Annotated in this window: 58 protein-coding genes and 1 tRNA gene; 38 read left to right on the top strand and 21 right to left on the bottom strand. The window is 40.8% G+C overall.

The window, feature by feature from the left end; all coding sequences use genetic code 11:
- The first annotated feature begins 47 nt into the window (after window positions 1–47).
- The 16 genes from rnr to alr all read left to right on the top strand — a co-directional run bounded on the left by rnr (window position 48) and on the right by alr (window position 13,645).
- On the top strand, window positions 48–2,543 hold the full coding sequence (rnr, locus tag H5187_RS07845; RefSeq protein WP_182731626.1) for a ribonuclease R: 2,496 nt from the start codon (window positions 48–50) through the stop codon (window positions 2,541–2,543).
- Window positions 2,540–3,286, top strand: coding sequence for a 23S rRNA (guanosine(2251)-2'-O)-methyltransferase RlmB (rlmB, locus tag H5187_RS07840; protein WP_145236971.1), 747 nt, complete (start codon window positions 2,540–2,542; stop codon window positions 3,284–3,286). The genes rnr and rlmB overlap by 4 nt, the downstream gene beginning before the upstream one ends.
- A gap of 253 nt (window positions 3,287–3,539) precedes the next feature.
- Window positions 3,540–3,881, top strand: a complete 342-nt coding sequence (rpsF, locus tag H5187_RS07835) for a 30S ribosomal protein S6 (protein ID WP_145236974.1) — start codon at window positions 3,540–3,542, stop codon at window positions 3,879–3,881.
- Between the two features lie 54 nt (window positions 3,882–3,935).
- Window positions 3,936–4,253 (top strand): primosomal replication protein N, encoded by a 318-nt coding sequence (priB, locus tag H5187_RS07830; protein ID WP_182731625.1) that lies wholly within the window; start codon window positions 3,936–3,938, stop codon window positions 4,251–4,253.
- A 12-nt stretch (window positions 4,254–4,265) separates the two neighbouring features.
- On the top strand, window positions 4,266–4,493 hold the full coding sequence (gene rpsR / locus H5187_RS07825) for a 30S ribosomal protein S18 (protein WP_002962753.1): 228 nt from the start codon (window positions 4,266–4,268) through the stop codon (window positions 4,491–4,493).
- A gap of 36 nt (window positions 4,494–4,529) precedes the next feature.
- Window positions 4,530–4,982, top strand: a complete 453-nt coding sequence (gene rplI, locus H5187_RS07820; protein WP_145236982.1) for a 50S ribosomal protein L9 — start codon at window positions 4,530–4,532, stop codon at window positions 4,980–4,982.
- Window positions 4,983–5,259: 277 nt separating this feature from the next.
- A complete protein-coding gene (locus H5187_RS07815) occupies window positions 5,260–5,697 on the top strand; it encodes a type IV pilin protein (protein WP_310736937.1) in 438 nt (145 codons plus the stop codon).
- Window positions 5,698–5,699: 2 nt separating this feature from the next.
- Window positions 5,700–6,149, top strand: a complete 450-nt coding sequence (locus H5187_RS07810) for a GspH/FimT family pseudopilin (RefSeq protein WP_145236992.1) — start codon at window positions 5,700–5,702, stop codon at window positions 6,147–6,149.
- Window positions 6,149–6,562 carry a prepilin-type N-terminal cleavage/methylation domain-containing protein gene (locus tag H5187_RS07805; protein ID WP_145236995.1) on the top strand — a complete coding sequence of 138 codons (414 nt, stop codon included), beginning with the start codon at window positions 6,149–6,151 and terminating at the stop codon, window positions 6,560–6,562. The genes H5187_RS07810 and H5187_RS07805 overlap by 1 nt, the downstream gene beginning before the upstream one ends.
- Window positions 6,562–7,086 (top strand): PilW family protein, encoded by a 525-nt coding sequence (locus H5187_RS07800; RefSeq protein WP_182784524.1) that lies wholly within the window; start codon window positions 6,562–6,564, stop codon window positions 7,084–7,086. The genes H5187_RS07805 and H5187_RS07800 overlap by 1 nt, the downstream gene beginning before the upstream one ends.
- Window positions 7,086–8,918 (top strand): hypothetical protein, encoded by a 1,833-nt coding sequence (locus H5187_RS07795; protein WP_182784526.1) that lies wholly within the window; start codon window positions 7,086–7,088, stop codon window positions 8,916–8,918. Before H5187_RS07800 ends, H5187_RS07795 begins: the two co-directional genes overlap by 1 nt.
- A 191-nt stretch (window positions 8,919–9,109) precedes the next feature.
- On the top strand, window positions 9,110–9,661 hold the full coding sequence (locus H5187_RS07790; protein ID WP_182718069.1) for an RNA polymerase sigma factor: 552 nt from the start codon (window positions 9,110–9,112) through the stop codon (window positions 9,659–9,661).
- Complete coding sequence (locus H5187_RS07785) at window positions 9,648–10,130, top strand: hypothetical protein (protein ID WP_182718070.1); 483 nt, start codon at window positions 9,648–9,650, stop codon at window positions 10,128–10,130. Before H5187_RS07790 ends, H5187_RS07785 begins: the two co-directional genes overlap by 14 nt.
- Before the next feature lie 11 nt (window positions 10,131–10,141).
- Window positions 10,142–11,086 (top strand): DUF4097 family beta strand repeat-containing protein, encoded by a 945-nt coding sequence (locus H5187_RS07780; protein ID WP_182718071.1) that lies wholly within the window; start codon window positions 10,142–10,144, stop codon window positions 11,084–11,086.
- A 100-nt stretch (window positions 11,087–11,186) separates the two neighbouring features.
- The gene (dnaB, locus tag H5187_RS07775; protein ID WP_145237015.1) at window positions 11,187–12,566 is read left to right on the top strand and encodes a replicative DNA helicase; all 1,380 of its coding nucleotides are present in this window, start codon (window positions 11,187–11,189) and stop codon (window positions 12,564–12,566) included.
- Window positions 12,566–13,645, top strand: a complete 1,080-nt coding sequence (gene alr / locus H5187_RS07770) for an alanine racemase (RefSeq protein WP_182784528.1) — start codon at window positions 12,566–12,568, stop codon at window positions 13,643–13,645. The genes dnaB and alr overlap by 1 nt, the downstream gene beginning before the upstream one ends.
- Before the next feature lie 9 nt (window positions 13,646–13,654).
- Here alr and H5187_RS07765 read toward each other — a convergent pair whose 3' ends face one another.
- Window positions 13,655–13,894, bottom strand: coding sequence for a DUF2960 domain-containing protein (locus H5187_RS07765; protein ID WP_145237021.1), 240 nt, complete (start codon window positions 13,892–13,894; stop codon window positions 13,655–13,657).
- A gap of 131 nt (window positions 13,895–14,025) precedes the next feature.
- On the opposite strand from H5187_RS07765, the gene H5187_RS07760 reads away from it, so the two are divergent.
- The 3 genes from H5187_RS07760 to H5187_RS07750 are packed head-to-tail and all read left to right on the top strand — an operon-like array spanning window position 14,026 to window position 15,741.
- On the top strand, window positions 14,026–14,277 hold the full coding sequence (locus H5187_RS07760; RefSeq protein WP_145237024.1) for a hypothetical protein: 252 nt from the start codon (window positions 14,026–14,028) through the stop codon (window positions 14,275–14,277).
- Window positions 14,278–14,302: 25 nt separating this feature from the next.
- Window positions 14,303–14,926 carry a nicotinamide riboside transporter PnuC gene (gene pnuC, locus H5187_RS07755; protein ID WP_149980641.1) on the top strand — a complete coding sequence of 208 codons (624 nt, stop codon included), beginning with the start codon at window positions 14,303–14,305 and terminating at the stop codon, window positions 14,924–14,926.
- An 8-nt stretch (window positions 14,927–14,934) separates the two neighbouring features.
- Entirely contained in the window at window positions 14,935–15,741 is an 807-nt protein-coding gene (locus H5187_RS07750) for a phosphotransferase (RefSeq protein WP_182784530.1), read from the top strand.
- Here H5187_RS07750 and H5187_RS07745 read toward each other — a convergent pair.
- Entirely contained in the window at window positions 15,738–15,920 is a 183-nt protein-coding gene (locus H5187_RS07745) for a helix-turn-helix domain-containing protein (RefSeq protein ID WP_145237033.1), read from the bottom strand. The genes H5187_RS07750 and H5187_RS07745 overlap by 4 nt on opposite strands.
- A 256-nt stretch (window positions 15,921–16,176) precedes the next feature.
- On the opposite strand from H5187_RS07745, the gene H5187_RS07740 reads away from it, so the two are divergent.
- Window positions 16,177–16,251: transfer RNA gene (locus H5187_RS07740), tRNA-Arg, on the top strand.
- A 353-nt stretch (window positions 16,252–16,604) separates the two neighbouring features.
- Window positions 16,605–18,710: an ATP-binding protein gene (locus H5187_RS07735; RefSeq protein WP_182784532.1), complete on the top strand. Its 2,106-nt coding sequence runs from the start codon at window positions 16,605–16,607 to the stop codon at window positions 18,708–18,710.
- Between the two features lie 6 nt (window positions 18,711–18,716).
- Here H5187_RS07735 and H5187_RS07730 read toward each other — a convergent pair whose 3' ends face one another.
- On the bottom strand, window positions 18,717–19,688 hold the full coding sequence (locus H5187_RS07730; protein ID WP_145237039.1) for a zinc transporter ZntB: 972 nt from the start codon (window positions 19,686–19,688) through the stop codon (window positions 18,717–18,719).
- 149 nt (window positions 19,689–19,837) lie between these two features.
- Here H5187_RS07730 and H5187_RS07725 point away from each other — a divergent pair, with 149 nt between their 5' ends.
- Genes H5187_RS07725 through H5187_RS07715 form a run of 3 tightly spaced genes read left to right on the top strand, consistent with a single transcriptional unit; the run spans window position 19,838 to window position 22,227 of the window.
- Window positions 19,838–20,266: an ATP-dependent zinc protease gene (locus H5187_RS07725; protein ID WP_145237042.1), complete on the top strand. Its 429-nt coding sequence runs from the start codon at window positions 19,838–19,840 to the stop codon at window positions 20,264–20,266.
- A 10-nt stretch (window positions 20,267–20,276) separates the two neighbouring features.
- A complete protein-coding gene (gene rimK / locus H5187_RS07720; protein ID WP_145237045.1) occupies window positions 20,277–21,182 on the top strand; it encodes a 30S ribosomal protein S6--L-glutamate ligase in 906 nt (301 codons plus the stop codon).
- Window positions 21,169–22,227: a succinylglutamate desuccinylase/aspartoacylase family protein gene (locus H5187_RS07715; protein ID WP_145237048.1), complete on the top strand. Its 1,059-nt coding sequence runs from the start codon at window positions 21,169–21,171 to the stop codon at window positions 22,225–22,227. The genes rimK and H5187_RS07715 overlap by 14 nt, the downstream gene beginning before the upstream one ends.
- Window positions 22,228–22,299: 72 nt before the next feature.
- Here the strand turns inward: H5187_RS07715 and H5187_RS07710 are convergent, their stop codons facing one another.
- The 4 genes from H5187_RS07710 to recQ all read right to left on the bottom strand — a co-directional run bounded on the left by H5187_RS07710 (window position 22,300) and on the right by recQ (window position 26,833).
- Window positions 22,300–22,866 (bottom strand): mechanosensitive ion channel domain-containing protein, encoded by a 567-nt coding sequence (locus tag H5187_RS07710; RefSeq protein ID WP_149980644.1) that lies wholly within the window; start codon window positions 22,864–22,866, stop codon window positions 22,300–22,302.
- 52 nt (window positions 22,867–22,918) lie between these two features.
- Entirely contained in the window at window positions 22,919–24,628 is a 1,710-nt protein-coding gene (locus tag H5187_RS07705) for a POTRA domain-containing protein (RefSeq protein ID WP_182718076.1), read from the bottom strand.
- A gap of 66 nt (window positions 24,629–24,694) precedes the next feature.
- Window positions 24,695–24,994 carry a DUF3630 family protein gene (locus H5187_RS07700; protein WP_182718077.1) on the bottom strand — a complete coding sequence of 100 codons (300 nt, stop codon included), beginning with the start codon at window positions 24,992–24,994 and terminating at the stop codon, window positions 24,695–24,697.
- Between the two features lie 15 nt (window positions 24,995–25,009).
- Window positions 25,010–26,833 (bottom strand): DNA helicase RecQ, encoded by a 1,824-nt coding sequence (gene recQ, locus H5187_RS07695; RefSeq protein ID WP_182718107.1) that lies wholly within the window; start codon window positions 26,831–26,833, stop codon window positions 25,010–25,012.
- 110 nt (window positions 26,834–26,943) lie between these two features.
- Here recQ and H5187_RS07690 point away from each other — a divergent pair, with 110 nt between their 5' ends.
- On the top strand, window positions 26,944–27,399 hold the full coding sequence (locus H5187_RS07690; protein WP_149980646.1) for a thioesterase family protein: 456 nt from the start codon (window positions 26,944–26,946) through the stop codon (window positions 27,397–27,399).
- A 52-nt stretch (window positions 27,400–27,451) separates the two neighbouring features.
- Window positions 27,452–28,375 (top strand): EamA family transporter RarD, encoded by a 924-nt coding sequence (rarD, locus tag H5187_RS07685; protein ID WP_182718078.1) that lies wholly within the window; start codon window positions 27,452–27,454, stop codon window positions 28,373–28,375.
- Here the strand turns inward: rarD and H5187_RS07680 are convergent.
- The gene (locus H5187_RS07680; protein ID WP_182784534.1) at window positions 28,372–29,607 is read right to left on the bottom strand and encodes a response regulator; all 1,236 of its coding nucleotides are present in this window, start codon (window positions 29,605–29,607) and stop codon (window positions 28,372–28,374) included. The genes rarD and H5187_RS07680 overlap by 4 nt on opposite strands.
- A gap of 89 nt (window positions 29,608–29,696) precedes the next feature.
- Window positions 29,697–30,071, bottom strand: a complete 375-nt coding sequence (locus tag H5187_RS07675; RefSeq protein ID WP_145237075.1) for a DUF413 domain-containing protein — start codon at window positions 30,069–30,071, stop codon at window positions 29,697–29,699.
- Window positions 30,072–30,162: 91 nt separating this feature from the next.
- On the opposite strand from H5187_RS07675, the gene H5187_RS07670 reads away from it, so the two are divergent.
- Both H5187_RS07670 and H5187_RS07665 read left to right on the top strand, forming a co-directional pair.
- A complete protein-coding gene (locus H5187_RS07670; protein ID WP_149980649.1) occupies window positions 30,163–31,038 on the top strand; it encodes a LysR family transcriptional regulator in 876 nt (291 codons plus the stop codon).
- 159 nt (window positions 31,039–31,197) lie between these two features.
- Window positions 31,198–32,115 (top strand): porin, encoded by a 918-nt coding sequence (locus H5187_RS07665; RefSeq protein WP_182718080.1) that lies wholly within the window; start codon window positions 31,198–31,200, stop codon window positions 32,113–32,115.
- A gap of 50 nt (window positions 32,116–32,165) precedes the next feature.
- On the opposite strand, the gene recG is transcribed toward H5187_RS07665, so the two are convergent.
- The 3 genes from recG to asnC are packed head-to-tail and all read right to left on the bottom strand — an operon-like array spanning window position 32,166 to window position 35,507.
- Window positions 32,166–34,247, bottom strand: coding sequence for an ATP-dependent DNA helicase RecG (gene recG, locus H5187_RS07660; protein WP_182718081.1), 2,082 nt, complete (start codon window positions 34,245–34,247; stop codon window positions 32,166–32,168).
- Window positions 34,248–34,307: 60 nt separating this feature from the next.
- A complete protein-coding gene (gene trmH / locus H5187_RS07655) occupies window positions 34,308–34,994 on the bottom strand; it encodes a tRNA (guanosine(18)-2'-O)-methyltransferase TrmH (RefSeq protein WP_182732244.1) in 687 nt (228 codons plus the stop codon).
- Window positions 34,995–35,048: 54 nt separating this feature from the next.
- The gene (gene asnC, locus H5187_RS07650) at window positions 35,049–35,507 is read right to left on the bottom strand and encodes a transcriptional regulator AsnC (protein ID WP_145237092.1); all 459 of its coding nucleotides are present in this window, start codon (window positions 35,505–35,507) and stop codon (window positions 35,049–35,051) included.
- A 198-nt stretch (window positions 35,508–35,705) separates the two neighbouring features.
- On the opposite strand from asnC, the gene asnA reads away from it, so the two are divergent.
- Window positions 35,706–36,701, top strand: coding sequence for an aspartate--ammonia ligase (gene asnA / locus H5187_RS07645; RefSeq protein ID WP_145237095.1), 996 nt, complete (start codon window positions 35,706–35,708; stop codon window positions 36,699–36,701).
- Between the two features lie 51 nt (window positions 36,702–36,752).
- On the opposite strand, the gene H5187_RS07640 is transcribed toward asnA, so the two are convergent.
- The 5 genes from H5187_RS07640 to gmk all read right to left on the bottom strand — a co-directional run bounded on the left by H5187_RS07640 (window position 36,753) and on the right by gmk (window position 42,163).
- Complete coding sequence (locus tag H5187_RS07640; protein ID WP_149980653.1) at window positions 36,753–38,357, bottom strand: DUF342 domain-containing protein; 1,605 nt, start codon at window positions 38,355–38,357, stop codon at window positions 36,753–36,755.
- Window positions 38,358–38,510: 153 nt separating this feature from the next.
- Window positions 38,511–38,903, bottom strand: coding sequence for a RidA family protein (locus H5187_RS07635; protein WP_145237101.1), 393 nt, complete (start codon window positions 38,901–38,903; stop codon window positions 38,511–38,513).
- A gap of 12 nt (window positions 38,904–38,915) precedes the next feature.
- Window positions 38,916–41,021 carry a bifunctional GTP diphosphokinase/guanosine-3',5'-bis pyrophosphate 3'-pyrophosphohydrolase gene (gene spoT, locus H5187_RS07630; protein ID WP_182797700.1) on the bottom strand — a complete coding sequence of 702 codons (2,106 nt, stop codon included), beginning with the start codon at window positions 41,019–41,021 and terminating at the stop codon, window positions 38,916–38,918.
- A gap of 128 nt (window positions 41,022–41,149) precedes the next feature.
- Window positions 41,150–41,425 carry a DNA-directed RNA polymerase subunit omega gene (gene rpoZ / locus H5187_RS07625; RefSeq protein WP_064667923.1) on the bottom strand — a complete coding sequence of 92 codons (276 nt, stop codon included), beginning with the start codon at window positions 41,423–41,425 and terminating at the stop codon, window positions 41,150–41,152.
- 117 nt (window positions 41,426–41,542) lie between these two features.
- Window positions 41,543–42,163, bottom strand: a complete 621-nt coding sequence (gene gmk / locus H5187_RS07620) for a guanylate kinase (protein ID WP_182797699.1) — start codon at window positions 42,161–42,163, stop codon at window positions 41,543–41,545.
- 872 nt (window positions 42,164–43,035) lie between these two features.
- Between gmk and H5187_RS07615 the strand changes: the two genes are divergently transcribed.
- The 3 genes from H5187_RS07615 (at window position 43,036) to H5187_RS07605 (ending at window position 48,652) form a co-directional block, all read left to right on the top strand.
- Window positions 43,036–43,845, top strand: coding sequence for a Hachiman antiphage defense system protein HamA (locus H5187_RS07615; protein ID WP_182797698.1), 810 nt, complete (start codon window positions 43,036–43,038; stop codon window positions 43,843–43,845).
- Complete coding sequence (locus tag H5187_RS07610) at window positions 43,835–46,951, top strand: DEAD/DEAH box helicase (RefSeq protein WP_182797697.1); 3,117 nt, start codon at window positions 43,835–43,837, stop codon at window positions 46,949–46,951. The genes H5187_RS07615 and H5187_RS07610 overlap by 11 nt, the downstream gene beginning before the upstream one ends.
- 834 nt (window positions 46,952–47,785) lie before the next feature.
- A complete protein-coding gene (locus H5187_RS07605) occupies window positions 47,786–48,652 on the top strand; it encodes a phage integrase N-terminal domain-containing protein (protein ID WP_182797696.1) in 867 nt (288 codons plus the stop codon).
- A gap of 69 nt (window positions 48,653–48,721) precedes the next feature.
- Here H5187_RS07605 and H5187_RS07600 read toward each other — a convergent pair whose 3' ends face one another.
- Window positions 48,722–48,871: a hypothetical protein gene (locus H5187_RS07600; protein WP_006793968.1), complete on the bottom strand. Its 150-nt coding sequence runs from the start codon at window positions 48,869–48,871 to the stop codon at window positions 48,722–48,724.
- A 286-nt stretch (window positions 48,872–49,157) separates the two neighbouring features.
- Between H5187_RS07600 and H5187_RS07595 the strand changes: the two genes are divergently transcribed.
- The 4 genes from H5187_RS07595 (at window position 49,158) to H5187_RS07580 (ending at window position 52,441) form a co-directional block, all read left to right on the top strand.
- Window positions 49,158–49,358, top strand: coding sequence for a hypothetical protein (locus tag H5187_RS07595; RefSeq protein WP_006793966.1), 201 nt, complete (start codon window positions 49,158–49,160; stop codon window positions 49,356–49,358).
- A 29-nt stretch (window positions 49,359–49,387) separates the two neighbouring features.
- Entirely contained in the window at window positions 49,388–49,750 is a 363-nt protein-coding gene (locus tag H5187_RS07590) for a hypothetical protein (protein ID WP_259401718.1), read from the top strand.
- A 477-nt stretch (window positions 49,751–50,227) separates the two neighbouring features.
- Window positions 50,228–51,898 (top strand): DUF927 domain-containing protein, encoded by a 1,671-nt coding sequence (locus H5187_RS07585; RefSeq protein ID WP_182797695.1) that lies wholly within the window; start codon window positions 50,228–50,230, stop codon window positions 51,896–51,898.
- 306 nt (window positions 51,899–52,204) lie between these two features.
- Entirely contained in the window at window positions 52,205–52,441 is a 237-nt protein-coding gene (locus H5187_RS07580) for an AlpA family transcriptional regulator (RefSeq protein WP_182797694.1), read from the top strand.
- Here H5187_RS07580 and H5187_RS07575 read toward each other — a convergent pair.
- The 3 genes from H5187_RS07575 to H5187_RS07565 all read right to left on the bottom strand — a co-directional run bounded on the left by H5187_RS07575 (window position 52,433) and on the right by H5187_RS07565 (window position 55,862).
- Window positions 52,433–53,383: an Abi family protein gene (locus H5187_RS07575; RefSeq protein WP_182797693.1), complete on the bottom strand. Its 951-nt coding sequence runs from the start codon at window positions 53,381–53,383 to the stop codon at window positions 52,433–52,435. The genes H5187_RS07580 and H5187_RS07575 overlap by 9 nt on opposite strands.
- A gap of 232 nt (window positions 53,384–53,615) precedes the next feature.
- Complete coding sequence (locus H5187_RS07570; RefSeq protein WP_182797692.1) at window positions 53,616–54,827, bottom strand: site-specific integrase; 1,212 nt, start codon at window positions 54,825–54,827, stop codon at window positions 53,616–53,618.
- A 174-nt stretch (window positions 54,828–55,001) separates the two neighbouring features.
- On the bottom strand, window positions 55,002–55,862 hold the full coding sequence (locus tag H5187_RS07565) for a YicC/YloC family endoribonuclease (protein WP_145237110.1): 861 nt from the start codon (window positions 55,860–55,862) through the stop codon (window positions 55,002–55,004).
- Between the two features lie 178 nt (window positions 55,863–56,040).
- Between H5187_RS07565 and rph the strand changes: the two genes are divergently transcribed.
- Both rph and pyrE read left to right on the top strand, forming a co-directional pair.
- Window positions 56,041–56,754 carry a ribonuclease PH gene (gene rph, locus H5187_RS07560; RefSeq protein WP_145237114.1) on the top strand — a complete coding sequence of 238 codons (714 nt, stop codon included), beginning with the start codon at window positions 56,041–56,043 and terminating at the stop codon, window positions 56,752–56,754.
- 20 nt (window positions 56,755–56,774) lie between these two features.
- Window positions 56,775–57,419, top strand: coding sequence for an orotate phosphoribosyltransferase (gene pyrE / locus H5187_RS07555; protein WP_182739715.1), 645 nt, complete (start codon window positions 56,775–56,777; stop codon window positions 57,417–57,419).
- Window positions 57,420–57,671: the final 252 nt, after the last annotated feature.

Here is a 57,671-nt window from a genome sequence, read left to right as displayed (position 1 = left end):
TCGGTTATGGGTTAAAATAACATCATAACCAATTAACAAGATAGTGAATGTCAAACCAAGATCCTAATCTCAGTCGAGAACAAGAAAAGTACGAAAACCCTGTCCCAAGTCGTGAGTTTATACTTACTCATATAAAAGACCGTGCCAAGCCTGCTAATTTTCATCAATTATGTGAGGAGTTAGCGGTAAACGATGATGAGCGTCAAATTGCTTTTAAGCGTCGTTTACGTGCCATGGAGCGTGATGGTCAACTCTTCTTTAATAAATTTAAATGCTACGCCTTAATTGATGAAGCTGGGCTTGTTAAAGGCAAAGTAATCGGTCACCGTGACGGGTTTGGCTTTTTAGAAGTCGAAGGCGAAAGTAAAGACTGGTTTATTGCCAAGCATCAAATGAGTTCGGTGCTGCATGGCGACATAGTACTGGCTAAAGGCACCAAACGAGGCTCCGGCGGCAAGTGCGATGCGCGTATTATTAAAGTGCTGGCTGGCGAGCGAGCACCGATTGTTGGTCGCTATTTTGTTGAGCATGGCATAGCAGTGGTGGTGGCGGAAGATCCACGTATCACCCAAGATATTATTATTTTGCCGGGCAGTGAAAACGGCGCACGTCACAACCAAATGGTGCAAGTGCAAATTACCCAAAACCCTAACCGTAATATGAATGCGGTAGGGAAAATCATTGATGTACTGGGTGAGCATTTAGCCCCTGGTATGGAAATTGAAGTGGCACTGCGTAATCACGATATCCCGCATGTATGGCCAGAAGCGGTTGAAAAGCAGGTTGAACACTTAGGTGAGTTTGTCGAAGAAGGTGACAAGCAAAATCGAGTTGATTTACGTGATTTACCATTGGTTACGATTGATGGTGAAGATGCTCGCGATTTTGATGATGCGGTGTATTGTGAGCCTGTTGAATCGGGTGGTTGGCGGTTATGGGTAGCGATTGCTGATGTATCCCATTATGTCGCAATGAATACCCCACTTAATGCCGAGGCAATCGAACGTGGTAACTCAGTGTATTTCCCTGAACAAGTTATTCCTATGCTGCCAAAAGTATTGTCCAATGGCTTGTGTTCATTAAATCCAAAAGTTGACCGTTTATGTATGGTCGCAGAAATGCTGGTATCGGCTGAAGGTAAATTATCAGGCTATCGCTTTTACGAAGCGGTGATGAATTCGCATGCGCGCTTAACCTACACCAAAGTAAACGCTATCCTACAAGGTGATGAGAAGTTACGTACTGAATACGCACCGGTCGTGCCACATTTAACTGATTTACAGCAAATGTATATGGCATTAAAAGCCGCCCGCCAAGAGCGCGGAGCGATTGAGTTTGAAACCCTTGAAACACGCTTTGTATTTAACGCTCAGCGTAAGATTGAATCAATAGTGCCGGTGCTGCGTAATGACGCCCACAAGCTGATTGAAGAATGTATGATTTTAGCCAATGTGTCTGCGGCTAAAATGCTTGAAAAACACGAAGCCAGCGCGCTTTATCGTGTTCATGCTGAACCAGATGGAGAAAAACTGGCTAACTTTAGACAGTTTTTATCAGAGTTGGGTATTGAATCAACACTCAGTGATGAGCCAACACCAAAAGAAATTACCCATGTGTTAGCCAAGCTTGGCGACCGCCCTGATGCTGAACTTATCCAAACTATGCTACTGCGTTCGATGAAGCAGGCAGTATATCAAGCTGAAAACATCGGTCACTTTGGTTTGTCATTAGGTGAATATGCACATTTCACCTCGCCAATTCGTCGTTACCCAGATTTAGTCGTACATCGTGCGATTAAAGGCATTTTGAAAGCCCAAGGTATGGTTACTTCGGGTGCGTATGTTTATAGTGACGAAGAAGTCGCGCAATTGGGCGAGCAGTGTTCAAATACGGAGCGTCGTGCAGATGATGCAACCCGTGAAGTAGCTGATTGGCTGAAATGTGAATACATGCAAGATCATGTGGGCGACGAATTTGAAGGAGTGATCTCATCGGTTACTAACTTTGGTTTGTTTATTCGCTTAGCTGATTTACAAATTGATGGCCTTATCCATGTCACTAATTTAGGCGATGAGTATTTTCAATATGATGGCGCTAAACATTGCTTGATTGGTGAGCATTCTCGTAAAGTTTATCGTTTAGGCGATAAAGTCACTGTTCAGGTGGCATCGGTAAGCTTAGATGAGCGTCGCATCAATTTAACGCTCAGTGGCGATGTTGCACAAGACAGATACGCCCGTCGTCGTGGTGATGCAAAAGGGCATCAGCCGGCAAGTGTTCGTTCGCAGCTAAAACGTGGCAAAATACCAGGTAAAAAAGCTGACGCGAAAGAGCCTGGTGAACTTAGCGGTCGTTCTGAACAGGGAAAACCAAAGCCAAAAAAAAACAGTGCCAGTAGAGGTAAAAAGAAGCCTGCAGGAAAATCAGCGGATGCTGGCACTTCAACGACTGCAAAAAAACCAAAGAGAAAGGCCGTGAAAAAGCCGAAAAGACCCGGCAAAAATGCCCGTAAAAGTAAGAGTTCAGGAGCAAGTGATACGTGAGTAATGAATTAATTTTTGGCTTTCACTCTGTTGAAGCAATTTTCGCAAGTGAGCCTGAGCGTTTTATTGAAATTTATGCCCTAAAAGGACGTGATGATAAACGCTTATCTCCAATTATTGAAGAAGCGCGTAAATTTGGTATATCAGTGCAGTTTATGCAGCGTAAAGCGCTTGATAACAAATCAAAGGGTGAACAGCATCAAGGCATTATTGCTAATGTTATCGCAGCTCCTACTTTCAATGAAAAAGATTTAGATGCAATCATTGCGCGTGAAGAAACGCCATTTTTACTGGTTCTCGATGGCATAACAGATCCGCATAATTTAGGTGCTTGCTTACGTAGTGCAGACGCTGCCGGTGTTCACGCCATTATTGTGCCAAAAGATAAATCAGCAAAACTAAATGGCACAGCGCGTAAAGTTGCCTGTGGTGCAGCAGAGACAGTACCGCTGATCCAAGTGACTAACCTTGCGCGTACTTTACGTGAAATTAAAGATGCCGGTGTTTGGGTTGTTGGTACTGCTGGCGAAACCGATGTTCATGTATTTGATGCCAATCTAACTGGCCCTATGGCGATTGTTATGGGCGCAGAAGGTGAAGGTATGCGCCGCTTAACGCGCGAACATTGTGATGTGTTAGTTAAAATCCCAATGGCGGGCACTGTTTCAAGCTTAAACGTATCTGTAGCAACAGGTATTTGTTTATTTGAAGTACTGCGTCAGAGAAATACGACACAGCCATAAAAGAAAAGCTTTAAGCTTGTAGCCGTCAGTTTAGAGATAAAATTTGAAACCATGCTTGACTTAATAAGCATGGTTTTTCTTTTTGAGCGGATAGCTGATTTTTCAACTTACCACTTAAAGCTAAAAACCTACTTGCTTAATTTTCCGACTAAGCGTAAAATGCGCGCTCATTTCGGCCTATTTAATATTAATTCCTTGCCTTAAACCGACCGGCTGAAACGGTAGAAGGCTCTATTAACCGTAAGGAATATCCATGCGTCATTACGAAATCGTATTCATGGTTCACCCAGATCAGAGTGAGCAAGTTTCTGGTATGATCGAACGTTATACTGGTTCTATCACTGAAGCTGGTGGTGTTATCCACCGCCTTGAAGACTGGGGCCGCCGTCAACTGGCATACCCAATCAACAAGCTTCATAAAGCTCATTATGTTCTTATGAACGTTGAAGCACCTACTGAAGTAATCAGCGAGCTAGAAACTACTTTCCGCTACAACGATGCAGTGCTTCGTAACTTAGTTATGCGTACTAAAGACGCTGTAACTGAAGCATCTCCTCTTGTAAGAGAAGAGAAGAAAGAAGCACCAGCTGCTTAATTGTTTTGAGTCCAAGCATGGCACTTGATCAGCGATAATTTTAAGGTAAACCATATGGTCAGTCCTTTTATGAATCAGCTGGTTATTTCTGGGGTTGTTTGTAAAACACCTAAGTTTAGCCAAAGCCCTGCTGGTATCCCGCATTGTATTTTTGTTGTAGAACACAAATCAATGCAAATTGAAGCAGACCTTAACCGTAATAGTTATGTACGGCTTCAAGTGGTTGCTAGTGGTAAGCAAATGCAACAACAGACTCAACATTTGCACGTTGGGCAGGCATTGCAAGTGAGCGGTTTTTTAAATCGTCACGAAGGTCGTAACGGCCTTAGCCAATTGGTTTTGCATGCTCAGCATATAGAAAGAATTATTTGAGGAATTTATCTCATGGCACGTTATTTCAGACGTCGTAAGTTCTGCCGCTTTAAAGCGGAAGGCGTACAACAAATCGATTATAAAGATCTAGCTACTCTTAGAAACTATGTTACAGAAAGTGGCAAAATCGTACCTAGCCGTATTACAGGTACTAGCGCTAAATACCAGCGCCAGCTAGCAACTGCTATCAAGCGTGCTCGCTACTTAGCCCTTCTTCCATACACTGACTTACATAAGTAAGCAGCGGATTAACACGTTTTTAAAAGGTGTAGAAACATGCAAGTTATTCTACTAGATAAGATCGCTAACCTAGGTGGCCTAGGTGACCAGGTTGTAGTTAAATCTGGCTTCGCACGTAACTTCCTTTTCCCACAAGGTAAGGCAGTTCCTGCAACTAAAGCTAACGTTGAAACTTTTGACGCACGTCGTGCTGAGCTTGAAGCGAAAATCGCTGACCAGCTTGTTGCTGCACAAGCACGCGCTGATAAGCTTGAAGCATTAGCTGAAGTTACATTAGTATCTAAAGCCGGTGACGAAGGTAAGTTATTCGGTTCTATCGGTACTCGCGACATCGCTGACGCTATCTCAGCTGTTGGTGTTGAAGTTGCTAAGTCAGAAGTTCGTTTACCTCTAGGTACTATCCGTGAGACTGGCGAATTTGACGTATCAATCGCAGTTCATTCAGAAGTAACGGCTACTATCAAAGTAATCGTAATCGCTGAAGCTTAATTTTTAATTAAGCGAAAAAAGCCGTGCTGAAAAGCACGGCTTTTTTGTTTATTATTATCATCCATATCACTAGTTAGCATATCATTTTCAACATAAATATTGATTAAAGTCCCTTTTTTAGGTTTTTTATCTGGTATTGTTTGATCTAAAGTAAAAACTAATTATTTATACCTATTAAAATGTAGCGACATTGTAATTAGATTACAGATTGTTGACAGTGACAGCGCTGTCAATGTATATTGTTTGTGCACTGAGCATAGTGTTAAGGATGTAAAAATTGAAAGAGCAGATGATGAGAAGTACGAAGCTTTTTTCTGGTTTCACATTAATCGAGTTATTAATAGTCGTAGCTATTCTAGGTATTTTATACAGTGTAGCTATGCCTTCATATATTGAGCATATGGAGCGTAGTCGCCGTGCCGATATTCAACAAGTTATGTTGCAACATGGTGCAGTATTAGAGCGTATTTATTCACGTAATGGTGGTTATCCAAACGCTTTTGATACGGCAACAAATACAGATTTTTATACTTTTACTTATAAAGCGCTAAACCGTGTTAGTGGTGCTGCAGCGGATGCTAATTTTAAAAGTCGTGCATTTACATTAACTGCAACCCCAAAAATCGGTTCTGCCCAATCAGGAGATCGCTGTGGTGCATTAGTGATTAAGCATGATGGCACACAATCAGCTGATGCTAATAGTTGCTGGGAGTAACAATGACTAGAACAGCCGGTTTTACATTAGTGGAGTTGATGATTGTGGTTGGGATCGTTGCGATTATGGCGGTATTAGCGTTTCCTTCTTTTAGCCAGCAAATCATGCAAGATCGGGTTATTACCACCGCAAATCAGCTCAATAGTGTGTATAAATATGCGCGCAGTGAGGCGGTAAAACGTGATCGTGAGATTAAACTAGTGGTAAGTGGCGATAAATGGCAGGTAACAGCAGCTGTTGATGGTGTTGATACAGTATTAAAAGAATTCGTCATCCAACATCATGGTGTAACGGTTGGTTTAGTTGATCGTACCGTGTGGTCAAGTGGCGAAATATCTGCGGCGAGCGAAATTTTAATTAAAGATGACAATGATAAAACAGTAGATTATTACTTGTGCATTTTAAAAAGTGGCCAAAATTGGTTAGCTGAAAAATCAGTAGCATGTGCATAATGATTAAACAAAGTGGCTTTTCATTATTAGAAGTGATGCTGTCGGTTGTTATCGCCGGTATTGCTTTACTTGGGTTGGCAGCAGCTCAGCTCAAATCGCTACAATATGCTACCAACAGTTTTAATTACACTGTATCGCTGGTGCAAGGGCAAAATACGTTAGAGCGTATTTGGCCTCGCTTGTGTGAGTTACAAACGACGAATCCGGCTTTATTCACGGATGCTAACTTTCGTGCCTCTTTAGACCCGCAAATCGATGATTATCAGCTGAGCTTACCTGCGGCGTATGCGCATGATATGCAAATCACAGTTTCATGGGCTGATGAGCGGATCAAGCAACAAGACCCTGCTCAATTAGAAAATCAAATTACCTTAAATGCTAGTTACCCTGAGCTACCAGTTGGGTGTATTTGATGATGGCAATTTATCGTCCGCGAGGTTATACCCTTGTAGAACTGATGGTGGCTCTAGCCGCTGGTTCATTCCTACTAGCTGGAGTTAGCCTTTCATACTCAGCTATTAAAGGCACTATTTCAGTTAGTAAAGAGCTTGAAAATGCGCAAGAAGTAATACGTTACACAAGTAAGGTTTTTACGCGTAGCATTAAACAAACACCAAGCGCACCTTTGGTTGCAGCAGATGGCTCGGCAATTACTGTTACTCAGCCAGCTGGGGTTATCACCTGTAATGGCAGTGTATCAACAGCTGATATAAATGAAGTTTATAGCCTAGTAGGCAATAATTTAATGTGTACATTAGGAGCAGCTCCAGCAGAGCGGTTATTGACGGGAGTCGCCCAGTTGAGTTTTGCAATTGATAATAACATTGTCACTATTCATGTTGGCCCAGAGAATTTACCTGCGCAATTTGGAGACACTATTGCCATTGATATTGCGGTCTCTAATGTTATTTTAAACAATGCTTTTGGTGGTGTGTAATGGCTAAAAAACAAAGTGGTTTTACGCTTGTAACAGTACTTATCCTCACCAGTATGGCGAGTATTGTGGTACTTAATTCATTGCGTGAAAATATTATTCAAGAGCGTATGAGTGGCAATTTTCAAAAGAAAATAAATAGCCGTTTACTCGCTGAAAAAGGTGTTTTCGAAGAAGCTAAGTTATTACAGCAAGCTTTTTCAGATGATAAAACCTTAGATATCGATGGCTTGATCGCAGCGACAGGCACAGCATCAGGCCGCGGCTTAATTGGCGAAGATGCAACTTATAATGCCAGTATTAGTAAAAATGCTGCTGGAGAGCTGGAAATCATCAGCTTGGGTGAGCGTTATGGTGGTGATGCACAAAGTAATTTAGTCGCACGGTTTGGATTTACGCCAGGTAAAGGAGGCTCTGTTTTTAAGAACGCAATTGTGGGCTGTGAAGGGGTGTCACTCAGTGCCAGTGGTCGAATTGATAGCTATGACTCAAGTAAAGGGGATTACGATCCTGACAAGGCTGAGGCTGGCGCTGTCATAGGCACGGTTTATAAAGATAAGGATGTTACATTATCAGGTGCTTCAACTATTTGGGGAAGTGTTCATGCGACTGGCAGTATTACTTTTTCCGGCTCATCTCCAATCACAGGCACATTGCGTGCAAATAACCATATTACAATCGATTCGAACTTTACAGTATCGACTGATCCTGTTTTACCCGATGGTTTTCCACTTGATACAGCTGTAGGCGGAGATGTTTTATCGGCGGGAGGGGTTACCTGGAGGCAAGGAAAAATATTAGGCGTAGTTCGAGCAAATAAAGATCTTAACTTCCCTAATAACAGTGCGAGTACTGTGCTAGAAAATAGAAATAATGACGGCTTAGACGTTTTATATGGCGGCAAATTAAACGCAAAAGATTTAGCACCACACCTTGAACAAGGTGGTATTCCTTATTCAGATCCACGTTATAATGTATCACCAAATGTTGAGTTGGTACCTTTTCAAGATCCTGATAATTTTACAGCAGGGCAAACACAGTGCGATTCAATAAATATAACAACGGTTGTTGATGGTCTGGTTGATCCTAGCGGCGAAAATATTATTGTGAAACACGGTAGTTCAACACTAGTCTCTGATAAGCCAGAAACACGTGTTATCTACGAGTTAACGCCTGAGATAGCTCAGTCTAAGATTGAAAATCAAGGTGATTATGTATGGGAAAAGTGGTTAGGCGCACGTCCTGCGACACTTAATTATACGTTAAACACAATTGAGAACGTTGTTGATGTAAAAGTATTAAAAGCAGGTAACTTCTCATTAAATAATGGCATTTTAAAAGTCGCGGGTGGTGATGTAACCTTGATAGTAAATGGTCACTTCATGATGGAAGGCGCTTCAGAGATCCATATAGCACAAGGCAGCAGCTTAAGCCTTTATGTCAACGGTAAAGTAAAATTGAAAGCGTCTCCAGGGTCGATCACAATGAAGCATGGGTTAACCAAAACTGGTAAACCGGTATTCAGTATTTATTCCAGCAATGAACAAGCCAATGGTATTGATATTGATGCTGATGCTAATTTGTATGCAGCCATCTATGCGCCAAAGACTGATGTTAAAGTCGTCGCTAATGGTGGTTTCAGTGGCTCAATTCGGGGCAAAACGGTTTCAGCGTCTGGCAAAGGTGGTATTCACCATGATTCAAATCTAGCAAATATAAGTAGTGGTGGGGGCAGCGCGTTTGACGGCAAATTAGTTTTCCTTGGCTGGTCATATAAAGTACCGGAAAAAACCACTGAAGGGCCCGAAGAAGATCCCCCAGAAGCAACGTTATAAAACCACTTGATAAAACGGCTAGCTGATAAGTTAGCCGTTTTTTGTTAAAAATAATTTCATGTCATTTAAACCTTTTCACTTACATCTCACGTCTAACTATTCAAGAAACTTAAAATTCTGAAAGATCGTATTTCCTGAGTGCTTAGGTATACTCATTTCATAATAATAATCATAAAGGGACAACATCAACGATGTTGATAGATGCAAAACATGCTTTTACACAGCTAAGCGAAGATGCACTTATTACCCGTGTAAAAAGCGGTGATCAAAATGCTTATGCTGCACTTTATGAATTACATGTAAAGCGGGTTTATGGATTGTGCTTACGGTTACTCGCAGATCGCGAACATGCCGAAGATGCAACTCAAGAAGTATTTGTGCAGCTGTGGCATAAAATCGCTAGCTTTGAAGGGCAGTCACAGTTTTCAACTTGGCTGCACAGTGTCACCAGTAATATTGCGATTAGCTATTTACGTAAACATAAGAATTGGTTGCAAAAAGTAGTGAGCTTCGAGCAAAGCGGTATGGATGAACAAAGCGCAACAGATTGCCAAGGTCTAAATGGACTCGACAAGTTAGTATTACGACTACCTGAGCGAGCTCGTATGGTATTTGTGCTGCACGCCATTGAAGGTTATCGCCATGAAGAGATTGCCACTATGTTAGGAATGGCAGTGGGTTCTAGTAAGTCGCAATTTCATCGCGCCCGTCAGTTATTAAAAGAGTGGTATGAAAATGAGTAAGCCTAATTTTGAAACATTTTTAGCTGAGTCAATCAATAACACTGAGTTAGAGATCTCACCACAAAAAGATTTATGGCCAGGTATCGAAAAAGCATTAACGCATGCTCCTCAGGCGCAAGGTAAAGCTGCGCTGTGGCCTAAATTAGCGGGTGTGGCAGCATGCTCAGTGGCGGCTTTATTAACCGTGCAGTTGCTGTTTTCCGGCTCTGAGCCTGCGACAAGTGTGGTGATGAGTGACTATTTTACCCAGCAAAAACAAACCTTGTTGGTGCAATATCAAAATCAGCCTGCATTGACAGATAACTGGCAACAGCAATTAACAGAATTAGAGGACGCTGAGCGGGCAATAAAGCAAGCCCTCGACAATGAGCCTGAGAATCCAGCGTTATTAAAAATGCTCGCACAGGTTTATCAGCAGCAATTAGATCTAATCAATAAGGTGCATGCACCGAAGTGGCAACAAATTTAGGAGTATCAACCATGAAAACATTACTATTAGCACTAACTTTATTGCCGTTTTTCGCCTCTGCTGGTGAGAAAATCAATGAACAAATTGAGGTGCCCGCTAATAAGCGTATTTTTATAGATAACCAACGCGGTGATGTACGTATTGAGGGCTGGGATAAATCACAATTACAGATCACCGGTGAGCTTGATGATAAAGCACAAGGGTATCGTTTAGAAGTGGCAGGAGATCGTATCGAATTTATCGTTAAAATGCCGCGTAACAATAATAACGGTTGGAATAGTGGCGATGGTTCTCAATTAGTTATTTATATGCCAAATAGCAGCGAACTTGAATTTACCGGTGTTAACGCCACTATCAGTGCTAAAAATTTGATCGCCGGGGCTGATATTGATGTCGTTAATGGTGATATTAACTTACAAAACATCAGTGGCAATATTACTGTGGATACCGTTAATGGTGATGTCAGTGCGATAGGCTTAAAAGGTGATATACGCTATGAAACCGTAAACGGCGAAATTAATGACAAAGACTCACAAGGCACGCTGCGCTTTACTGCTGTCAATGGTGATATTAAATCCAAAACAGCAGCTCAAGAAGTTCGCTTAGAGAATGTTAATGGCGATATCGACTTTGCTTTTCAGGCATTAAAAAGCTTACGTATTAGCACGGTAAATGGTGAGAGTGAAATACATATTAATGAGTTACTAAAAGGTGCGCAAATTACTTATGAATCTGTTAGTGGCGATGCCGATTTTTACTTCCCGACGGATGTTTCTGCGCGGTTTGAAATTGAAGCGCATGCCAATGGTAAAATTATTAATGAGTTGAGTGACGATAAAGTTAAAAAAGCGAAATATGGGCCATCAAGTGAATTGGAGTTTGCGGTTAATGGTGGTGATGCTGATATTGAAATAGACACTATCAGTGGGCGCATAGAATTACGTAAGCAAAAGTAATCTCCCGTAGCAAAGTAGGAAAAGAAATCCTGCTTTGCTCTTTGCACAACGTAGCCAAGTAGATAGAATAGAGGCCATTCATTGTTAGTATTGCGAAGTTATGGCTAAACCAGATAAACAAGTCGACACTCTTAAAGTTCCTCCTCATTCCATTGAAGCAGAGCAATCTGTTTTAGGTGGCTTAATGCTTGATAATCAAGCCTTTGACCGTGTTGCCGAGTTGGTCGTTTCGCAAGATTTCTATACACGTACCCATAAGCTTATTTTTGAAGCCATGGTCGAGCTTGCTGAAATAGGCGATCCAATCGATTTGATCACCATATCAGAGAGCTTAGAGAAAAAGAATTTACTCAGTGGTATCGGTGGTTTTGCTTATTTAGCTGAAATTGCTAAAAATACGCCAAGTGCGGCGAACATCGACGCCTATGCGAATATCGTACGCGAACGTGCTGTGGTACGTGAAATGATTGGCGTTGCCAATGAAATAGCCGAAGCAGGTTTCAATCCGGAAGGGCGCACCAGCCACGATTTACTCGACTTTGCAGAGAGTAAAGTGTTTAAAATTGCTGAGCAGCGGACAAAAAGTAACGATGGTCCGCAAAGTATTCACAGCATCTTAGAAAAAACAGTCGATAAAATCGAAGAGTTGTATCAGTCGCCACAAGATGGTGTGACGGGGGTAAGTACCGGTTATGCCGATCTAGATAAAATGACCACTGGTTTGCAGCCATCAGATTTAATCATTGTGGCCGCCCGTCCGTCGATGGGTAAAACCACATTTGCGATGAACTTAGCTGAACATGCCGCAATGACACAAGATAAGCCTGTGCTTATTTACTCATTAGAAATGCCCTCGGAGCAGATTATGATGAGGATGTTGGCATCCCTTGGTCGAATTAATCAGACCAAAGTGCGCACCGGTCAATTGGATGATGACGATTGGGCGCGTCTTTCATCAACCATGGGGCTACTGATGGAAAAAGGAAAGATGTATGTTGATGATGCATCAGGTCTAACTCCAACAGATGTTCGCTCACGTGCGCGTCGTATTGCTCGTGATCACGGTGGGATAAGTATGATCATGGTCGATTACTTGCAGCTAATGCGCGTTCCCAGCCTCTCTGATAACCGTACTTTAGAAATTGCTGAAATCTCACGGTCACTTAAATCATTAGCAAAAGAACTCCAATGCCCAGTCGTAGCACTGTCGCAGCTAAACCGTACTCTAGAGCAGCGTGCCGATAAACGCCCAATTAACTCCGACTTACGTGAATCAGGCTCTATCGAGCAGGATGCCGATTTAATCATGTTTATCTACCGCGACGAAGTATATAACGAAGACAGTACTGAGAAAGGGATTGCTGAAATTATCATAGGTAAACAACGTAATGGTCCCATTGGTAAAGTACGTTTAACTTTCCAAGGTCAGTTCTCGCGTTTTGATAATTACGCCGGACCTGCTGTAGATGATGATTACTAATGCGTTTAGCTATTGCCGAAATTAACTTACAAGCACTTGCTCATAATTTAGCGCAAGTGCGACAGTTTGCGCCTAATAGTAAAGTTATGGCGGTATTAAAAGCCAATGCTTATGGTCATGGTTTAGTAAAAATAGCGCAGCACCTTAATGATGCCGACGCATTTGCTGTGGCACGAATAGATGAAGCGCTCGCACTGCGGGCGGGTGGGCTGACCAAGCCTATTGTGTTGCTGGAAGGTTTTTTCCATCAAGATGATTTGCCGATTTTATTAGCCAATAACTTTCAAACCATTATCCATGATGAAAATCAGCTCAGGGCACTTGAAAATGCAAAGCTCGATGAACCAATCAGTTGCTGGTTAAAAATCAATACCGGTATGCATCGTTTAGGGATTGCACCAACGCAGTTGAATGATTTTTATCAGCGCTTGCAAGCGACGAATAACGCTAAAGATACAATCAATTTAATGACGCATTTTTCCAGTGCCGATGATGTTAATGATCCCAAAACAGCTGAGCAAATTGCTTTGTTTGATTCATTAGTGCAAGGCAAACAACAAGCACATTGTTTAGCAAATTCGGCTGGTATTATAGCTTGGCCTGCAGGTCATGGCGACTGGGTACGTCCAGGCTTGATGATGTATGGTGTATCACCAATGCTTAACACTTCTGGCAAAGACCATCAGCTGAAGCCAGTGATGCGCTTAACCACTAAGGTCATTGCAATTCGCGATGTTGATGCCGCGCAAGGTGTTGGTTATGGTGGCTGTTGGCAAAGTGCTCAGCCGACTAAGCTTGCAGTGGTTGCCATGGGCTATGGTGATGGTTATCCGCGCCATGCTAGACATGGCACACCTGTAGTGATTGCTGGCAAACGTTATGGTATTGCTGGCAACATCTCTATGGATATGATCAGTGTTGATATTGGTGAAAATGCTGATGACATCAAAGTCGGCGATGAGGTGGTGATGTGGGGCCCAGAATTACCCGTTGAAGAAATCGCCCAATGTGCCACGACAATCCCTTACGAGTTAGTCTGTAATATTACCCCACGGGTAAGCTATGAATATTTAGAGTAATGCTAAGCGTTACTCTTTGATAAAATACACATCGCTAAAACCCATGCGAGCAAACTCTTCATCACGAAAATTACGCACTGCCGCTGAGCCTTTTGAAGTCATAGCAATTTGCTGTTCCATCTTTAAATAATTTGTTAAATCAATCCCTTCAGCCGCAGCAATAGCCTGATACATATCGCGATATTTATCTTTTGCAAAATTAATTTCGCGAGGCTGATTTTTAAATTTGTACGTAATGCGTCGTGCCATGAGTCACTCATAAAATAATTTAATTGCGTTAATTTTACACCTTCTTCGACATCCGCTCTACCTTTGAATGACTTGTAGCTTAGCTCAAGTTACAATAACGGCCATATTTTTAAATAAACCAAGGAATTGTCATGAAATTATCTGTAGAGATCAGTAAGTACCCACTTCATCAAGATTATATCCCATTTATTAAGGGGTTTATTGATCGCTTAAATGAATATGACGATTTAAAAGTAATAACAAATACCTTGTCGACGCAAATTTTTGGTGATTACGATTTAGTAATGTCTGTGCTTAGTACTGAGATAAAGCGTTCATACGAAGAGTTTGGCAAAGCTATTTTTGTTTGTAAATTCCTCAATGGTGATCTCTCTCCCCAATAGCAGCTAAAGCCTTAGTGGATCAATTATGGAATTTATTACAGAAACTCTCGCAGGGTTTACTGCAATGTCGCACTGGGAATATATCGCAGTGGCGCTCTCTATGGCATATTTGCTATTAGCAATAAAAGAAAACCTGTGGTGTTGGCCTGCAGCATTTTTTAGCACCCTTATTTATACCATAATGTATTGGAATGGTGCTTTATTAATGGAATCGCTATTGCATTTTTACTATATGTATATGGCGGTTTATGGATGGGTAATATGGCGAAAAGGCGACGCTAATAAACATCAATTAGTGATCACCTCATGGCGCTTGCATCAACACTTATTCATCATTATTGCGACTTCGATTGTGGCATTAATATTTGGTTATGTGATGAACAATCATACCCATGCAGACTTTGCTTATTTAGATAGTTTTACAACCTGTTTTGCTGTTGTTACAACGTATTTAGTCGCAAAAAAAGTACTGGAAAATTGGCTGTATTGGATTGTTATTGATGCGGCTTCGATGTACTTGTATTACGAGAAAGGCTACTACCCAACATTAGCGCTGTTTATTTTTTACACCATAATGGCAGCATGGGGGTTTAAAACCTGGTATGAAGAGTACGAGCAAAATCAAGCTAAGCCTTTGGCGCAATTATAAGAAGCAGTATGACAGGTAAAGAAATTAGCGGCATTTTTGCCGCTTTTGATCCACAACTAAAGGTATTGAGCAATGAGCGGCTATTTAGCGGTTTAAGTAACGATAACTTTTTAGTGCGTACTGCACAGCAGGCTTTTTTATTAAAGTGCTATCGCGAGCATTGGCCAGTGCAGGGCTTGGCAGCACAAACTGTATTTGCGCAGCAGCAGGTATGCCCCAAACCACTGTGGACTGACGAAGTTAACAAGCTGGCGATTTTTGAATACCTAGAGGGGGATATTGCACAAGGGGATTTCACTTTAGAGTTGCTGCAAAAGTTGATTGCTTTTCATTGCCATGATGTTGTTACTGAGGCGATGGATATAAAGTATGAGCTGGATTTTTATAAAAAAACTCGCTTATATCAGCAATATCAAGCAAGCGTTGAGGATGCATTAAAGCAAATCGCGTTATTACCCCGTGATGAAGGTTTTTGCCATAATGATTTAGTAAAAGAAAACATTATTGTGAATAGCCAAGGCATGTTTTTAATTGACTTTGAGTACGCTAAAAGTAATGACGTATACTTCGATTTAGCAGCACTAACTGTTAGCTTTGCGTTGAATGATAAGCAAAAAAATAGCTTACTTTCAAACTACCAACAGCAATTGCCTGCTATTCAAAAATTTCACTATTCACTGCAAAAGCTTGAATGCTATCAGTTGGTGTTTTTAGTGTTGTGTATTTGTTGGTATAGCGCACGCTCAGTCGATAATAAAGTGACTGAGTTGCGTACGCAGTTGGATTGTTTGATTAGCTCAATGGATCATCGTTAAAGACCACCAAAACGCGCCGCAAGTTCTTTGTATTTTGCAACTTCATCTGCATCAAATAGTGGTTCGCCGTTTTCATCAACAGATTTCGATATTAATAAACTTTCCCGGGCAAGACGCTTTACACGTTCAACTTTAACCCCTAAAAACTCCGCTACTTGCTCGGTTGACATTAAACTCATAGATACTTCCTCATGTTAAACCTTTTACAAGCGCCTTAAAAAGTCGTTAAACGGGCATTTATATGTTGCAAAATGGTTAGTGATTTTTATTAAGTATAATTTAATAGCTGTTTTTTGCTTGCTTGTGAAGTAATTTATTATAATTTGCTGAATTATTAAGCATCTAAGCGATAGAAGCTAGCATTTAATTGCATATGCCTTTATTATTGCTCGGCCTAAGCACTGATATCGCGAGTTGGTGTGGTGGCACAAATGTGCTCTCGTGGTGAAATGGATATCACGTGGCCCTCCGGAGGCTGAGTTGTAGGTTCGATCCCTACCGAGAGCGCCATTTGCAATAATGCCCAGCCTTTCATCAAAGGCAATCAATAATAACTCTCTATCTTACTCCACAGTGTTTGCCCTCAATCACACTCTTTTAGTACTTATGATGTAAATAACCCCCTACCAATATTTAGAATTAATTAAATTACACAAATGGTAAAACTGACAACTGGACTATACTCATAATTCATTATCTTAGGGAATTGTATTATGCACTACAGCTCGCCTCCAATAAAAATGGTGGGATTACCGTTTCATGTCATTTTGTATACTAAGTAAGTCGAGCACAGTTGTTATTAGGCAATGCCTGTGAGTGTTGTGTTAAATGAGCTCTTTAGCAAAGAGTACTCTGGAGATTGAATGAATATTAAAACCCGTATTCTGGTGTTTGTCATTTTGTTTGAGATATTGGCTTATTCAACCCTACAGTTATTCAACACGCTAATTTACAAAGAATCTTTGGATGAATTTAAGCAAAATGAAATTCAAGCTGTGTTCAATGGCACTATTTCCCGAATCAATCATCTTACAGAACAAATGCAAGGGCATGCGATCGATCTGGCTCTAAGCGGTGAACAGTTATACTTTCTGCGTCATCAAAAATCTACTCCCATGGCTGATATCAAGGAACTGGCTCAGCGCACGTTACAAAATAAGTTTGCCAGTTTTGAACAAGCCATGGGAGGAGGGCTTTGGTATCAACCCCAGGTACTGGATGAGCAGTATCGTTATTTTGGCCCATATGTATATAAAGAAAATAAACAGCTGCAATTTACGTGGGATCTCAATAAACCACAGTACGATTATTTTTCTCAGGATTGGTACCAGCTTGCTGAACAGCAAGGGTGGGGATTAAACCAATCCAGCTATCGTCCAATATTTTGGACTAACCCTTATTACGATGATGCAGGCTCATTCTCGTTGATGATGACTATAGATGCGGTGATGCTTGACGATAACCGCAGTCCGATTGGTATGGCGACGCTCGACTGGTCTTTAGCTGAGTTAAGTGAGTTTTTAGTCAGCATTAAAGTGACCGAAAATGCACAATCATTTTTATTTCACCGGGATTCTGAGTTAATTATTGGCTTTACAGACAAGCCTCAAACGGTACAGCAGTTGACCGATGACTTTCCTTGGGCGGCAACATTAGTAGCTCAAAGTCGGTTAAGTAAGGTCAATAGCTTTGGGTTTGAGCAGCTAGCAATTGAAGATAAGTATATTTTTTATCAGCTTAGTGAGAGCGGTTTTATCTTTGGCTCATTAGTTCCTAAAAATGATTTAAGTAAACAAGTTGATAAAGTGTCTTCTTGGGCTTTAATCACAGGCAGTGGCATAGGGCTGTGCTTTATTATACTGATGATTTTTATCCTCAAAGCTTTGTTTAGCCCTTTTGATCAGGTATTAAATATCATAAAAAGCTCTATTCGTTATGGTAGTAATAAGCAAGTTAATCTACTGCCAGTTGAGTATGCTAAACGCAATGAGTTTACCCCAATTATTACTGCTTTAAATGATGTGTACTTACAAGTAAAAAGCTACGTCACTGAGATTGAAGATGCGAATACCAAGTTGATGTCTTCACAGCAACAAGTAAAACAGTTAAATGCGGTACTTGAGCGTAAAGTGGCTCTGCGTACTGCTGAGCTTGAGACTAAGACCAAAGAAGCAACATTATCGCTGGAACAGCTAAAACGTACTCAGCAACAGTTAATTGAAAATGAAAAGCATGCGTCGTTAGGACGATTAGTTGCTGGAGTTGCTCATCAAATAAATACCCCATTGGGCATTTGCGTCACGGCTGCATCAGTACTGGAAAGCACCTCGAAAACTATTCATGGCAAAGCGGCTGCGGGTAACATGTCGAGAGAGGAGTTTAATCAGGCCTATGCTCATATAATACAAAGCACAGAGTTATTGAGCGTGAATCTCCACAGAGCTACCAATCTAATCAATAACTTTAAACAAGTTGCGGTAGACAACGATACACAGGAAAATCGCTGGTTTAACTTAGGTGAGTATATCGATAATATTCTGCTGTCAATCCACTCACGTGTTGACCAAACGCCTCATAAAGTTAAATGCCAATACCAGCAAGAAATTCGTTTTTTTGCCTCACCAAGTGCATTCTCGCAAATTTTAGGGCAGCTAGTGGAAAATGCCTTAGTTTACGCTTTTGATGATTTAACGCCTGGGGAGGTGAACATTACAGTGAGTAAACATGATGAACAACTTCAGCTGATAATCAGCGATAATGGTAAAGGCATGCCAGAAGATGTCCGCAAGCAAGTATTTGACCCGTTCTTTTCTACGAATAACGCACAACTGAGCTTAGGTTTGGGGTTGCACATTGTTTATAATTTAGTGATACATAAACTAGCCGGTACGATAGAGTGCCAGAGTCAATTAGGTGCTGGCACTACTTTTATCATTACTATACCAATCAATGTAGTTGAACAACCGTGAGTATTTTTAAAGCCATTTTTTATTTTTGAAGTAAACGCCGATGGCACCGGTGATCACGACTAAAAATATAACAAAAAAACTAAATGCGTAAGGGCTCTCTGTACCAGGGATACCGCCTACATTTACGCCAAGTAAACCGGTTAAAAATCCTAGCGGTAAAAACAGTGCCGCAACCACCGACATCACATACATACGCTGATTTAATTGTTCGGAAACCTGATTAGTAATGGTTTGTTGAATAATTTGCGCACGTTCAATAGAGCTATCTAATTCTTCAATAAAGCGGATCAGTAGATTGGTGGTTTCGTTTAACTTGGCTTTGTCGTTTTCACTAAGCCAGCTGTATTTGTTTGCCATTAAAGTACTGAGCGCTTCTTTTTGTGGCCTTAAGTAGCGTTTTAAACCAATTGATTGACGGCGTAACTGCGACAGTCCTTGGTTATCAAAGCGCTTGGTCGGCTCGTCAATTTCATCTTCAAAAATATCGAGAGTGTCATCTAAACCATCAATTACCCCTTGCATACGTGAGGTAAGATTTTGTGTAAGTTGGCAAACTAATTCAGAAATGCTAACTGGCCCAGTTTTTTCTTCCAGTGCAGCTAAAATATCTTGGACTGAAAGTAAACGGCGTTTTCGGGTAGTGACCACTACATTTTCATTGATAAATAAACGAATTGAGACCATGTCTTCAGGGCTTTGTGCAGGATTTAAATTCACGCCTCGTAAAAACAACATACAACCGTTAGTTACTTTGGTGATACGAGGGCGTGTTTCATCGGCTGTTAATGATGCAAGTTCATAATCAGTCAACAATTCACTGTTTTGTAACCAATCTATGGCTTCACTTTGGCTATAATCAAGATGAACCCACAATTTACCTTGCTCAGGCTGCCAGTTATGTAGGTCTGCGCTATTATCAATTGTGCGTGCGCCGCCTTGTTCATCAAGTATAAGTGCGTGTAGTAAACCATTGAACATAGTAAATTCTCATTAATCCTGTATGTTAATATAGTTGACTATTGAGTGACTTAGGTCAATTAAATTAGCTTATCATTTGGATAAAATTATTTCATTTGTGTTTTTATCCGTGTAGCGTATAAGACAGTTTTTTATTAAAGGGCACATTTATGACGGCAAAGATAATTGTTGGTTGGCGTGAGTGGTTAAGTTTACCTGAGCTTGGCATTAATCAAATTAAGGCTAAGATTGATACGGGCGCCCGTACGTCATGTATTCATGCTCTTAATATTGAAGAATATGAGCGAGAAGGCGAAAAGTGGGTTAAATTTATTGCTCAGCCTTTGCAAGAAGATGAGCACACTCAAATTGAGTGTGATGCTAAAGTAAAAAAGATGAAATATGTAACCAGCTCAAGTGGGCAGCGTGAGTTGCGGTATTTTATTGAGACTAAGCTCTGCGCTGGTGATAAAAGTTGGCCAATAGAAGTCACTTTGACCAGCCGAGCGAGTATGAAGTTTAGAATGTTATTAGGGCGCACAGCCATGGAAAATCGTATAGTCGTTGATCCGGCTTTATCTCATTTATTAGATAGTTAAGGTTTTAACTATGAAAATTGGTATTTTATCTCGTAACAAGAATTTATATTCAACGCGTCGTTTAATTGAAGCAGCTGAGATGCGTGGTCATGAAGTAAAAGTGATCGATGCATTACGTTGTTACATGAACATTAACTCTGAGCAACCAGAGATCCATTATCGCGGTGAAAATTTAAAAGATTTTGATACCATAATCCCGCGTATTGGTGCTTCAGTTACTTTTTATGGTTGTGCAGTACTGCGTCAGTTTGAAATGATGAATGTATTTCCTGTTAATGAATCAGTTGCTATTTCACGTTCGCGAGATAAATTACGTTCGTTACAGTTGTTATCACGTAAAGGCGTTGGTATGCCGGTAACCGGTTTTGCCAGCAAGCCAGATGACGTTAAAGACTTACTTGAAATGGTTGGCGGTGCACCTGTAGTTATTAAGCTGTTAGAGGGTACTCAAGGCATTGGTGTGGTGTTAGCTGAAACACGTAAAGCTGCTGAGAGTGTTATTGAAGCCTTTATGGGCTTAAAAGCTAATATCATGGTACAAGAGTATATTAAAGAAGCTGGTGGTGCAGATATCCGCTGTTTCGTACTTGGTGACAAAGTGATTGCCGCAATGAAGCGTCAAGCACAAGATGGTGAGTTCCGTTCTAATTTACACCGCGGTGGCAGTGCAACATTAGTGCGTATTACGCCAGAAGAACGTAGAACAGCAGTAGCTGCAGCTAAAGCAATGGGCTTGAACGTAGCTGGGGTTGATTTACTTCGTTCATCTCGCGGACCTTTGGTAATGGAAGTTAACTCTTCACCAGGTCTTGAAGGTATCGAAGTAGCAACAGGAAAAGATATTGCAGGTATGGTGATCGAATTTATCGAAAAAACCGCTGCAACCAAAAGGACCGCAACGCGTGGCAAAGGTTAGAATCAATAGTGCGTTTACTTTATTAGGTGAAACGGTGGGTGTCGGTGAGCGTAAGACGCTGGCCCTAGAAGCAGCTAAGCTGTACACCCATTCGCCGTTGAATATCCCAATAGAGGTAGTGAATGGAGTTCAAGCAGGGCCTGTTTTAATGGTCTGTGCGGCTATTCATGGTGATGAACTCAATGGCGTAGAGGTCGTACGCCAATTATTAGCAAAAATAGATGCTAACCAGCTGCGTGGTACGCTGATTGCTGTGCCGATTGTTAACGTATTTGGTTTTATTCATAAGTCACGTTATTTACCTGATCGCCGTGATATGAATCGCAGCTTTCCAGGTTCTATTCGTGGATCGCTTGCTGGACGTATGGCACATATGTTCTTTTCGCAAGTGGCCATTCATTGTACGCATATTATTGATTTACATACTGGCGCAATACATCGCACCAATTTACCGCAAATTCGCGCAGATTTGAGTGATGAAGCAACGGCACAAATGGCGAATGCATTTGGTACACCAGCCGTTATTGATGCGTCACTTCGTAATGGTTCACTGCGAAGTGAGGCCGCGAACTTAGGTATTCCGGTGATTACATACGAAGCTGGAGAAGCGCTGCGGTTTGATCCAATTGCAATAGCGGCTGGTATGCAAGGCGTTGATTATGTCATGCGTCATTTAAAAATGATCCGTGGCAAGCGCGCTAAGAAGTTACCTGAGCCAATTATTGCCAGCTCTACCAGTTGGGTGCGTGCTGAAGTCGATGGCATTGTGCGTGCGCAAGTATCATTGGGTGAGCGAGTAATGAAAGGGCAAATATTAGCTTATATCAGTAGCCCGCTCGGTGATTCTGAGCTGGAATTATTAGCGCCAAGAAGTGGTATAGTGATTGGTCAACAAACTATGCCACTGGTTAATGAAGGTGATGCAGTGTTTCATTTAGCATATTTTGCTCACGCAAACAGCTTGGTAGAACAACAGCTTGAAACCTTTATTGATGAAATAAGTGATATTGAAGATGAGTTAAAAACAGCGGAATTAAATAATTAATTGCTGATTGTAACTGATCAAAAAAGCCGTTTAAGGATATTCTTAAACGGCTTTTTGTTATGTGCTTTTCGTTTATTGCAGCTTTTTAGGTCCAATAGCGCGCTTAACCGCGATTGCTTTAGTAGGTTTCGGCTCTTTATTTAAAACCATCACCGGACGAGTAACAAATAGGTTATTAGGATAAATAACTCGGTGCCCATCAACATGTTCTAATACCACATTCATCAAGCCCATCTCGACAATACGCCCCTCAACAAAGTTCGCGCCGTCAATAACTCTAACCCAATAACCAACACGACAGTCATTTTGAATAAACATTAGCAAAAACGAGGTCAGATTGCTCAATAGCGACCAAGCTGCAAATAGTGCAACACCTAGCATGGCAAACAAAGATGAGCCAAGTACCAGTAAACCCCGTAATTCAATACCCCAAAAAACTAACACTAAGCACAGCATTACAAATGCGAGAATAATTTTCAGTAATAGTTCGGCACGATATTTACGGTGAATATCGACTTTGCCCTTAATAGTTTTTTCGAGTAATTTTTTAGTCAGTTTTAATAGTACAGGAAAAAGTAACAGAGCGACTAAAGTGACGATGAGTTTATACTGCGTGCTAAGAATATCTAACAGTTCCACAATCAATCCAAATGCGGTTTAGGAGCAACTAGTTTAGCGTTTTTAGCACACTTTAAAAGGAATTTTTTACAGTGACTAGCCATTGAATAGAATCAACATCATCACTTTTATCAAGTGGAGCGGCGATATCTAAATGGATCACAGTCCCTGCATTTGCTCTGCTTGGAGCGAGCCGTAACCCGATACCTATATTTTTCAATACTTGGCCATTTTTACCGTTATTTTGGTCATTAAACCAAGCGCGACCAATATCAAAAAATGCAGCTCCACCAACTTTAAACAGCTGAAGCAGGTCGTATTCCCAATAATAGCGTTTTTCAAGATTAACTAAAAAACTACGATCGCCTTGTTGGTAGTCTAGCGGATAGCCACGTAGGCCATTTTCGCCGCCTAAGATTAGCTGTTTGTCGGGAGTTAGGTTTTTAGCATAGTCTAAGCGTATTTTGGCATACCACGATTGTTCAAAACTGGTGTTTAAATAATACTGCACTTGAGTGCTCGCGAGTAAGTTCTCTACTTTGCTTTGTTGTTCGTTCCAATTACCATCTAGGCTAGCATGAAAGCGCCAAAGGGTATTATCGCCACTAAAATGAGCTTTTTTCGCATCAAAAGAGTAAATAGCGCGGCTATCGTCATTGCTTAATTCTTCACTTGCATAGCCTAATAAACCTTGCACATTCCAACCAAGATTTAAATCTTCAGTACGATAAATACTGTCGAAATTACGCACTTTTATGTAGTGATCTTCAAACCAATGACCACTGATATATGGATAGCTTAGCTCCCGTTTTTCAGCCAATGGTGTGACGGTATTTACTGTGCTCTCAAAAGCTTGCTGTTCATGGGTATAACCGACGCTAATGCGTTGAGTCCAATTATTAGCAAGCTGTTTAGAGTGGCCAAAGTGAATGCGATTATAGTCTGTTTTCTGGATAAATTGACTGAATACTTCACCTCGTTTATAGAGAGATTCAATTCGTTGATCAGAGTAGCTTAATAAGCCATAGCTGTAAGGCGTATCAATAGAGTAAAAAGGGTAGCTAAGCTCGAGTAAATGGCGTTTACCATCGTCGTTATCTGAGTATTCTATACGACCACGGTAGCGGCTAGAAAGTATATTAGGATCATCATAAACAAACAGGTAACCATTACGTTCTGCATCGGTAGTGCGAGCAAGTGACAAACGTTTACCCCAGCCAAATAAATTGGATTCGCGAAACCCAATGCTCGATTTATTTTCGCCACCACTGCGGCTGAAGCTAATTTCTGGTAGTAACGTCCATAAATCGCGGGTGATCACTTTTACATTAATGTCACCATCGCAGTTAGTTTCTGCTTTTATTCTGGCATCGTATAGATAACCTTGACGACGTAATAAGCGCTCTGATTCGGCGAGTTTTTTCGGCTCATAGTGATCACCAGGTTCGAACAATAAAATATTTTTTATAACGTCTGGCTCAGTGGTCATATGAACACGATTGGCAAAGCGAAATAATGCGTTATTTTCTGCTTCTAAATTGGTATTGAAGACGTTGAGTTGATCAAGTTCGACCTGGGCAATTTTGGCTTTGTTGGTTTTTTCTGGCAGTGTCTCATCGACATCAAGTTGGCGACGGAGATTTTTTTCAGTGGGTGTAATTGTGCGTTGATTACTGCAACTTTGCTGTTCGTCACCAGATGATTGCGCTAAGCCATAGGATGAATAGAGCAAAGTGCTGCAACAGCTAAACAATAAAAATGCATAAGCGTTATTTACAACCATTGAAATCCTTTATTATGGGTTTTTACCGTTAACCCACTACACACTAAGTTTGTGTATAAGTCTACCTCATTGTTGCAATAGTGTAAGAAAATAGTGTGCTAAGGCTGCTAATAAATGCTCAGCTTCAATGCCTTCGCCATTAACCCAAATACTGTTACTGTAGTGTTCAAAGTTTAAATTAAAGCTTTGCTGTGCATACGTAAAGCGACATTGGTGGCGATCCGCTCCCGCTGCAAATTCACCAATTACTATTTCTGGGCCATGTAAAAATAACTGTGCCCAAAGCTCGAAATCATCATCGTTGGGCATTTCGCTGGGGATAATAATAATGGCATTATGTTGATTATCTAGTTGCAGCTGAGTCATCAATTTTCTCTTTATTTAAGACTGGGCTAAGTAGTCGCGTATGGCGTGTAAAAAAGGGCTGCCGTACTTATTGAGTTTAGTAAAGCCAACTCCTGACACTTTGAGAAATTCACTGTCATTGGTTGGCATTAGTTGCGCCATTTCTGCGAGGGTTTTATCGTTAAACACCACATATGGTGGCACATCATCCGCATCGGCAAGCTCTTTACGTAAGGCACGTAGTTTGGCAAATAGCTTTTTATCGTAATTAAACTGAGCGAGCTTGTCTTGGTATACGTGCTTCGCTTGCAGACGTGGTTCAGCCATTTGCAGCGCGTATTGACCTTTCAAAATAGCGCGAGCACCTTCGGTTAAGCGCAGTGCTGAGCCTTGGGTGATATCTTGACTCAGTAAGCCTTGGTGAATCAGTTGGCGTAAAATACTGAGCCAAAATTCACTACTGTGGTCTTTACCTATGCCATAAGTGCTGAGTTGGTGGTGATTGTTATCCCTAATGCGGCTGGTATTTGCTCCGCGCAGTAGCTCAACTATGTAGCCTAAACCAAACCGTTGTTCGGCACGATACACACACGAAAGGGCTTGTTGTGCCACTAAAGTACCATCAAAACTTTTTGGTGGATTTAGGCAAATATCGCAGTTGCCGCAAGGTTCGCGTTGATATTCACTAAAGTAGTTAAGAAGTATTTGTCGACGACATGTTTGTGCTTCTGCGAAGCTGGCCATGGCGTTAAAGCGTTGCTCTTCGACACGACGACGTTGTTCATCTTCAATGTCTTCAAAAAATCGCCTAACACGGCCAATATCGGCCGGATCAAAATACATAATAGCTTCAGCGGCCAAGCCATCACGGCCAGCACGGCCAGTTTCTTGATAGTAAGACTCGATACTTTTGGGAATATCATAATGCAGTACAAAACGGACGTTGGGTTTATTAATGCCCATGCCAAAGGCAACAGTAGCCACCACTATTTGAATATCGTCACGGGCGAAACCGGTTTGTACAAATTGGCGTTGCTCGTTACTCATACCTGCATGGTAAGCCGCTGCGTTCATTCCAGCATCAGCGATCTTTTCAGCTATTTCATCAACTCGTTTTCGACTGGTGCAATAAATAATACCACTTTGACTTTGTTGTTCTTTTAAGTAGCGAAGTAATTGCGCCAGCGGTTTGAATTTTTCTTCAATGGTGTAACGAATATTTGGTCGATCGAAACTACCAGTGTGTATATAGGGGGCATTTAAACCAAGCTGCTGGACGATATCAAACCGCGTGGCTTTATCAGCTGTCGCTGTGAGCGCCATCATAGGCACATCTGCAAAGCGTTGTTTTAGTTCGCTTAAGCGGCAGTAGTGAGGGCGAAAATCATGACCCCAATGTGATACACAGTGAGCTTCGTCAATCGCAAATAAACTAATATTAAGGTGACTTAAGCGCTCTTTAAATTCATGTTGCAGCACTTTTTCAGGTGCAACATACAGTAGCTTAAGCAAACCATTGTGCAGTTGTTGATATATTTGCTGCTGTTCGTCGCGGTTTAAACTGTTATTGATATACGCCGCTTTCACCCCGAGCGCTTGCAATTGTGATACTTGATCTTGCATAAGGGAAATTAATGGCGAAATAACGACTGTCAGACCGCTTAAGGCAAGCGCGGGCACTTGGTAGCATACTGATTTGCCGCCGCCAGTTGGCAGCAATACTAGCGAATCTTGGCCGTTAAGGGCTGCATTGATCACCGTTTCTTGGCCATCACGAAATTCGCTATAACCAAACACTTGTTTGAGTATAGCTGCGGGACTGCGCACTACGGTGCTTGCTGTGGGATTTGGTGTATTCATCGCGGACATTTTAGAGCTTTTAGACGACCTTGCATAGGTGCTTTTTATCGCACTTTCTTTTTAGTTGTGCTTTACTCATCTTACCAGTTATAAAGTCGCGGATAATAATAATGAATAAAGCCCAATTAATTGACCAAGTTGCTAAAGTTTTTGTAGAGCAAATGCCGTTTAACCAGTTTTTACAAATAAAAGTTAAATCACTAGATGCGGAACAAGCGCAAATAAGCTTTCCTTGGCAGGATGTCTTTATTGGTAATCCTGCTCAAAAAATTCTCCACGGTGGGGTGATCTCTGCGGTGCTTGATAATGTGGGGGGGATGCTAGCGGCGGCGGCGATGATAGATAAGCTCACTGAGCTTAATATAGTTAGTATTCAAACCAAGCTAGCGACACTCGGCACCATCGATTTGCGCACTGATTACTTGCGTCCAGGCAAAGGGCTTGAATTTACCGCTAGTGCTAAGCTAATTCGCTCCGGTAATAAAGTATGTGTATGCCGGATGGAGCTCCATAATGAACAAGGCATTCAAATAGCTTTTGGTACGGCAACTTATTTAGTTGGATAAAGCGTAGCTGGCAGGTAAACTAGCCGCCATTAAACTACATCAGAAACAATCTATGCCAACTAATCCTGAACAGCGTAAAGGTGTTATCTTAGCCTGTATGGCTTTTTTTATGTGGGGCTTAGCACCTATTTATTTTAAATTACTACAGCATATATCAGCTTTTGAAATACTGATGCATCGTGTGGTTTGGTCGGTATTATTCATCGTCATCATTGTTGCAGTAATGAATCAATGGCATAAAGTACAGCATGTACTTAAACACCCTAAACTCATTGCTATGCTGGTTATTACGGCCACCTTACTTGGCTTTAACTGGGGGCTATTTATTTGGGCGGTTAATAATGATCATATGCTTGATGCAAGTCTTGGTTATTATATCAATCCGTTATTAAACGTACTGCTAGGTATGCTTTTTTTAAGTGAAAAACTACGCAAATGGCAAGCGCTAGCGGTTGCTCTGGCGTTATTTGGTGTGGTGATCCAAGTTATTAGTTTTGGCTCATTTCCGGTGGTCGCACTTTCATTAGCAGGGTCATTTGCGGTGTATGGCTTACTTCGTAAAAAGTTACCTATCGAATCATTGCCGGGGTTACTACTAGAGGCATTAATATTATTGCCAGTTGCTTTAGTATATTGGTGGTTAATGGCGCCATCGAATAGCTCTGATTTCGTAGCGAATGATTGGCATACTAATGTATTGTTGATCAGTGCAGGCGTTATTACCACACTGCCACTACTTTGCTTTACAGGTGCTGCCAAGCGATTGCAGTATACTACCTTAGGGTTTTTCCAATATATTGGGCCAAGTTTAATGTTTGTGTTGGCGGTGGTATTTTATGGTGAAGTATTTAGTCCTGAACGAATAGTAACATTTGCTTGTATTTGGAGTGCGCTGGCTATCTTTAGTTGGGATTCCTATCGACAATCACAAAAGCGTAAACGTGAAAATATCCCTGCACCCACTAAGCCTGTTTAAGCAATGACTTTATTGCGGCCAGTTTCTTTGGCTTCATAAAGCTTAATATCGGCCTGTTTTAATAATTCATCAATTTGATAAACAGGCCCGTGTGCGTAACCAATAGAGAGCGTAAATTGAATTTTTTCTTTGCTAAATTCAGGGCTATTGAGCTCAACAAAGTGACGAAAATTATCCAGACGTTTTAATACTTCATCTTTATTTGTGTCATTAAAATACACAGCAAACTCTTCACCGCCTAAACGAGCCGCCAAGTCTTTTGTAAAGTATTTTGCAAAACAAATTGAAAGTCCTTTTAGTACTTCATCACCAGCATCGTGGCCATAGGTATCATTGATTGCTTTGAAATGGTCAATATCGAGCATCGCCAAAGAGGGAATTAACTCTTTTTTCTGCAGTTGTTTTAATGATTTTGTGGTTTCTTCAAAGAAGTAGCGACGATTAGGTAGTTTAGTTAAATAGTCAGTGTTCGCTTGTAAGCGAATGGTGGCAATTTGTTCCAGCATGTCAACGTTCTGGCTCAAACGGCAATAAAATTCTTCGTTATTAAATGGTTTGCGTAAATAGTCGTTTGCGCCATTTTTCAAAAAACGCGCCGAAAGATGCGCTGCATTTGAGCCGGAAATACCGATTATTGCTTTTTCATCATTACTGTATAAGCGACGAATTTCACCACATAACTCATCACCATTCATGTTAGGCATTTCGTTATCTGCAATTATAACTGCTATATCAGGTGTTTGTTCGAGCACAGCAAGTGCTTCAATGCCATCACAGGCTTGTAATATTTGATATTTATGACGTTTAAGCAAGCTGCATATATGTAGTCGTGCTGATGGTGAGTCATCGACGACTAAGACTTTAACGTTTTCGTTGCGAGGTAAGCGCTGTAGTTGCTTTTCTAAATAATGGTAGGCTTGCTTGTTCTCTTTAGTGATGTAATCAATTATTGGATATTTTTCGACGGTATCACGGGTCTTTGCATCTATATTGCCGGTCATTACTATAGTAGGAATTTGAGCTTCAATAGTGCAGGGTACAGCCTCGCCTTGTGGTGCGTCAGGTAGAATAAAGTCTACTACAGCGCAAAAATAGTTATTTTTACTAATTAACTCTTTTGCTTGCGCTAAGGAACAGGCTATATCTGCATCATAGCCAACTTTAATTGCAATGTGCTTTTGCACTCGCGCTATAGTTGGCGTATCTTCAATGATGAGTATTTTTCGTGTCACGTAACACCTTGTTTTTGGCATCGCCAAGTTTATTCAGTTATACAAGTTGTAACTGTTAAAACACGAAAAAGCAAATAACACCATTACTTTTATAAACTATCAGACTCCGAATAGTAGTCTGGATTTTGTGGTGCAGGACTTGAAATTTTAGAACGCCCAAACAGAGTATGAAACTTTGCTTTACACGTCGTTAGCTTTAGGTATTTAATCCACGCACGTTCAATTGCGTTGGTTGGTTCTTGATTACCAGAGACAACGGCAAAAAATTGTTCTTGGATTTCATTTTGTGGTTCAAGGGTTTTATTATATAACCCTTTTAGAACAACACCGTGTTGTTCAAGGATACTGGCTTCTAGTAAGGTAAAATTACCGCTGCGGCCGAATCCGCGCGGAAAGTTTTGATCATCATAAAACTGACGTTGGCTTACAAATGCTTGGCGAAGTAGTGAAATATCATTGCTCATGGCTGTTTCCTCATACCCTATTTTCAAGCTGGAGTATGGATCAAGTTGCGCAATTTATTAAACAAAAAATTTTTATCGTGAGGATAAATAATTGGATATAGATTTATTGAAAACCTTTGTCGAAGTGGTACGTACTCGTCACTTTGGTAAAGCGGCTGAAAACCTTTACATTACGCAGTCTGCGGTGAGTTTTCGAATTCGTCAATTAGAACAAGGACTAGGGGTTAATTTATTTATTCGCCAACGTAATAACATCCAATTGACTGCACCAGGGGAGCGCTTATTACCCCATGCGCAAATGATTATTACTGGTATGCAACGGGCTAAAGTCGATGTTGCTCTTGCGGATAATATGCATAAGCAAGTGAGTTTAGCAGGGACGCCTAATATTTGGGATGCTTTTTTACAGTTTGGTATCACTAATATTGTTTCTGCAATGCCAGGGGTATCGCTGGTGGCTGAAGTTAAAGCACAACAAGAAAGCACACGGTTATTATTAGAGCGCACCTTAGACCTAGCTATTTTATTTGATCCACCAAAAGTGGATGAATTAGTAGTTGAGCGTATTTGCACCTTGCCAATTATACCTATCAGTGCATTTGAAGGAGCTGCGAATGAAAACTTTTTTGATAATCAATATGTCTATGTTGACTGGGGAACTACCTTCTCTCTTTGGCATGCACGGCAATTTACTGGTCACACTCCACCATATTTTCGCACCAGCACAGGACGCATTGCATTAGATTTGATACTACAATGTGGAGGTAGTGCATTTATTCCTGAAGTTTTAGCGAAAAGCCATATAGATAAAGGGGAGCTACATCGAGTGTCTGATGTGGAACATACTTCTCGGGATATTTTTGTCGCTTATCACAGAGATAATGAACAAAAACCCTTGCTTGAGACGTTGGTTAATTTATTACTGGAATTAACACCAACAATAAGCAGTGAATTTAGTGCTAAGTAAGCTATATATGACAGTTTTATGTTGATTTGATGTCTTTTGTTGTTCCTTTTTATGAATAATATGAGTCATAAATGTTTCTGTTGTAATATTTCTGTCATTTACCACAGGCAAAATGCAGCGAATTAAAAATTAGTCTGTTGCGTTTATTGAGGAAATAATATGAAATTTGCAAAGTCGAGCTTATTACTAGCTGTGTTAAGTGGTTTATCTTTTTCTGCGTTTGCTGATGTTGATGTGTATGGTAAAGCGAATGTATCTGTGCAATCTTCGGATGACGGTGAAGGGTCATTCAGCGAAATTAAAAGCAATGCATCGCGAATTGGTTTTAAAGGTTCTGAAAACATCAGTGATGGCTTAGAAGCTATTTATAAGTTCGAATTTCAAGTTAATGTTTCTGATGATTCAAAAGACACGGTTACATCACGTAATCAATACGTTGGTTTAAAAGGTGGATTTGGTCAATTAGTGATTGGCCGTAATGATACTGCTTTAAAGCAATCACAAGGAAAGTTGGATTTATTTGATAACCTTGAAGGTGATATCAAAAATTTATTTAAAGGTGAAAACCGACTTAGTGATACGGTTACTTATTCATCAAAGGATTTAAGTGGCTTTAAAGTGCTTGCAACTTACGTTGCAGAAAAAGACAGTGAAGGCGATAGCGGTTATTCATTAGCACTTACTTATGGCGATGCTGGACTGAAGAAAAGCAATGTTTATGCATCAGTTGCTGCCGACAGTGAAGTTAATGGTTATGATGTTGTACGCGCTACCGTGCAAGGGAAAGTAGCTGATTTTAAACTAGGTGCAATGTACCAAAGCCAAGAAAAAGTGGATGGTAGCGGTGATGCCGATGGTTATTTAGTTAATGCGGCTTACACCCTTGATAGCAATACATTTAAAGTTCAATACCAAGTAATGGATTTTGATGCGGGTGATAAAAAGTCTGCCATCTCTGCAGGTGTTGATCACTCATTGAGCAAAAACACCACGTTATTTGCCTTCTACACTAATTTTGATATGGACAGCAATGTTGATCAAGATTACTTAGGTGTTGGCATGGAATACAAGTTTTAGTCTTTAGACCGTTGAAAAAGCCTTACTTATTGCTGTAAGGTTTTTTACTATTAAGCTTGTGCATACACTGATTTACCCGCAAGCCAGCGATTGATTAGTTGTTCTACTTGTTCAGGATACTGGCGGAGCATTTGTAGTGCGATAGGTCTGACTAAGTTGAGTGTGTGCTTATCTCTGGTTAAGTCAGCAATTTTAAATTCCGCTAAGCCTGTTTGTTTAGTGCCGAGCACTTCACCTGGACCACGAATTTCCAAATCACGTTCTGCAATTACAAAACCATCATTGCTATCTCTTAGAACAGCCAAACGTTTTTGTGCAGTATGAGACAGCGGTGCGTGGTATAAAAGCACACAATGGGATGCGATTGCACCACGACCAACTCGACCACGTAACTGATGTAATTGTGCAAGGCCAAGCCGTTCAGGATTTTCAATGATGATCAAACTGGCATTCGGCACATCTACACCGACTTCAATGACCGTTGTCGCTACTAATATATGAATCTTTCCAGCTTTGAACTCGCTCATAATAGCTTGCTTTTCTGCTGCTTTCATACGGCCATGAACTAATCCTATAGTTAACTCTGGCAGTGCATGAGTTAATTGCAGTGCGCTATCTTCTGCTGCTTGGCATTGCAATGCTTCCGATTCATCAATTAAGGTGCATACCCAATATACTTGACGACCTTGCTCGGTACAGGCTGTTTTTACACGAGCAATAATTTCATCACGACGCGTATCAGGTAGTGCAATGGTTTTAATTGGGGTACGTCCTGGTGGCAACTCATCAATCACGGACGTTTCTAAATCGGCATAAGCTGTCATCGCCAGTGTACGTGGGATCGGTGTTGCTGTCATAACCAGTTGATGGGGATAGCAATCACCAAAACGGCCTTTTTCTCGTAGCGATAAGCGCTGATGGACGCCAAAGCGGTGTTGTTCGTCAATAATAATAAGCACTAGGTTATTAAATGTTACTTGTTCTTGAAATAACGCATGAGTCCCAACAATCATTTGCGCTTCACCTGATGCTATTTTTTCAAGCGTTGCGCTGCGTTCTTTTCCTTTGGTTTTACCACCGAGCCATGCTGTAGTTATACCTAAAGCCGTAAACCAATTTTCGAAAGTAATGCCATGTTGTTCTGACAGAATTTCGGTGGGTGCCATTAATGCCACCTGATAGCCCTGTGCGATAGCTGTTAAGGCGCTCAGTGCCGCAACCAGGGTTTTACCTGAGCCAACATCGCCTTGTACTAAGCGCATCATTGGATAAGGAGACTGCAAATCGTTTTTTATTTCAGCGACGACTTTGTTTTGCGCGTTGGTTGGAGCAAAGGGGAGCTGCGCTAAAAAGTCATGCTCCAGATGATTAATAGGGTTCAGAGCAACTGCTTTTACTTGCTGTCCTTGTTGACGTAATTTTAATAAGCTCAAATTTTGCGCCAGTAACTCTTCAAACACTAAACGTTGTTGAGCCGGGTGCAGGCCTTGCTCTAATGCGGTGATATCTACATCATTAGCGGGGCGATGTAAAAGTAGCAGTGCTTGAGTTAAATCCATACCAGCGTGTTGGAATTGCACTGGCAATAACTCTTCTACCTGATATTTTTCAAGTAATGCAATCGCCTGATCACTTAATGCACGGATCGACAGTTGTTTTAACCCTTCCGTTGTCGAGTAAACAGGCGTTAGTGTGGTTGCTGTTGGTTGTTCGCTCGGTGTATCGCTGAGGCTGTATTCAGGATGAGTCATTTCATAACCGACTCTGCCACGTCGTACCTCGCCAAAACAGCGGATCACCTTACCGCTACTTAAGGTATTCTTTTGTGCTGCAGTAAAATTAAAAAATCGCAGGGTGAGTCGTCCAGTACCATCGTTAACTTGGCAAACGAGCATTTTACGTTTACCAAAGGTAATTTGGCTGGTTTCTATGGTGGCTTCAATACTGACATGACTATGCACAGCTAAATCACTGATAGCATAAATACGGGTGCGGTCTTCATATCGAAGCGGTAGATGAAAGAGCATATCTTGCACTGTGCTAATGCCGAGTTTTTTTAGCCGCTCGGCCATCTTTGGACCAACGCCTTTGAGGTCAGTGATTGGGTAGCGGCTTAAAGTTGGCTTTGACACAATACGCTCAAATCTTTCATTTTTAGATACTTTTTAGTTTACGTGCGAACAGGCCTGTCATCAAGCATGTTTTAATTTGTGCCAAAACTCATCATCAGCGATGATTTCACCATTTTCATCGAGGGCTGGATAGGGTTGCGATTTTTCTTTGCATTTTTGTGCAATGATTGGATGGCAACCTTCAAATAACATCTTATGTTTTATGCTCTCATCCAGCATAGTGCGCTCATATAAGCCGGCTTGCAGGCGTTGGTTTTGTGCCTCAAATAATATCAGTGCAGCGGCCACAGACACATTCAGAGACTGCGCCATACCTTGCATTGGAATAATAATGTTTTTATCTGCGTGGGCAAGCGCTTGTGGAGAGATCCCGGTTTTTTCTTGGCCGACAATAATGGCTGTTGGCAGAGTATAATCAATCTCACGGTAGTCAACAGCATCAGGGCATAAGTTAGTAGCGAGTATTTGTACTTGCGGATTATGCAGGCGCATCATAGCCACAGCGCTGTCGATATCTTTATGTAAGTGAGTTGCGATCCAATTTTTACTGCCCCCAGAGGTATTATTGGTGAGCCATTTTTGGTTTTGTGGCCATACTGCATGAACATTATGGCAACCCACAGCATCAGCGCTGCGAACAATTGCAGACAAGTTATGGTGTTTGTGCACATCTTCTAAGCACACGGTTAAATCGGTTTGACGACGATCTAGTACGTGTTTAATGCGATGATAGCGGGTGTTTTCCATTTTTAGCCTTGTCTGAACTCATAAAATTGCCGCTATTATACGGGAATTAACGTCTTAAGGCATTACTGAGCGGCTAATTGGGTTTTGCAGTGATATTAGCGTTTCGGTTGACTGAATAGCTTCGATAGCTTGAATCTTATTGATCAATACATCTTGTAAATGATCAATTGAACGGGTCATTACCTTAATAAAAATACTGTAGTTACCGGTTGTGTAATAAGCCTCAACGACTTCTTCAAGTTCCTTTAGATGCAATAAGGTTTGTGGGTAGTCTCGAGCATTATTGAGGTTGATGCCAATAAAACAACATACATCGTAGCCTAACTGCTTGGCATTGACGCTAACTTGGGTGCCTGTAATGATCCCGGCTTGTTTCATTTTTTCAATCCGTACATGAATTGTACCTGCGCTAACGGCGAACCGTTTGGCTAATTCTGCATAGGCTGTGCGGGCATTATCCATTAATGCGTGGAGGATCTGTTTATCAAGATTATCGATTTGATAATTTTCCATATAAATATCATCTTTAAATTGTTGAATCATCATTTTTTATACCACTAAATTAATCAAATTAATATGGTAAAGGTGTTTTTGTTATTGGTTATTGAATTAAAGTGCAAAATGATTGAGGATTGCTTTAACGACATGGTTGCTCATAGTGCAATCATGCATTTATGCAAGTAACAATAACTGGGAATGAGGCCAATTATTATGAGTTCACACTTTGTCCAGCAACAGCTGCAAATTAGTAAAGTTAAACAGTATTTTTCACACCAGCTAGAACAACAGCTAGGGTTAATTGAAGTACAAGCGCCTATTTTGGCTAAAGTAGGCGATGGTATCCAAGATAACCTAAGTGGCACTGAAAATGCGGTTGCGGTAAAAGTTAAAACTATTCCAGCGAGTCAATTTGAAGTGGTTCACTCTTTGGCAAAATGGAAGCGAAAAACACTAGCTGAGCACGGCTTTGCAATTGGTGAAGGTTTATACACACATATGAAAGCGTTGCGCCCGGATGAAGAGTCATTAAGCCCCATCCATTCTGTTTATGTTGATCAGTGGGATTGGGAGAAAGTAATTTGTGCCAGTTCTGAGCGCTCTCTTGATAAGTTAAAAGAAACAGTACAAGCCTTGTATAAAGGCTTAAAAGCAACCGAGCAATTTGTTGCTGATGAATTTGGTATATCACCATTTTTACCCGCTGATATTACTTTTGTACACAGTGAACAGTTACGTCAAATGTACCCTGATTTTACCGCCAAGCAGCGCGAAAAAGCGATTACACAAGAATATGGTGCGGTGTTTTTGATAGGCATTGGTGGGGCATTAGCCGATGGTAAGATTCATGATGTACGCGCACCTGACTACGATGATTGGTCGACTCAGACTTGCGAGCAATACAGTGGCTTAAATGGTGATATTTTACTGTGGAACCCTGTGCTTGAAGATGCTTTTGAAATTTCATCAATGGGTATTCGCGTATCACCAGAAGCATTAGTTGCACAGCTTGCAATTACCGGTGACCAAGCTCGTTTAGAATTTGATTGGCATAAGCAACTACTAGCTAAACAATTACCACAGACAATAGGTGGTGGCATTGGTCAATCTCGATTGGCGATGTTGTTATTACAAAAACCTCACATCGGTCAAGTACAAGTAAGTGTATGGCCGGAGGAGTTAAAACAACAAGTGGCTGGTATTTTATAACGTAGACGAGAGAATAGAGATTATCTGCTGTTAGTCTCTATCTGCTTGCGATCAACTGGTTTTAAATTCAATCTCTATTTTTCCTTCTTGCAGTTTTACGTTACAAGGAGGATAGCTGCGATTTGTTCTTAATACTTTATCGAAAATGTGGATTTCTACCCCAGAATGCAATTTTTTATTGACCGCTAAATTAGCATTATCAAGTAGTTCATATAGACTTTGTTCTAGCGTTGTTAGGCGTTTTTCTAGCTGCTCTGCTTGTTGGCAATAATGTTGCTGAGTAGCTCCTATTTTAGCGAGCAATAGTTTTTTCTTATCTAAATCTTTTACTAAATCGGCCTTTTCTAGCGTTGCTTGCAGGGTGTCTAATTGCTCATCGGTTTTAGCTAATTCTTTAAGGCATTCATCGGTTTCAGTAGTAACAGACTTTCCTGAGGCAACCATGTTTATGAGCATTTTAGCGCCAGATTCATTACCAATTTCACCAGCGATAATCATTCCGGCATCCAGGATCTCGCCACCAAATAACTTCCCTTGTGGATTGTCTGCTTGGCCTATCTGTAAAAGCTTAGTCGCTTTCATTGCGCAGTGGCTAGCTTGGCGCTCAATAAAAATATTATTACCTTCAAGGTAGCTATATTGGGAGTGAGATAAATGAATATCACCGTTACAAATAATTTTGCACGAAAGTGTTTTATCATCTAGCTGGTGGCCAATCACACCTTGTTTAATGGTGATATTACCTTGCGCTGTCAGCTCTCCGGATTCAACCGTGCCCATCACAGTTATATCGCCTTTCGCGGTTACTTTCATGCCAGGCTCTATATTATGAGTGACAATAATGCTGCCATCAAAGTTTATATGGCCGCTTTTAACTGTGACATCGCCAATCGTAAAAATATCATCAACGCGCATACCATTTTGTATTTCGACTGGTACGCCCGCAATACTTGAGATTAATTCAAGAGGATTAGTTTTTGATATTTCACTGCCCTCACCAGCAACTAGCGGGCTACTTTCTCCTGCTTTTGCCGGAAGGACATCGCCTTTTACGGTAAAACCTTCTTTACCAGGGGTTGCGGGTTGCTGTCGAACTAATAATGTACCGGGTTCAACACTTGCTAACTTGCCAAAGTCGCGCATATCGACAGTGCCATCTTCGCGCAGTTTCGGGGTATGCAAACGCTCTTTTAAAGTTAATACTTGAGGGAGTAATTTTGATGATTTGCCGTCTTCTGGTAAGCGACCTTTAGCGAGGATACCTTTAACGGTAGTGCCAGCGGGTAATTCAAATTGTTTTTGTAGCAGCTGCTCTAAAAATGCTTGTTTGTAGCCCCGAGCAACCCCAGCTTTGATCAGCTGCTGTTTCGCTTGATCAAGGGCCAAAACTTTGCCACCTTGTGCGAGTGTGAGTTCGCCTGTTGCTAACATTTTATCATCACTGAGTGTAACAGTTAGTGTGGCGTCATGCTTACTGGCAACCACTAAACTACGTTCGCTACTAGGCTCTTTAAAAAAAGCATTGATAGCATCATAGTCTATGCGACATTCACAGAATGTTGATTTTTCTAGAGCCTCAATAACAAAAGCGGCACTAGGCGGCGAATGTTCTATAACATCGAGTAGTACATTACCGTTATGAGCAAGCTTAAACACGGATCATCCTTTTACAACACTTAAGTTAAAGGTTTTTATAATTATATAAAGATAGAGTGCTAGAGATTTGAATAACTGTCAAGAAGATCGAGGAAAAGGGGACTGATGAGTTAATACACCTAAGTATAAATACTTAGGTGTATTGCTGTAAGCTTAATTTGTTGAAGGCAATTCCATAATACCGTCAATTTCAACTTGCACGTTTTTTGGTAATGCGCGCACGCCAATTGCTGCTCGGGCAGGATAAGGTGCTTTGAAGTATTGGCTCATTACTTCATTTACCGTCGCAAAGTTAGATAGATCAGTTAAATAGATATTAACTTTTACCAAGTCTTGGATGTTGCCACCGGCTTCTTCACATACCGCACTAATATTTTTAAATACTTGATGTGTTTGTTCTGCGAAATCTTCAGAGATCACTTCCATCGTTGCGGGAACTAATGGAATTTGACCCGATAAGTAAACTGCTGTACCAACTTTTACTGCTTGGCTATAAGTGCCGATGGCAGCAGGTGCTAGATCCGTAGAAATAAATGCTTTATTCATGATTTTCCTATATTATTTTTTACGATAGACTTTTTGCACATCAGGCATTACGCGAATGCGGCGCATGATATTAGCAACATGGACACGGTTTTTCACGGTGATCCCTAAATCTATCACGTATAAATTACTTTCTTTTTCATCTGTGGCTATTTCTATTATGTTTGCTTGAGTTGTAGCAATTACATTGGTTAATTTTGCAAGCGCACCTTGGTGGTTTATAATTTCCACACGCAGTGCTGCAATATATTCTTTTTCTGGATTATCATCCCATTTCACAACCAAGTATTTTGAGCGCTCATTTTCCCAGCCGCGAATATTTTTACATTCTTGGCGGTGAACCGTGATGCCTTTACCTTGGCTTATATGTGCGGTGATAGCATCCCCTGGCACTGGTCGACAACATTTAGAATAATTAACTAGCATGCCTTCAGTACCAATAATGGTCGCTTTAGCATTTTTAGTCATATCGCCTAAATCATCATTGTCATTTTGCAGTAAGCGGCGTGCGATCAGCATGCTCATTAAATTACCGCAGCCAATTTCAACTAATAGCTCTAATACAGTATTGAGTTCATGTTCTGCTAATACGCGACTAATATTTTCGTCAGGCAGATCATCGAACTTCGTTTCACCTAAAGCAGAGTCGAGTAAGCGACGGCCAAGTAATAAAGCTTCTTCATGATGTTGGCTCCTCAGGTAATTGCGAATTCCTAAACGTGCTTTACCGGTAACAATAAAGTTTAACCACGTTGCGTTAGGGTGCGCACCTGAGCTGGTAATCACTTCAACTGTTTGACCCGTATCTAATGCTTTACTTAACGGATGAGGTTTACGGTTAACGCGTGCACCCACACAGGTATTACCAACATCGGTATGGACCGCGTATGCAAAATCAACGGCGGTTGCACCCATAGGTAACTCGACTATGCGACCATCAGGAGTGAACACGTAAATTTCTTCTGGGAATAGCTCTGTTTTAACGTTTTCAACAAATTCAAATGATGAGCCTGCGCTTTGTTGTAATTCCAACAAACTTTGCATCCACTGACGTGCCCGTTGTTGTGCAGTGTGGCCTGCGTTATCACCGGATTTTTTATACATCCAATGAGCAGCAACTCCTTTATCTGCCATGTGATCCATATCGTGAGTACGGATCTGGATCTCAACAGGGATCCCATGAGGACCAACTAATGAGGTATGCAACGATTGATAACCATTAGTTTTAGGTACTGCTATATAATCTTTAAAGCGAGTTTCGATTGGTTTATATAAATTATGGGCAACGCCAAGTACCCGATAGCAGATATCCATTGAATCAACTGCAATTCTAAATGCGTAGATATCCATGACTTCATTAAACAGTAACTCTTTATTAAGCATTTTTTTATAAATACTATATAAATGTTTTTCGCGCCCAGAAACAGTGGCTGTAATGCCAGCTTCTTCAAGGCGTGCTGTTATCTCGGTTTGGATATTTGAAATGACTTCTTTGCGATTGCCGCGCGCTTTGGCAACTTCTGACTTTAAAGCGCGATGACGCATCGGGTAGAGGGCTTGAAAACCTAAATCCTCTAACTCATTTTTAATATCGTGAATACCTAAACGATTAGCAATCGGCGCATAAATCTCTAACGTTTCGCGGGCAATACGTCGACGTTTGTCAGGACGTAATGCTCCAAGAGTGCGCATATTATGAGTACGATCAGCAAGTTTGATTAAAATAACACGAATATCTTGTGTCATTGCCATAATCATTTTTCGATAGTTTTCAGCTTGGAATTCTTTTTTATCTTTAAAGCTGAGCTTATCAAGTTTGCTTACGCCCTCAACTAATTCTGCGACTGTCTCGCCAAAAATTTCGGCTAAATCTTGTTGGCTAAAGTCGGTGTCTTCAATCACATCATGCATTAATGCAGCCATTAACGTTTCGTGATCTAAATGCATACCAGCCAGAATTTGGCTTACTTCAACAGGGTGAGTAATGTAAGGTTCGCCACTTGAGCGAGTTTGACCCTCATGGGCCTCTCGGGCTACCACATAGGCTTTTTGTACCAGCTCTACATCAGCAGCAGGTAAGTATTCTGATATTTTCTTTTTTAGACCTTCAAAAAGATACATTCACACTCCAATGTTCTCGTGAAGCAAATAGGTAACGGTATGTTAAGAATATACGATGAAAAGAAGGGATTGCCAACGGCTAGAATAGAAATACTATACCGTTGGCTAAATCAGACAAGGAAGTCAGATTATTGGTTGCCGCCTACAATAGCTGCAACTGCAGCCATTTCAGCCGCCTCTTGATGTTGTTGCTCTTCACGATCAATAAGATCCATTGATGAGCTATCTACTAAACCAAGTTCAATTTCACGTAAAGCAACAACCGTTGGTTTATCGTTTTCAGGATCAACCAGTGGCTTTTTACCACCGACCGCGATTTGACGGGCACGACGGGCCGCAACTAAAATTAAATCAAAACGATTACCAATTGCATCTACTGCATCTTCAACAGTTACGCGAGCCATCTTAGCACTCCAAATAAATTTTTAAGCAAAGACGTAGTTTACTGCACCGAGTCAGATTCGCCAATAGCTTGTGGTTAATTTAAACAAATAAAATACTTACTGAACCCAAATTAGGATTTAACGCAGTAAGTCTACGAGTAAATCTTGATGGCGAATAGCTTGGCTTTGTAGCGATAAGCGTTTTGCCAATACGATCGTCTCAATTTCCTTCAGCGCAGTTGCAAAATCATCGTTAACCACGACATAGTCATATTCATTGTAATGAGACGTTTCAGATTGTGCTTTTGCCATGCGACCAGCAATGATTTCTTGTGAATCTTGGCCGCGATTATTTAAGCGCGCTTCAAGCTCAAATTTTGACGGTGGTAGGATAAAAATGGTTTCAACATCAGCGACCAGATCACGAACTTGACGTGCACCTTGCCAATCAATATCTAAAAATACATCAATACCTGCTGCAAGCTGCTCTTCAATTGCTTGCTTTGATGTACCGTAGTAATTATCGAACACTTGCGCCCATTCAAAAAAATCATTCTTTTCAATTAATGATTTGAATTCATCAACATTTACAAAGTGGTAATGCACGCCATTTGCTTCGCCCGGACGAGGCGAGCGAGTAGTATGCGATACAGATACTTTCATATCATTATACTTAGTTAACAATGCATTGATTAAGCTGGATTTACCCGCACCAGATGGTGCCGATAAAATAAATAAGTTTCCGCGAGTTTGCGTCATTACTTTGCTCTCTACTAAAAATAAATAGGCTTGAGTTACAAGTAACTCAAGCCTTAGATAACACCATTATACTTTAATAACCAAACACTGCTCAAGTTGAGCCAAGAAACACTTACTCAATATTCTGGATCTGTTTATCGATAAAATTTAAATGGAGTCAGGATTATCAGAGTCTGCAAGCTGTTTTTGACCCGTTTAAAAATCCTTATACTCACCAGTGTACTCACCATAAAGAAATCGAAAAAAATTTATGAAAAAAATTAAAAAATGCTCAATTTTTAACTGGGAAAGTTGGGATATGGGAGACATAGCTAACTATCTGTATCAATACAAACACAAAATAGTGAGTTCAAAGAGACATTCACAGACAACAAGCAACCATCACGAGTGATCCAAAATTGTAACTCACTGTCTGCTTTAACCAGGTAACATTTATCGCTAGACCGAATGTGTTTAAGAGTAGTACGTTCAATAGGTTTTGCCGATTTTGAACAGCAAACTCTACTTTTTTAGCCCTGTTTACAAAGTCTATAGATTTCATATAAGCCCCTTTCGCTATGAGGTTGGTAAGTTTTAGGCGCTTGCCGCCTAAAGGCGCGCCATACCTCATGGCCAACATGGACTACGTAGAGAAAAGCCAGTCAAGCTAGAAATCGCCCGAAGGGTTGCGAAGCAAGGGGGCCCCACTTGTGGGGTTCCGATTTATGGCTTGATGGGGTTTGAACGGAGTGGTTTAGGGCTTTGAATTTAATTATGTCATTTCAGCTTAAAAAATTGCTTCTTAACTATCGGGTGTTACTCTAATGACAGTTAACATAATGAGCTATTTCAAAAGGCTTATGGATATATAAGAGCATTATTAGGAAGTAAAAATGCCATGGACAAATGAGCATATTCAGTGGCTCCAAGACACTGGTCAAACACTGACACTTCAGTGTGGCAAACAAGCAAAAGTTTATCGATTTCATCATGATGTTAATGACCAAGTGAAAATGGCCGCTTGGGCAAAGCATTATAGAAACCATTACTGTAGTGATGCTCAGATCGACATGCTAAAAGCTCCCGGACAGTCTCGCACTGAATACCTGCTAGAAATGAAGTTTCCCAATCAAACAGTAGCACCTGGTCCGAGTATTCGAGCGGGGGATTTTGCCGAAATTCTCGTCGCAGATTATTTGACGTTTTTACATGGTTATAAAGTTCCGAGAACTCGATATGACCGTAAAGGTGTACCAAATGAATCGACCAAGGGATCTGATGTTCTAGCCTTTAAACAGGTTGATGGAAAGCCGAGCGATGACGAGCTCCTAGTTTATGAAGTCAAAGCTAAATTAAGTTCAGGCGCTAAGTCTATGCTTCAAGAAGCGGTTGACCATTCTGCAAAGGACCATTTGCGTTTAGCTGAGTCACTAAATGGTATTAAGCAGCGGATGATAGACCGTAATGAGCCTGATGGTGTAGGGATGATAAATCGATTTCAGGATTCAGTTAACCAACCGTATAGACTAAGATTTGGTGCAGCAGCAGTGTGTTCCGATAGTGCATATGATGGCACTTTACTTGCGAGTGCTGATACATCACAACATCCGCACTCGGGTGATCTTGAATTGCTAGCGATTCAAGGTCATGAATTGATGTCGTTAGCCCACGCACTTTATGAGAGGGCTGCCCATGAAGTTTGAAAATAAATCCCTCAAGCTTTTATCGATAACTAAATCGAAAGCCAAAATGTACGAATTTGGTTTGGATGAAGAACATCATATTCATCTACTAGAGTCACCAAATGAATTGCTTCTTATGACTATCGCAATACTTGGTGACTTATGCCGGGAAGAGTTGTCTGAAGAGGTTAATCCTGAATATATTGAGCAACGTCGGCTAGAGCTAAGAAGCGCAGCTAGATACTTTGATGCGCTTGTAGGGTCAAAGTTGCAATCAAACTATGATTATTACCTGTGCTTGCTGGGGTCTGCATCCTATTACTTAGCAGATATGCCTGGTAGTGCAGCAGTATTAGCGGAAAAAACTCGGCAAAGAGAGCTCCTTACTGAATCGGGACTAGAAAACATCTTAAGTTGGTTGTTACTTGGGCAGAAAGGGCCTCAATTGTATGGAGAGGGGGCCCCAATTCAGGAGGTCATTCAAAGCTTCTACACTGCTATGGCAATGTACATAAGCGGTAAGGCATCGGCACCTAAATTAAACGAATATCAAGTTGTCATTCGCCGATTAGTGAGTGAAATAAGGACATTTTTCCATTCAAATGGCACAGATCGAGAGTTACTCATAGCGGATATCATCGCTTCGATAGTAATGAGGAAACTAAATAATTCATCGATTAATTTACTACCGGCCTATTCTGACCTACCGTTAAAACAATGGTTAACAGCCCTTTCCAAAGAGACCTTTATAAATGAGTTATGGCCTGCGCAACGCTTACTAGGTGAAGCCGGGGTGTTCAAAGGAACATCTGCTGTAGTGCAACTACCAACAAGTGCTGGGAAGACTAAATCAGCTGAATTGGTTATTCGCTCTGCTTTTTTATCAGAACGAGCATCGACAGCCATTATTATCGCTCCTTTTAGATCGTTGTGTAGAGAAATTACTGACTCGCTGAACGCAGCGTTTAAAGACGAGGAAGTGTTAGTTAACCAGCTAAACGATGTTCCGCAGATAGATGAATTTGATATTGCCCTATTTTCTCAACTATTTGAAACTAATGAAGCGATAACTCCTTCACCTTCTATTGTTGTTGCTACCCCGGAAAAGCTAGTTTATTTGCTTCGCCATAAGCCTGAATTGGCAGAGGCTATCTCACTGGTTATTTACGACGAAGGACATCAATTTGATACAGGCTCTCGAGGAGTAACTTATGAACTTCTTCTGACGAGCCTGAAGCAAAAACTGCGGTCTGATACGCAGCACCTACTTATTTCAGCAGTACTATCTAATGCAGCGTCAATAGGTGACTGGTTATATGCTGGCGAAGGTGAGGTGGTTAATGGTGCAGAATGTTTATCAACTGAGCGCAGTGTAGCGTTTAGTAGCTGGCGAACTGGGCTTGGCCAATTTCACTACGTTGAGCCGCTGAACCCTAATTCAGAAGAGTTCTTCGTCCCTAGAGTATTAGCATCATTACCCATACCCTTACAGGGGAATGAGACTGTTCAGAGATTTTTCCCACCGAGAGATGATAAATCATTAGTTGCAGCTTACCTTGGAATTAAACTGTCACAACATGGACCAGTAGCTGTATTTTGTGGGCAAAAAAGTTCCGTTATTAAAATATGTCGTGAGGTAATTAAACCTCTCGATAGAGTTGAGGAGCTTCGTGCTCCAATAGTTAATAGCAATCGGAAAGAAATTGAAAAAATAGGACACTTGGCAAAGCTGCATCTGGGCGCCTCGTCTGTAATAACCAAAGCGATTCAGCAAGGCATACTTCCTCACAGTTCCAATATCCCAAACGGTTTGCGTATTTCAGTTGAGTCCGCCATGGATAAAGGATTTGGTCAATGTGTTATTTGTACGTCAACCTTAGCTCAAGGTGTAAACCTGCCAATTAAATACTTGGTAGTGTCGGGGGTTTTTCAAGGGGAAAAGCTCATTTCAACGCGCGATTTTCACAATCTTTTAGGTAGAGCTGGAAGAGCCGGGAAACATACAGAGGGAAGTATTATTTTTGCGGATACGGAACTATTTGATCAAAGGCGAACTAGAAAAAGACGGCAGTGGGACCAGGTTGGTGCGTTGCTGGACCCTACAAAATCAGAGCACTGTACTAGTAGCCTTTTGACCTTAGTACAGCCATTTCACGATGACCCTTATAATGTTGATCCAATTAAATTTTTGGAGTCACCTGAAAAGTACAAACAGCTTTGCTTAAAGGGCGCAACCCAGCAAAATTTAGATATATCTTCCTTAATAAAGCAAATGGAGTATCGGCTTGGTTTCATCAAGAGTTTAGAGAGTTTCCTGTTGGCAAATAGCAGTGATGACACTCTTACTGAAGAAGCGCTGGCCGAGCTTTCGACTGATACTTTTGCCTATTCACTTGCAAACAATGATGAAAAGAAAAGATTAAAAACGGTATTTACTATTGTTGCAGAGCGAGTCCGCGATATAGCCCCAGAGAAACGTGCTTTTTATGGGAAAGCTCTTTTAGGTATTAAAGAGCTTGAAAAGCTAGAAACATGGTTAAATGAAAATATTGAGGTTCTGGAGGAAGAGCATTCACTAGAAAAATTATTAGAAATTATTTGGCCGGTTATTGAAGATTTAGGGATGGATAACAATCTAGGCAAGCTTTTAGGTGAAGGGGCAGGGCTTTTTATCGCACGTCTATGGTGCTCTGGAATCTCTTACCAAGAAATACTGCGTCAGTCAGTACAAAATGGCTTTAAGTTTAAAGCGAATACACAACAGCGAAGACTAAAAATGGAAAATATCATAGAGATATGTGACAGCTGTTTAGGATATGACGCGATGTTATTAGTTGGTGCTTGCGCGGATTTGCTAGAAAGCATTTATGCAATTCCTGATACTTCAGATTCATTTAGGAGGTTGCAAGCTTCATTAAGAGTTGGCTTAGATGATGAGTTAGAGAAATGGCTTTATTCAAAGGGATTAGCTGATCGTATCATTGCCAGAGATATTGGTAATATAATTCGCAATACTGAGCAATCAATTGAATCTTTTGATACATCAGTGTTCGAAAAATTTAGAGATAGGATTTCTGAAAGGTTAAATCACTACCCATCGGTGTTTCATGATGCTGTATATGGTTAATAGATTACAGGTTTTAAAAAGCAGCTGCACACCTTTGTCGCCTTGACAGTATCTAAGGCCGCGTACCTATCTAGATACGACTATCCTTTGAGACGGTAGATGCTAAAAACCCTAAAAGCATCTACTAGGATTGTTCACCTCTTGGGCAACGCCCGGTTGTACCAATAGCCATACGGCCACCTAGGTAGAGGTCGTCTGTAAAGTAGACGGGGCTGGTGTGCAGCCACTAATTTGAACTATAACTGACCTTCCTACATTGTGCGTCAGAAAAACACCCCTAAGTTTTCCCCGGTTTTTTTAAGGCGGATTGGCAACGAGTCGTCCCTACTCGAAAGAGGTAGGGACGACTCGCAGAGTCGCCCATCGAGGCCACTGCTCATGATGCCTCGATACCCAATCCGCCTTGAAAAATTGCAGGGCCAGAAGAGGGATGGAGATTTGAGCGCTTCAAAAAAATGTTGCAATCTCTGATCACTGTGATAATTTTAATTATGAACTAGCTCGAAATGAGCACAAAGAAAAAGGGCGTATTCACTGCCCGCAACACGTTCCTGAGGAGCTGCATTCGCAGCATTATGGGTCACACGACCACCCCACTATAAACAACACAAATATAAACCACAGTAGTTCGCGCTGTATTTCAGCAGAAATCACACGGCTCAGCTTTGTTGCTTTAGACCAGTTAGCCTTTATGCCTTATGACAATATGCTCGGTTACGCACCGTTCATATGGCTTTAAAACTTACCTATTTTGGCATTTCGCCCCCTGGTCTTCGGTTTGGTGTTTTTCTCAATACTTTCAAAATTACTTTTTAAATTAATGAGGAACATGAAATGAGCCAATTAGGATATCGACTTCATCAAATGGTGAACGTCACACACCGAGAAAGTAGCTTTAGCACTAGAGCTACAAGAAGCAAAGTTTTAAACCTTGCAGCAGCACAGCTACTTAGCCATGGTTATAGATTAAGAGATCCATCAGGTCTAAAAACCAAACATATCAATCACCTTGTAACGCGTTGGCAAGATGAAGGTTTAGCACCAAAAACGATTAAAAACAGAATGGCCGCCTTGCGTTGGATTGCCGAAAAAATAGGTAAACCTAATATCTGTTCACGTAGTAATGATGATTACGGCATTCCAAGAGTTCGCAACAATCCCATTGGCAAGTCAAAAACGTTAGACATGGATAAGCATGCCAAGATCAAAAGTGACCTAATCAAGCTTTCCCTGCGTTTGCAGCAAGAGTTTGGGCTTAGAAAAGAGGAGTGTATGAAATTCAGCTTATCCTATGCTTTGATAGATGCTAACACTCTGCAAATAAAAGGCTCATGGGCTAAGGGTGGCAAATACCGCAAAATTCCGATCTTAAAAGAATCTCAACGACAGCTCATACGTGATATTGGTGCCGTTACTAAAGGCGCACTTATCGAACCTGACAAAAACTATAAGTCACAAATGGAACAGTACGACCGCGAAACAATTCGAGTTGGATTAAATAAAAATCACGGATTACGTCACCATTACGCAAGGGAACGTTATTTAGAGCTTACAGGTTGGAAATGCCCTGCCGACGGTGGCCCGCATAGAAAAGAGCTATCTCCCACTGATTATGAGCATGATACCAAAGTCCGTGAGCAAATTAGCCAAGAGTTAGGTCATGAACGTTTGAAGATAACCTATGCTTACTTGGGCAGTTAAAATTAGGCATGCCTAATTTTGAATGGGCGAATACACTAACATCGCCCTAGTTTATTGATCTACTAACCCTCAGTTTTTACATCCGTTTTTATCGCAGTTGATTTTAGAGTGGGAGTCTACCCAGTGGGTAGCTTCCTTTTTAGTATCAAAACCACATCCTGTTGTTCCACCTTTACTTCCTTTATGAACAATTCCAGTTGGCACATGTTTAACAGCCATAATTCTACTCCATCAGATTGATTTAAAAATTAACGCTTATAAGTTAAGCATTAATAGGATGGCAATAATCGAGTGAAAAGCTAGTTATTTATTCTTATTTTTTGAGAATAATAAAAGTATATATTTTGAATAATTTACTATAACCACATGAAAGTTATTGTTTTTAGTGTTTCAAATTTTAACGTGTGAGACATCTTCTATATTGATTTAAAAGGATTTATTGGCTTAACTAAAAGCAAGCTCAATTATCGTTCGAATTAGGCATGCCTAATTTTAGGAGTATCGTATGTGGAAAAAAGCATTAAAAGTAACAGGTTTGGTAGCACTAGGTGTTGTTGATGTTTTGCTATCAGTTTCTGAAGAAAATGACCAGTTAGATGAATTGGATGATGGTATGGGTAATATTATCGCTGATGGTGAAGAGATGACTCGCGCAGAAGCTGAAGACGTTAAAGCTCGTGGCGAGCTCTACGATACTTATCTATAAATTAGGCATGCCTAATTTTGAAGGAAGAAATGATGACGAGTAAAGAGCTATCGCCTTTTAAGCCTGTATACGATGAGCTCAAGATTCGCTTAGCTGGTATCGAGGCCGATTGTGAACCATTAGGTTTAGAGATTAATCTTCGCAATGAAACGGAAGAAGAGATGTTCATTGATTTAACCACACAAAAAGCATTTGCATTTGATGTTATGAATGAACATGGCGATATTTGGGATATTCGACTAGAACCCTTTTCAAACTTTAAAAGGCGTAGCGCTCAAGTTTTCTTCCCTTTCACAGGTCTTAACCCAACTAAACGGTTGAAAATTAGTAACTGGATTTTAGAGCTTTGCAATTGGGAAGGTAATATCTATTTAGGTAATACAAGACATTAAGGTGTACTTATGACTGATTATGAATGGTTTCAAATGTGGGTGTTAATGGTGCTGGCTATTCGCGCTACTCGGCACTACGACAAACTGAAACATGATCTATTTGAAGCAATTAAAGAGGGGAGAATATAGTTATGGCTCCGTTGCTTACAGGATGCGCCATGGTTCTGGCGTTGGTGATATTTTTTGCTGTTCTATTCCATTTAAATCGCGACAATCTCAATAAATTCGACTGATATCCAATATCTCTAGCGAAAAAATTAGGCATGCTAATTCTTGGCACCCAAAAACATCTGTTTTCTCCTACTTTACGTTAAAATTAAATCCCTGAAATGGGTAAATATTGGCGTTTTTTTAACGCTTAGAAAAACCCCTCGAAAGTAAGGGGGGTTTTTCCGATCCAACCTGTCTCAAACCGTGTCAACCTAACTCTCAATGATTCAAGTAATAAAAATGCGTTGATTTTGAGAGGTAAAACTTATGCTAAAGGCAAAACCCGATGGTATCTACTCCCTTAACAAAGATGGTGAAGAAAGAAAAATATCTGGGCCAATAGAGGTTAAAGCGATTGTCTCTTCCCATGATAAGAGAGATGACTTCGGACGGTTATTAGAGTGGAAAAACTACTTTGGTTTACCAATTCGAGAAGTACTGCCAATGGGAGAAGTTGATGACAATTTTGCAAAAAAATTTAAAAAGAGGCTGCTTCGGTCTGGTTTTCACATCACGCCAGGAAAATACTCGTGGGAATCTCTTTTAGCCTACCTAATCGAAACTCCATGTAATCTGCATGCTTACAGCTCAAGGCAAAGTGGTTGGGTTGATAGGCAATTTGTGACGCCGGATTGGAGTATTGGCCAGTACGATACACCAGCAGTTTATGTTGGTGATTTTGCAGGTGATAGCTTAGTTGAATCCGGCTCATTGTTGGATTGGCAGCAAAATATTGGAAAGTATTGCCGAGGTAATCCAATCATGATTCTTGCTGTATGTACTGCACTTGCGGCTCCTATTATTGGGTGGACTGATTTAGAGAGCTTTGGAATACAAATCGTCGGAAGTTCAAAATCAGGCAAGTCTACGGTGATGAAAGTGGCTGCCAGTATCTATTCAGATCAAACCTATTGGGAGACCTGGAGCTCTACTTCTAACGGTATTGAGTCTATCGCTCGTGCACGTAATAACATGCTACTTTGTCTCGATGAATTTAAGCAGTGCCCCGCACAAGAGATAGGTCAGTTAATTTACCACTTGTGTAATGGCGTATCAAAACTAAGAAGCCAGCAAGATGGCGCCCTAGATAAGCGTTATCGTTGGCGCACAATCTTTCTTAGTACCGGGGAGCTTACCCTTGAAGAGCTTTTGTTAGGCATTAATCAAAGTGTTAGTGCAGGGCAATCAGTCCGGTTAATAGAGGTTCCAGTATTTAGCAAATACGATGCTTTTGAAAATACTCATGAATTTACTTCGGCTAAAGAGTTTGCAGAGTACTTATCAGCTAGCATAGGTAAATACCATGGTACTTTCATTAAATCGTGGGTGGAAGCTCTCTCAAATTTTGATTGCCCAAACAATGAGGTTATTAAAGAGTACAAAGATATTCGGGAGCAGTGGCCTTGGGCAAAAAACATTGAGAGTCAAGCTAATAACGTTTTAGATAAATTTGCGCTGCTAGCTGCCGCGGGGGAAATTGCTATTAATTTAGGGTTGTTGCCGTGGCACTTGGGTGAAGCTAAAGATGCATTAGAACAAGTAGCAACAATTTGGCTAGATGACCGAAATAGCACTGAAAATTCAGAAAGTAAGAAAATTATTAAGAAGCTAATCAAGCTAATCAATAAGTGGCGGCATAGCCTGAGTCCTCGGGGGGAATCACATAACGGGAGCATTGGATTCTTCGAATCAGAGCCGGAACTGGCTTGGTACATCCCTCAGCAGTTATTCAAATCGGAAGTAATTGAGTCTGTTGCTCATGAATACAGTCAAACAGTCCATTACATGCTTCAAAAAGGTTGGGCCATTTCCAATGAGGGCACGCGACGCACATTTAAAATAGGAGGAGAGCGATTTATTAAGCTTTTTCCTGAGAAAATCTGTCGCGAATGCGGTGAAAGTGTGGAGCTATCCCATTTTTATCCAAATGATAACTGATTGAATAGTAATGTTAATCCCACTTTCCCAGTTTCCCATAGCGAGAATTACTAATGCTTACTGACCAACTATTTGACGAAATAAAATGCGTTATTGAAAACCAGCTATGTAAAGTAGCGCTCAACAGCAAAGAGTTTCTTACATTTGACGAGTGCGTCCAGTACACCGCACTGAGCCCTAATTTCTTGCGTCAACAAGTTAGAGAAGGGTTGCCCTACTACAAGCTTGGAGGCCGGCGAACCTTTTTCAAGAGAACAGAAGTTGATACTTGGATACTAAAGAATCGCGTGGAATTGGGGGATGAACATGAATAACGAGTTATTTGAAAAACGAGCGGGCATTTTAAAGCTTTATGGCGAAGAAGAGCGGCTGATAAGCGAGACTGAGCGCTGCCGCAGAACCGGCATAAGCCGCACTACTTGGTGGCGTATGCAAAAGGCGGGAGAAACCCCGCCAGCCTCCAGCGTTGGAAAGGGGAAAGCCCGCTGGCTATTGTCTGATATTTTGCTTTGGATTAATGGGAATAGATTTTCATCATTGTAATAATGGAGTGTTATAAGGAGCAATGATTGACGGAATAGCTCCGAATTTGACATAAAAGCGGCTATTGTCTTGATTGGCCTTTTGAACTAGTTCAATAAGGCCTTCCAAGTCTTCTATATCATATGTTTCAAACACATGAATATATCGATTAAACTCTTGTAAGTTTAGTACTTGTCTAACTCTCGACTCCAAACCAACATCGCGAACATATTTTTGAAACTTTGGCGATATCCAATATAAGAGCTCTAACATATTATCTAATTTTTCAGTAAGGGTTGCTATTGCATCCTCCGGGGAGTTCACATCACTAATGCGCCAAGCTGGTTCGTTATGGGAGATACGGTTCCTAAAACCTCTTACTTCCTCAATTCGCCTCCGTAACGCATCTCTTTGATGAAACATAGGATTGCTTTTCACCGTCACTCTAGGTAGCTTTCTAAAAGCTTTAGTCAATTTTGATGGCCATAGGTAGCTGTTATTCCCACCATCGTAAAAGCTTTTGTCTAAAATATATTCCCATGCTGAAAAGTCGGTCTTGGAAATGATTTGATCTAAGGTAACAGTTTCGGGGTTTCTACCTTTATCTTCTAAGGCTCTTTTGGCTTCTTTTTTTGCATTTTTGAGCTTTTCTTTAAACTTTTTAACTTGTTCAGGGTTGCACAAGTCTCCATGATCATTTTTTTCTTGAGTAAAAGGAATTGCTTCAAACCAGAACTGCCCGTCAGTTGTTATATTGTTTTTCGCTACTTCGTTGATTGCATTCCGTAGTGCAACTTCGATTAGTTGAATAAGTGGATAGAAAGAACCCACTAAAGTTAAATTCCAACTGTAAGCACCAAGAAGCTCCGCATCACTAGTTAACCCTAAAGAATTTTTATAACTTGAAAGCCTTGCTGAGCTAATTAACTTTTTGGGCTCAGTATAATCATAATCATGTGGCATATTGAGGATTCTTATCTATTTTTATATTTTTGGGCATACTATCAAGTTTTTACGAAAAAGACTTGTAGTACGAAATTATTTTGACACATGCGTCAAGATAATTTACTATTGTATTTAGCTAGTCGAATAGTTCTTCTCCCATCTTAGTAATGGTGCTAGTTCATCGACATAAAGCGTAAGATATTAGCCCCTGATAGCATTGCTATCGGGGGCTTTCCTTTTTGTAATATTTTTACAAAAAATAGCTCAATTTTTCTGATACTTTCATGTGAATTATCTTTCTCTCTTCAAAGAAGTCATGTTTGTTGTAAATTTCATCTAATTTACTGATTTGATGATTTAAGCAACGTTCTAAATGATCATCTTGAAACTTCATCCCGGCCGCGGTAGATCTGAAAGTGCGCCGAAGATCGTGAACTCTAAAATGTTCCAAGTCACCCATACGGTTTGGCGGTTGAACTTTTTTACTTTTATCTATTCCGAACAGTGAATTTATTGCGCTGTTGATAGTATCTGGGCCCATGTATGGTCTAGTGCTCTTGCGCCTAGCTGGAAATACATAATTTGACCCATGTGATCGAACTTTTAGTTCTCTAAGCCATCCTACAGCGAGTGGTGGTAAAGGAATCTTGATCGCTCTAAAGTTTTTCTTGGTACGTTCTTTGGGTAAATGCCAAACAGCGTTATCTAAATCGAACTCATGCCATGGAGCCTGAATTAATTCAGATTTACGTACTCCTAAAACCACCAACAAGCAGCAAGCCAGGTAGTTGTCGCGAGTAAAAGACTCGGGATATTTTCTGAATACGCTGAATGCTTGTTCCACTTCATCAATAGTTAATACTCTTTCCCGAGAGGATTCATGCCCTCCTGCATCTTTATAACTGAATGCAGATGCGGGATTGTTGAGTGTAATATTCAATTGGATAGCATGCTTAAAAAGGTTTTTAAGTAGATCGAGTACATCATTCGCCACTGTAGTTCGCCCACTGTCGGCAATGATATTTAGGATATCTCTAATGTGAAACGCATTAACCTGCTCAACTTTAAGGTGACCAATGAATTTGGCTACATTGTTGTCATATTTACTTTTCGGAATATCAGGCCTTTTTAATCGTTTGAGCAGCTTATTTTCATACATATCTTGAAATAGCTCGTTAAAAGTCATCCCGCTATGTTTTGACAGAGAGCTCAATGATAGTGGATCAATGCCTTCTCTGAGCATGGCTCTGATCGTTTCAGCCTCACCACGAGCTTCAGCCAGTGTCAGTTGTCCGAATTTACCCAGAGACTTTTCCCTCCTCTTTTCGTTAAAGGTATATCTTAGGGACCAATATGGTTCGCCACGTTTCGGAACCACGAAGGACAATCCATTGCCATCCGATGTTTTACTATGCTGACCTTTAGCAAGTGTGTTGACTTGTTTTACTGTTAAATTTGGCATTTTTTCACCTCATGTACTCACCAGTAGCTTGAGACTAGCAGTGAAAAATACTCACCACAATACTCACCAATTGGATGAAACAGAATGAAAAAGTACGGAACCATAAAAAACAAAACCCCGCTATAAGGCGAGGTTTTTCAATGAGTTGTGAATATTTTTGAGTGCTAGTGAACATTATTCAATATTCTGGATCTGCTCACGCATTTGCTCTATCAATACTTTAAGCTCAACCGCAGCATTGGTGATGTCGCTATTGATTGATTTAGAGGCGAGGGTGTTGGCTTCGCGGTTAAACTCTTGCATCATAAAATCTAAACGACGACCACAAGCGCCACCTTTTTTAAGGATTTTTTTAGTTTCTTTGACATGAGATTTTAAACGGTCTAGTTCTTCAGCTACGTCTTGTTTCTGTGCAAGGTAGATGAGCTCTTGCTCAAGGCGAGCTTCGTCAATATTTGCAGTTAAATCTTCTAATTTTTGTGCTAATTTTTCACGCTGCCATTTGGCAATTTCTGGCATGTGAGTTTCAACTATCGCTACTTGCTCTAAAATAGCATCAAGGCGAGTGGCTATCATCTCTTCAAGATTAGCGCCTTCATCACCACGTGCAGATTTAAAATCTTCAATCACTTGATCAAAACCAGCAATGAGTGCGGTGTTAACGCTATCCATATCTAGTTCTTCAGCTTCCATAACACCAGGCCAACGTAAGATGTCGACAGGATTAATATCGCCATTACTTTGTTGTTGCACCCATTTGGCGCTATTGATCAGTTGTGCAGCCAACGCCTCATTAATTGAAAGCTCACCAACATGGGCTGGGTTTGCCACAAACTTTAAGAACACTTCAACCTTGCCGCGTTGTAAATGTTTACGTAGGCGCTCACGGATCACCGGCTCCATGCCACGAAATTGCTCAGGTGCGCGAATAAAGGTTTCAAGGTAGCGTTGGTTAACTGAACGAACTTCCCACGTGCCAGTGCCCCAATCGCCTTTTATTTCGCGACGCGCGTAAGCAGTCATACTGTGGATCATGGATGGTTTCCTAGTTTTATTAAACAATATTAAAAGTGATTATACCGTAACACTGGTTAAGCTCTAGCGGAAATTTTTGTTGCTGCGAATTTTACAATTTGCTTTTGTTTAAATCAGCATGGCATCTACAGCTATATATACATATAATGTGGGAAATTCTGAATTAAGGGGATCGTGAATGCGTCCAAGCGAAAGAACACCTAACCAAATTAGACCGGTTACATTTACACGTAATTACACTTTGCATGCTGAAGGCTCTGTGTTGGTTGAGTTTGGTAACACAAAAGTACTTTGTACAGCCACTGTTGAATCAGGTGTACCGCGTTTTATGAAAGGCCAAGGTAAAGGCTGGATCACAGCTGAGTACGGTATGTTACCGCGCTCTACCCATACCCGAAATGGCCGTGAAGCGGCGCGTGGCAAGCAAAGCGGTCGTACTATGGAAATTCAACGTTTAATTGCACGCGCACTTCGTGCCGCAGTTGATTTAAAAGCGTTAGGCGAAAATACCATTACTATTGATTGTGATGTTATTCAAGCTGATGGCGGAACTCGTACTGCATCAATCAGTGGTGCTTGTGTTGCTCTAGTCGATGCGTTAACACATATGCGTAGCAAGGGTATGATCAATTCAAATCCTCTTAAATTTATGATTGCAGCTATTTCGGTAGGTATTTATAAAGGCCAAGCTATTAGCGATTTAGAATATTTAGAAGATTCTGACGCTGAAACAGATATGAACGTAATTTTGACCGAAACAGGTAAAATTATTGAAGTGCAGGGTACAGCCGAGGGCGAACCTTTCTCGTTTGATGAGCTTGATGAATTACTCACTCTTGCGAAGCATTCAATCCGCGAAATCATTGACGTTCAGAAGCAAGCATTAGCTTAATAAGTAATAGGTTTATAGTAATGAAAGATTATCAAATAGAGTTTATTGAATTCGCCTTAGAAAAACAGGTGTTAAAGTTTGGTGAGTTTACTTTAAAGTCTGGCCGTACTAGCCCTTACTTTTTTAATGCGGGTTTGTTTAATACAGGTCGTGACCTTGCACGTCTTGGTCGTTTTTATGCTGCCGCCCTTGAAGATGCAGGCATTGAATATGATGTTTTATTCGGTCCTGCTTATAAAGGTATTCCAATTGCAACAACTACCGCAGTAGCACTTGCAGATCATCACAATAAAGATGTGCCTTATTGCTTTAACCGTAAAGAGAAGAAAGCACACGGTGAAGGCGGCACATTAGTAGGCTCTGAGCTAAAAGGCAAAATCATGTTAGTAGATGACGTGATCACTGCTGGCACAGCTATTCGTGAGTCTATGGAAATCATTGCAGAAAATGGTGCGGATCTAAGTGGTGTACTAATAGCTCTTGATCGTCAAGAAAAAGGTAAAGCTGAGCTTTCTGCAATTCAAGAAGTAGAACGTGACTTTGCTACTAAAGTTGTTTCGATAGTAAAACTGGCCGATCTTATTAGTTATCTTGAAAGCAAAGGTACTATGAATGAGCACCTAGCATCTGTAAAAGCCTACCGAGAGCAATACGGTATTGCTTAACCTAAGTATACTTAAAGCTATTCAACAAAAGCCCGATGATTTTCATCGGGCTTTTGCGTTTTATAACCGTATAAAGTTATTTTGAAGTTAAAAAAGTATCTCTTTTGTAGGGTTTGGCTTAAATTTCGAACGAACAGCACTTTATTTCAAGTTTTCTTTAAAAAACGCTTGCGTAAAATTCGCCGCGCCCTATAATGCGACCCCACTGAGACGGCAGCAGGCAACGCTTAAGCTGCAAGAGTTAATCAGTTA

It is taken from the genome of Pseudoalteromonas sp. SG44-1 (genome assembly GCF_014164315.1).
In the GTDB taxonomy this organism is placed as follows: domain Bacteria; phylum Pseudomonadota; class Gammaproteobacteria; order Enterobacterales; family Alteromonadaceae; genus Pseudoalteromonas; species Pseudoalteromonas rhizosphaerae.
This window is presented reverse-complemented; position numbering and strand designations above follow the sequence as displayed.

Excerpts from the sequence above, each read along its gene's own strand:
- H5187_RS07805 (WP_145236995.1), top strand. The coding sequence starts at position 6,149 with ATGATTAAACAAAGTGGCTTTTCATTATTAGAAGTGATGCTGTCGGTT.
- H5187_RS07795 (WP_182784526.1), top strand. The coding sequence starts at position 7,086 with ATGGCTAAAAAACAAAGTGGTTTTACGCTTGTAACAGTACTTATCCTC.
- rpsR (WP_002962753.1), top strand. The coding sequence starts at position 4,266 with ATGGCACGTTATTTCAGACGTCGTAAGTTCTGCCGCTTTAAAGCGGAA.
- priB (WP_182731625.1), top strand. The coding sequence starts at position 3,936 with ATGGTCAGTCCTTTTATGAATCAGCTGGTTATTTCTGGGGTTGTTTGT.
- pnuC (WP_149980641.1), top strand. The coding sequence starts at position 14,303 with ATGGAATTTATTACAGAAACTCTCGCAGGGTTTACTGCAATGTCGCAC.
- H5187_RS07565 (WP_145237110.1), bottom strand. The coding sequence starts at position 55,862 with ATGATCCACAGTATGACTGCTTACGCGCGTCGCGAAATAAAAGGCGAT.
- rpoZ (WP_064667923.1), bottom strand. The coding sequence starts at position 41,425 with ATGGCTCGCGTAACTGTTGAAGATGCAGTAGATGCAATTGGTAATCGT.
- rarD (WP_182718078.1), top strand. The coding sequence starts at position 27,452 with ATGCCAACTAATCCTGAACAGCGTAAAGGTGTTATCTTAGCCTGTATG.
- H5187_RS07690 (WP_149980646.1), top strand. The coding sequence starts at position 26,944 with ATGAATAAAGCCCAATTAATTGACCAAGTTGCTAAAGTTTTTGTAGAG.
- H5187_RS07735 (WP_182784532.1), top strand. The coding sequence starts at position 16,605 with ATGAATATTAAAACCCGTATTCTGGTGTTTGTCATTTTGTTTGAGATA.
- H5187_RS07610 (WP_182797697.1), top strand. The coding sequence starts at position 43,835 with ATGAAGTTTGAAAATAAATCCCTCAAGCTTTTATCGATAACTAAATCG.
- spoT (WP_182797700.1), bottom strand. The coding sequence starts at position 41,021 with ATGTATCTTTTTGAAGGTCTAAAAAAGAAAATATCAGAATACTTACCT.
- H5187_RS07725 (WP_145237042.1), top strand. The coding sequence starts at position 19,838 with ATGACGGCAAAGATAATTGTTGGTTGGCGTGAGTGGTTAAGTTTACCT.
- asnA (WP_145237095.1), top strand. The coding sequence starts at position 35,706 with ATGAGTTCACACTTTGTCCAGCAACAGCTGCAAATTAGTAAAGTTAAA.
- H5187_RS07585 (WP_182797695.1), top strand. The coding sequence starts at position 50,228 with ATGCTAAAGGCAAAACCCGATGGTATCTACTCCCTTAACAAAGATGGT.
- alr (WP_182784528.1), top strand. The coding sequence starts at position 12,566 with ATGCGTTTAGCTATTGCCGAAATTAACTTACAAGCACTTGCTCATAAT.
- H5187_RS07810 (WP_145236992.1), top strand. The coding sequence starts at position 5,700 with ATGACTAGAACAGCCGGTTTTACATTAGTGGAGTTGATGATTGTGGTT.
- H5187_RS07635 (WP_145237101.1), bottom strand. The coding sequence starts at position 38,903 with ATGAATAAAGCATTTATTTCTACGGATCTAGCACCTGCTGCCATCGGC.
- rplI (WP_145236982.1), top strand. The coding sequence starts at position 4,530 with ATGCAAGTTATTCTACTAGATAAGATCGCTAACCTAGGTGGCCTAGGT.
- H5187_RS07765 (WP_145237021.1), bottom strand. The coding sequence starts at position 13,894 with ATGGCACGACGCATTACGTACAAATTTAAAAATCAGCCTCGCGAAATT.
- gmk (WP_182797699.1), bottom strand. The coding sequence starts at position 42,163 with ATGACGCAAACTCGCGGAAACTTATTTATTTTATCGGCACCATCTGGT.
- rpsF (WP_145236974.1), top strand. The coding sequence starts at position 3,540 with ATGCGTCATTACGAAATCGTATTCATGGTTCACCCAGATCAGAGTGAG.
- trmH (WP_182732244.1), bottom strand. The coding sequence starts at position 34,994 with ATGGAAAACACCCGCTATCATCGCATTAAACACGTACTAGATCGTCGT.
- H5187_RS07700 (WP_182718077.1), bottom strand. The coding sequence starts at position 24,994 with ATGACTCAGCTGCAACTAGATAATCAACATAATGCCATTATTATTATC.
- H5187_RS07605 (WP_182797696.1), top strand. The coding sequence starts at position 47,786 with ATGAGCCAATTAGGATATCGACTTCATCAAATGGTGAACGTCACACAC.
- rnr (WP_182731626.1), top strand. The coding sequence starts at position 48 with ATGTCAAACCAAGATCCTAATCTCAGTCGAGAACAAGAAAAGTACGAA.
- H5187_RS07745 (WP_145237033.1), bottom strand. The coding sequence starts at position 15,920 with ATGAGTTTAATGTCAACCGAGCAAGTAGCGGAGTTTTTAGGGGTTAAA.
- H5187_RS07760 (WP_145237024.1), top strand. The coding sequence starts at position 14,026 with ATGAAATTATCTGTAGAGATCAGTAAGTACCCACTTCATCAAGATTAT.
- H5187_RS07785 (WP_182718070.1), top strand. The coding sequence starts at position 9,648 with ATGAAAATGAGTAAGCCTAATTTTGAAACATTTTTAGCTGAGTCAATC.
- H5187_RS07750 (WP_182784530.1), top strand. The coding sequence starts at position 14,935 with ATGACAGGTAAAGAAATTAGCGGCATTTTTGCCGCTTTTGATCCACAA.
- H5187_RS07595 (WP_006793966.1), top strand. The coding sequence starts at position 49,158 with ATGTGGAAAAAAGCATTAAAAGTAACAGGTTTGGTAGCACTAGGTGTT.
- H5187_RS07665 (WP_182718080.1), top strand. The coding sequence starts at position 31,198 with ATGAAATTTGCAAAGTCGAGCTTATTACTAGCTGTGTTAAGTGGTTTA.
- H5187_RS07790 (WP_182718069.1), top strand. The coding sequence starts at position 9,110 with ATGTTGATAGATGCAAAACATGCTTTTACACAGCTAAGCGAAGATGCA.
- H5187_RS07615 (WP_182797698.1), top strand. The coding sequence starts at position 43,036 with ATGCCATGGACAAATGAGCATATTCAGTGGCTCCAAGACACTGGTCAA.
- dnaB (WP_145237015.1), top strand. The coding sequence starts at position 11,187 with ATGGCTAAACCAGATAAACAAGTCGACACTCTTAAAGTTCCTCCTCAT.
- H5187_RS07730 (WP_145237039.1), bottom strand. The coding sequence starts at position 19,688 with ATGTTCAATGGTTTACTACACGCACTTATACTTGATGAACAAGGCGGC.
- H5187_RS07780 (WP_182718071.1), top strand. The coding sequence starts at position 10,142 with ATGAAAACATTACTATTAGCACTAACTTTATTGCCGTTTTTCGCCTCT.
- rimK (WP_145237045.1), top strand. The coding sequence starts at position 20,277 with ATGAAAATTGGTATTTTATCTCGTAACAAGAATTTATATTCAACGCGT.
- asnC (WP_145237092.1), bottom strand. The coding sequence starts at position 35,507 with ATGGAAAATTATCAAATCGATAATCTTGATAAACAGATCCTCCACGCA.
- recQ (WP_182718107.1), bottom strand. The coding sequence starts at position 26,833 with ATGAATACACCAAATCCCACAGCAAGCACCGTAGTGCGCAGTCCCGCA.
- H5187_RS07705 (WP_182718076.1), bottom strand. The coding sequence starts at position 24,628 with ATGGTTGTAAATAACGCTTATGCATTTTTATTGTTTAGCTGTTGCAGC.
- H5187_RS07800 (WP_182784524.1), top strand. The coding sequence starts at position 6,562 with ATGATGGCAATTTATCGTCCGCGAGGTTATACCCTTGTAGAACTGATG.
- H5187_RS07600 (WP_006793968.1), bottom strand. The coding sequence starts at position 48,871 with ATGGCTGTTAAACATGTGCCAACTGGAATTGTTCATAAAGGAAGTAAA.
- H5187_RS07575 (WP_182797693.1), bottom strand. The coding sequence starts at position 53,383 with ATGCCACATGATTATGATTATACTGAGCCCAAAAAGTTAATTAGCTCA.
- H5187_RS07675 (WP_145237075.1), bottom strand. The coding sequence starts at position 30,071 with ATGAGCAATGATATTTCACTACTTCGCCAAGCATTTGTAAGCCAACGT.
- H5187_RS07570 (WP_182797692.1), bottom strand. The coding sequence starts at position 54,827 with ATGCCAAATTTAACAGTAAAACAAGTCAACACACTTGCTAAAGGTCAG.
- H5187_RS07580 (WP_182797694.1), top strand. The coding sequence starts at position 52,205 with ATGAATAACGAGTTATTTGAAAAACGAGCGGGCATTTTAAAGCTTTAT.
- rph (WP_145237114.1), top strand. The coding sequence starts at position 56,041 with ATGCGTCCAAGCGAAAGAACACCTAACCAAATTAGACCGGTTACATTT.
- H5187_RS07590 (WP_259401718.1), top strand. The coding sequence starts at position 49,388 with ATGATGACGAGTAAAGAGCTATCGCCTTTTAAGCCTGTATACGATGAG.
- pyrE (WP_182739715.1), top strand. The coding sequence starts at position 56,775 with ATGAAAGATTATCAAATAGAGTTTATTGAATTCGCCTTAGAAAAACAG.